Origin of the sequence: Romboutsia timonensis (assembly GCF_900106845.1) — a bacterium.
GTDB lineage: Bacteria > Bacillota > Clostridia > Peptostreptococcales > Peptostreptococcaceae > Romboutsia > Romboutsia timonensis.
Map to the genome: position 1 here is coordinate 260,249 of NZ_LT629849.1, position 57,671 is coordinate 317,919.

The following is a 57,671-nucleotide window of genomic DNA, read 5'->3' on the forward strand; positions in this document are numbered from 1 at the left end:
AGAGATAATCTTATCTCCACATTTTCCTGCTACTATATTTGTTCTTTTGTATTTTTTACCTGGTATTTTATCGTAAACTTTTTTACCTCTTATAGCTCTTGCATATTCTCTATAAATATAACCTTGTATTCCTGTTTCATCAATATATACTATATCTTCTTCGCTAAAGTTTTTTATCTCATTTAAATATTTATTTACTTTTTCCTTACATTGTTCTTTGTATGAAGTTGTCTTTTTTTTCGTGTTATATTTAATTTCTTTAATGCTTTTCTTATTGCACACTCACTACAATTAAACTCCTCTGCAATCTCAACTAAATATGCATCTGGATGTTTTTCTATATATTTAATTAACTTTTCTGGATAAATCTTTTTTGGTTTTCTAACCTGTATTTTTACTTCACCTAATTTACCTTCCTTTTCTTTATTTATCCACCTAGTTAGTGTTGTTTCAGATATTTTAAATACTTTACAAGTTTCTTTGTAAGTATGGCCTTCTCTTTGGTATTCTACTGCTCTTTGTTTAAACTTTATATCATAACTCATATTATATTTGTTAACTTATTTAATAATTTTCATACCTTTATTATTAAGTTCGTTTACTATATCATTAATTGAAAGTTCATAATCTAGTATATAAATTTCAGAAAATACGATTATTATATTAAATTTATGCTAAAAATAATAATTATAAAGCAATATGTTAATACTAAAAGTGATATATTGAAAAGAATACATAAAAGGAGATAGATTATGGCAAAAGTAATTAAAACTATGGATGGTAATACAGCTGCAGCATATGTAGCTTATGCATATACTGATGTAGCAGCTATATTCCCAATAACTCCATCTTCTACTATGGCCGAAGTAGTTGATGAATGGTCTGCACAAGGAGTAAAAAATATATTTAATCAAAAAGTAAGTGTAGTAGAATTACAATCTGAAGCTGGGGCAGCAGGAACTTTCCATGGTTCCCTTCAAGCAGGTGCTCTTACTACTACTTTTACTGCATCACAAGGTCTACTTTTAATGATACCTAATATGTATAAGGTATCTGGAGAATTACTTCCAGGTGTATTCCATGTTAGTGCTCGTGCATTAGCATCTCAAGCACTTTCAATATTTGGTGACCATCAAGATGTTATGGCAGCACGTCAAACAGGATGTGTAATGTTGGCATCAGGTTCAGTTCAAGAAGTAGCTGACTTAGCACCAGTAGCACATTTAGCAGCTATAAAAGGAAGATTACCATTTGTTCATTTCTTTGATGGATTTAGAACTTCTCATGAAATACAAAAAATAGAACTTCTAGATTATAAGGACTATGAAAGTTTAATCGATAAACAAGCAGTAAAGGCATTTAGAGAAAGAGCACTTTTACCAGAGCATCCTGTAACTCGTGGTACAGCTCAAAATTCAGATATATATTTCCAAACAAGAGAGGCTGGAAATAAGTTTTATGATCAAATAGTTCCTATAGTAGAAGGATATATGAATGAAGTAAGTAAATTAACAGGTAGAAGCTATGGTTTATTTGATTACTATGGTGCTCCAGATGCAACTAACATATTAATTGCTATGGGATCTGTAACTGAAACTATAGAAGAAACTATAGATGAATTAAATTCTAAAGGAGAAAAATTAGGTTTAGTAAAAGTTCACTTATATAGACCATTTTCAAAAAAACATTTACTAAATGCTATACCTAAGACTGTAGAAAAAATATGTGTACTAGATAGAACAAAAGAACCAGGATCTATAGGAGAACCACTTTATTTAGATGTACGTTCAGCATTCTATGAAGAACCAAATGCACCTATGATAATCGGTGGAAGATATGGGTTAGGTTCAAAAGACGTAACACCAGCAAGTATAAAAGCTATATTTGATAATTTAGCAAGTGTTAACCCTAAAAATCAATTTACAGTTGGTATAGATGATGATGTAACAAATACTTCAATACCAGTTGATGCAAGTTTTAAATTAGAACACAAAGACACTATAAACTGTAAGTTCTGGGGACTAGGATCAGATGGTACAGTAGGAGCTAATAAACAAGCTATAAAAATAATAGGAGATAACACTAAGAAATATGTGCAAGCATATTTTGCATATGACTCTAAAAAATCTGGTGGTATAACAATGTCTCACTTAAGATTTGGAGATTCTCCTATAAGATCAACATATTTAATAGATAATGCAGACTATATAGCTTGCCACAATCAATCTTATGTAAATCAATACGATTTATTAAAAGGGCTTAAAAAAGGTGGTACTTTTGTATTAAATACTATATGGAATGAATCAGAATTAGAAACTAATTTACCAGCAAAAATGAAAAATTATTTAGCTAAAAATGAAATAAAATTCTATACAGTAAATGCTACTAAGATAGCTCAAGAAATTGGACTTGGAAATAGAATAAATATGATAATGCAATCTGCATTCTTTAAATTAGCTAACATAATCCCTGAAGATGAAGCTACTCAATATTTAAAAGATTCTATAAGCAAAGCTTATGGTAAAAAAGGTGAAAAAGTTGTTAATATGAACTATGAAGCAGTTGAACAAGGTAAAAATGCTTTAGTTCAAATAAACATACCTTCATCTTGGGCTACAGCTACAGATAATGATAATACAAATACACAAGAACCAGAATTTATAACAAATATATTAAGACCAATAAATGCACAAGAAGGAGATAGTTTACCTGTAAGTACATTTAACGGTATAGAAGATGGTACATTCCCTCAAGGAACAGCAGCCTATGAAAAACGTGGTATAGCTGTAAATGTACCGGAATGGATATTAGAGAACTGTATTCAATGTAATCAATGTTCATATATATGTCCACACTCAACTATAAGACCGTTCCTTTTAAATGAGGAAGAATTACAAAATGCACCAGAAGGATTTGAAACTAAAAAAGCTGTAGGAAGAGGATTCGATGGATTACAATATAAAATCCAAGTAGATACTATGGATTGTACAGGATGTGGAAACTGTGCTGATGTATGTCCAGCCAAAGATAAGGCATTAGTTATGAAACCTCTTGAAACTCAAACTGAAAAAGAAATACCAAATTGGGATTATGCTATATCTAGTGTTTCTGATAAAGGTTATTTAGTAGAAGGGAAAACAGTTAAGGATTCTCAATTTAAGATGCCACTGTATGAATTCTCAGGGGCATGTGCAGGATGCGGTGAACCTGCATATATTAAATTAGTTACTCAATTATATGGAGATAGAATGATGATAGCAAATGCTACAGGATGTTCATCTATATGGGGTGGATCAGCTCCTACAACTCCATATACTGTAAACCATGAAGGGAAAGGTCCAGCTTGGGCAAACTCTTTATTTGAAGATAACGCAGAGTTTGGATATGGTATGTATCTAGGTGTTAAACAAATAAGAAATAAAATAAAAGAAGATATGCAAGAATTAATATCTATACCAGAGGCTTCGTCTTTTAAAGATGTATTTGAAAACTGGATAGCTAATATGAATAATGGAGAAGCATCTAAAGAAGCTAGTAAAAAGGTAATAGAAGCAATAGAAAATTGCAATTGTGATGGAAGAGCTAAAGAGCTAATAGAATGTTTAAGAGAGAAGAAAGATTATTTAGTTAAAAAATCTCAATGGATAGTAGGTGGAGATGGTTGGGCATACGATATAGGATATGGAGGACTTGACCATGTTCTTGCATCAGGTGAGGATATAAATGTATTAGTATTTGATACAGAAATATACTCTAATACAGGAGGACAAGCATCAAAATCTACTCCAGTAGCAGCAATGGCAAAATTCGCAGCAGCAGGTAAGAGATCTAAGAAGAAAGATCTAGGTATGATGGCTATGAGCTATGGAAATGTATATGTTGCTCAAGTTGGTATGGGAGCAGATAAGAACCAAGTATTAAAGGCTATAAGAGAAGCTGAAGAATATGATGGTCCATCATTAATCATAGCTTATGCACCATGTATATCTCATGGATTAAAAGAAGGTATGGGAAGAAGTACTGCTAATCAAGCTCAAGCAGTTGCTTGTGGATATTGGCACTTATATAGATACAACCCAGTATTAAAAGAACAAGGAAAGAATCCATTTACTTTAGATTCTAAGGAACCAACTGAAAGTTTTAGAGATTTCTTAATGGGACAAGTAAGATATTCTGCTATAGCTAAGCAATTCCCAGATGTTGCAGAAGAATTATTTAATTTAGCTGAGGAATATTCTAAAGAAAGATATGAAAATTACAAGAGATTAGCAAATCAAGGTTAAATTATTAAGCGTATATCTATTTAGATATGCGCTTTTATAATATTGTGGGATATTTTTACATATTATTTGAATTTATGTTATAATTGTTTAAATCAATTTATTAATATATATATTAAGAGATAATATTAAAAAATATTATTTAGAATCAGAAAAGAGGAATAGTTATGTCAAAAAAAACTAAGACAACTGCTCTAGTGTTAATGTTGATAATATTAACATCTAAGATAACAGGATTTTTTAGAGATATAGTATTAGCCCAAACATTTGGTGCAGGTGAAATAACTGATGCATATCTGACTGCTCTTAATATACCAGTGGTTTTATTTGACGGTATAAGTGCAGCTTTAGGGACAACATTTATACCAATATATTTCAAGATTAAATCAAGTAAAGGACAAGAGGAAGTAAATAAGTTTACAAGTAATATTCTTAATATAGTTATACTCGTAAGTCTCGTATTTGTATTATTAGGTGTAATATTTGCACCATATATAGTAAAAATATTTGCAGTAGGGTTTAAGGGAGATGTTTTTGATTTAACAGTAAATTACTCTAAGATATTAATATTTTCAATGGTATTTATAGCTATAAATGGATTGGTATCATCATATTTAGTAGCATCAGGTAATGTATATATTTCAGGTGCAATAACTATACCATTTAATATATTTGTTATAATAGCTATTATTTTTGCATCAGTAACAGAATCTTATGTTATGGTTTATGGAACTTTAATTGCATATATAGCTCAATTATTATTTCAGTTGCCTTTATTAATAAAAAAAGGATATAAACATAGGTTAACTGTAAATTTAAGAGACGAAAATATAAGGCAAATACTATTTTTAGTTATACCAGTATTTATAGGTTCATATATTAACCAAATAAATGCCGTAGTAAATAGAACCTTAGCATCAACGCTAGATAGTGGTAGTATAACAGCATTAAACTATGCTAATAAGCTAAATATGTTTGCAGTAGGCGTGATAGCTGTAGCTATATCTACAATAATGTACCCGATACTTTCAAAACTAGCTAGTGAAGGAAATAAAAAATTATTTAAAATAAATATTTCAAAATCTATAAATATGATAGTAATAATCATGTTACCTATAATGGTTGTAATGACAACATTTTCTAAAGAAATAGTAAAAGTTCTTTTTGAAGAGGGGTCTTTTAACTCACATGATACATACCTAACATCAACAGCATTATTTTTCTATTCCATAGGAATACTATCATATGGATTAAAAGAGTTATTAGCGAAATCATTTTATTCGTTACAAGATACTAAAACGCCTGTTAGAAATGCAACTATATCAGTAGTTATAAATATTGTTTTTTCTATAATTTTAGTAAATATAATGGGGATAGGAGGATTAGCATTGGCAAGTTCTATATCAGCTACTGTAACTACGATGCTTTTATTAATATCTCTAAGGAAAAAAATAGGTAAGATAGGGTTTAGTTATATATTAAAAACATTTATTAAAGGAGCTATAGCATCTATTGTAATGTATATAATTATGAGAATTGCTTATAATTATATATTTATTTATGGAAGTAGATTTGCTTTAGAATCTAGAAAATTTATAGCATTTAATTGTTTTATATCTGTAATATTAGGAATGAGTACATATTTAATTGTAGTATTGGCATTAAAAGTAAAAGAAGTAAAAGAGATATTTGATGCAATACTGTTTAAATTGAAAAACTATTTTATATAGTAAATAAACATATAGATGAAAGGGGATTTTTTATGAGGAGGCTAATATATTTTATTGTATTGATAGTATCTATAACTCCTGTATTAACACATATATTGGAAAAAAATTATATAGCAGCTATAGTATATGGGATTTTTTTTATGTTCATTTTGTATCCATTTATAAAAAGGTTTATGACTATAAGTAATTATGAGTAATAAATATATAATCATTAAAAATATTAATAATAATTATATATATCTTAAATAGTTAAAATTAGTAAAATTCATAATATTAAAATTATCCTATGATATAATTTAATAGATATTAATTTTGGTGTATGAGGAGAAGGAGTAATTATGAATAGCTTAAAAGAAGCTTTAATTAAAGAAATACCAGTATTTAGGGAGTTGGGGCATAAATTTGTAAATAAAGAAGTTTCATCAGGAGACTTTAAGGCAATGTCTGGTGGTATGGGTTCTTATGCTCAACGTGGTGAGCAAGACTTTATGATAAGACTTAGAATTCCATCAGGAATAATGAGTATGGATAAATTTAAAAAAGTATATGAATTAGCAAAAAAACAAAATTTAGATAAAGTACATTTAACTACTAGACAAGCGATACAGTTACATAGTTTATCTATAGATGGTGTTTGTGACACAATGGAAGAAGCGCTAAAAAATGACATATTTACACGTGGAGGAGGGGGAAATTTCCCGAGAAATGTATCAATATCGCCATTATCAGGTGTAGATGTAGAAGAAGCATTTGATGTTACTCCATATGCAGAAGCAGTAAATGAGCACTTTATGAGTAAAATAACTACATATAAATTACCAAGAAAATTAAAAGTATCGTTCTCAAGTAGTGAAAAAGATTGTGGAAATAGTACTGTAGCAGATTTAGGTTTTTTAGCTATAAAAAAGGATAACAAAGAATATTTTAAAGTTTATATAGGCGGAGGGATTGGAAAAAATCCAGCCAAGTCAGTAGAGTTTGACTCATTAATAAATCCTAATGAAATATTATATCATGTAGAGGCTATAACAAATTTATTTATAGCTGAAGGTGATTATGAGAATAAAAATAAAGCTCGTATAAGATATATTGTTGATAGAATGGGAGAAGAAGCATTCTTAAATTGCTATAAAGAACATCTTAATAAAGTATTTGAAAGTGAAAATTTAGATGTAAATATAGAATATAAAGAATACAAAAAACAAGGTATAAAAACTAGTGTAACGCATAATAGATTAATACCACAAAAACAAGAAGGTCTTTATAGTGTATACTTCCATCCTATATGTGGTCAGCTATCTATGAGCAATTATAAATTATTAATAGATAAATTAGATAAATTAGAAGATATAGAAATTAGATTATCTATGAATGAAGGTATGTATATAAGAAACTTAAATGGAGAAGAAGCTGTTGAATTAATAAATCTTACTCAAAATTTAGGTGGAGAAACTAAATTAGAGCAAAGTGTAGCGTGCATAGGTTCTAATATATGTCAAATAGGCATAGCTGATAGTCAAGGTATGTTAGAAGATATATTAAAATATTTTAAAGAAAAGAATTTTAATGCTGATATACTTCCTAAAATAAGAATATCAGGATGTACAAACTCTTGTGGAACACATCAAATGGGAATACTAGGATTTGCAGGAAAGAAAAAAAGAGTAAATAATGTAGTTACAGAATCTTTTGAACTTTATCTAGGTGGGGAAAAAGGAAAAGACAAGACAAAATTAGGAAGTTATATAGGAGATATAACTAGAGAGAATGTACCAGAATTCTTATATGAGTTAGCTAAATTAGTAGAAGAATCTAATTTAACTTATGAAGAATATATAGTAGAAAATAATGAACAGTTAAATAATATAATAGATAAGTATTTAGCTGAAGAAAGAGTAGTTAAAGCTTAATTATATATATTAAGAGTCCTTTAAATTGTAAGGGCTCTTTTTTCATACTAAATGATTGAAGTATATAGAAATTATAGCTTGTTTAACTCAAATATATATAAAATAAAAAATAACAAATTAGTAAAGAATACATAGATTTTATAGTAAATTTAAATACAGTAGAATACAATTAAGTATATAGAAAAAAGCATATTTAGTGAGGAGGGAGGACAATGAAGTTAATATGGCTAATTGTGGCTATTTTATTTGCAGTAGCAGAACTTATGACAACTACATTAACACTAATTTGGTTTAGTATAGGGGCTGTAATATTAATATTTCTTAGTAGTATAATAGATAGTATTTTGATTCAAATAATAATCTTTGCAATAATTTCTACATTAATGCTAACCATAGCTACTAAAAAATTTATAAAACAGGATAAAGATTATAAATATAATACTAATTTACAAGCTATTATAAATAAAAAAGGTATAGTAAAAGAAACTATATATCCAAATAAAGTTGGGATTGTAATTATTGAGGGAGAAAGCTGGAGTGCAATCTCATATGATAATGAGAAGATAGATAAAGAGGAAATGGTAGAAGTATTAAAAATAGAGGGTGTTAAGGTAGTAGTAAAAAAAATTGATTAAAGGGAGAGTGACATATGGATTTTATATTTAGTTTAGTGTTACCTATAGTAATAGTAGCAGTAGTAGTTATAATAGGGTTATCTTGTGTAAAAGTAGTTAAGCAGTCTAAAGTTGGAATAATTATGAGACTAGGTAAGTTTCGTAAGGTAGCAGATACAGGTGTACATTTTTTAGTTCCATTTTTAGATCAAATGAGTTACATTATAGATTTAAGGGAGAAGGTAGTAGATTTTCCTCCACAACCAGTGATAACTAAGGATAACGTAACAATGCAAATTGACACTGTTGTTTATTATAGAATAACAGATCCAGTAAGATACACATTTGAAATAGCTAATCCTATAACTGCTATTGAAAATTTAACAGCAACAACGCTTAGAAATATAATTGGTGAATTGGATTTAGATGAAACTTTGACATCTAGAGATATAATAAATACAAAAATGAGAGTTATACTAGATGAAGCAACTGATAAATGGGGTATAAAAGTTAATAGAGTAGAATTAAAAAATATTATGCCACCTCATGATATACAAGTTACGATGGAAAAGCAAATGAGAGCTGAAAGAGAAAGAAGAGAATCAATACTTCAAGCAGAGGGAAATAAAGCAGCAGCAATACTTCAGGCAGAAGGAGAAAAACAGTCAGCAATACTTAGAGCGGAAGCAAAAAAAGAATCAATGATTCGTGAAGCAGAAGGAGAGAAACAATCAGCAATACTTAGAGCAGAAGGTGAAGCAGAATCAATAAAGAAAATAGCTTTAGCAAAAGGTCAAGGTGAAGCTGAGATAATTACAAATGTCCAAAGAGCAACTGCACAAGGTTTAAGAGAAGTATTTTTAGCTATGAAAGAATCTGAAGTAGATGATAATATTATAGCACTTAAATCCATAGAAGCATTAGAAAAAGTAGCAAATGGTAATGCAACAAAGCTAGTCCTTCCATCAGATACTGTGAAATTTTTAGGAACGTTTAAAGGAATAAAAGAAGTTCTAAGTGAAGATAAATAAATAATTTAAAATAAAAAATAACCTTTTATATTTATAGTCGAATATAAGGTTATTTTTTATTTTATTAAAGTAAATTTTAAAAAATAAATTAATAAAAAATTTACTTAAAAACTAGGGGGAATTAAAGATTGATGAAAAAATGATTTTAAATGCAGAGATTTGTAAAAACACATATTAAAAAATACTTAAATGTCTGAATTTTTATAACGGTTAATTATAAAATATTGTATTTTTTATTATATAATTAAGTAACAAATAATAAAATTTGAGGTTCAAGGGGGAAATTTTATAGATGGCATATAAAAAGATACCGGATTATGAAGATATTATTGATATAAATAATATAGATAAGTTCAAACGAGGGGAATTGTATGATAGTTATAATTTTTTAGGAAGTCATAAATCGAGATATAAAGGTAAGATAGGAATATGTTTTAATGTATGGGCGCCAAATGCAAAGAATGTTTATTTAGTTGGAGATTTTAATGATTGGAACAAAGAAGCTTATCCTATGGAAAATATAGAAGGAAGCGGAATTTGGACTATATTTTTAACTAATGCAAAACAAGGACAAGCGTATAAGTACAATGTAATCGGATGTGATGGAGTTAGTAGAATGAAATCTGACCCTTATGCGGTATTTTCAGAAAAAAGACCAAATACAGCTTCAATAATATACACAAATGATAACTACAAATGGAATGATAGAAAATGGCAAAGAGAAAAGCAAAAAATTGTTCATGATAATAGTCCAATGAATATATATGAAGTTCATCTAGGTTCTTGGAAGAGAAAATGGGACGGAGAATTTTTTTCATATGAAGAATTATATGAAATGATAGAATATGTAAAAGATATGGGATATACACATATAGAACTAATGCCTATAACTGAACATCCGCTAGATGAATCTTGGGGATATCAAACTATAGGATATTATAGTAGTACAAGTAGGTATGGAACACCTACTGAGTTTAAAGCATTTATAGATAAATGCCATGAAAATGGTATTGGAGTAATATTAGATTTTGCATATAGTCATTTTTGTAAAGATGCTCATGGACTATATAAATTTGATGGATCTGCACAATTTGAATATTCAGATCCTTTAAAAGCTGAAAATATAGGATGGGGAACTGCTCATTTTGATTTAGGCAAACCAGAGGTTAACAGTTTTTTAATTTCTAATGTACTTTATTGGTTTAATGAATATCATATAGATGGAATAAGAGTGGATGCAGTTTCTAGTATGCTTTACTTAGATTATGATATTGGAGAATGGAGACCTAATAAATACGGTGGAAGAGAAAATTTAGAAGCAATAGATTTCTTAAAAAGATTAAACAAAATTGTTTATACTACAGTTAATAATCCAATTATAATAGCCGAAGAATCAACAGCATGGCCTATGGTGACTGGGCCAACGTATTCAGGTGCTCTTGGATTTACATATAAATGGAATATGGGATGGATGAATGATACATTGAAATATATGGAGATGGACCCTATATACAGAAAACACCATCATGAATTAATTACATTCTCTTTCATGTATGCATTTTCAGAGAACTTCATCTTACCACTATCACATGATGAAGTTGTCCATGGTAAAAAATCGTTATTAGATAAAATGCCAGGAGATCCTTGGCAGAAATTTGCTTCATTAAGAACGTTATATGCATATTATATGATGCACCCAGGGAAAAAATTATTGTTTATGGGATCAGAATTTGGACAAGGATTGGAATGGAGATATGCATACGGACTAGAATGGGAACTACTAGAAAGAGAACCTCATATGAAAATGAAAGATTATGTAAAAGACTTAAATCATTTATATAAAAATGAAAAAGCTCTGCATGAAATAGATAATACGTATGAAGGATTTGATTTTATAGATCCACATAATAGTGAACAAAGTATAATAACTTTAATGCGAAAGGGAAAAAATGAAAGAGATTTTATAATAGCAGTTATAAACTTTACTCCTGTAGTTAGATATAATTATAAAATAGGAGTACCATATGAAGGGGTTTATGAAGAGGTATTTAATACTGATAATGAAAAATATTGGGGATCAAATCAGACAATGGAAAGTTTAGAACTGACATCATATCCAGAGAAATGGCATAATAAAGATAATCATATAAGAATAAAAGTACCGCCTTTAGGAGCTACATTTATAAAAGGTAAGGAACTAAAAATAGACACTATACAAATAGATCCTAATAGTAAAGTATCAATAGGGGGTAAAGATAAAAAAGTCAATAAAGTGAATCCTAAAACTAAAACTCAAAAATTATAAATTAGATAAGGATAAATATTAAGGGGGATAAGTAATGAAAAAAGATATGCTAGCTATGATTTTAGCAGGGGGCCAAGGATCAAGACTAGGAGTTTTTACAAAAAGAATTGCTAAACCAGCAGTTTCATTTGGGGGAAAGTATAGAATAATAGATTTTGTTTTAAGTAATTGCTCTAATTCAGGAATAGATACAGTAGGAGTTTTAACACAATATAGACCACTAATATTAAATTCACATATAGGAACAGGAAGTCATTGGGATTTAGATAGAATAAATGGTGGAGTACATATACTACAACCATATATGAATGAAAAAGAGGGAAATTGGTATAGAGGTACTGCGCATGCAATACATCAAAATATGGATTTTATAGATAGTTATAATCCAGAGTATGTATTAATATTATCAGGAGACCATATATACAAAATGGATTATAGTAAAATGCTAGATCATCATAAAAAGGTGGGATCAAAAGCAACTATTGGAGTAATAGAGGTTCCTTGGGATGAAGCTTCGAGATTTGGGATAATGAATACTAATGAAGATTCATCAATATATGAATTTGAAGAAAAACCAGCGAATCCAAAAAGTAATTTAGCATCAATGGGTGTATACATATTTGATTGGAAAATGTTGAAAGGATACTTTGAAGAAGTAGATAATAATGGAGCAAATTATGATGATTTCGGTAAAAATTTAATACCTAAGATGTTAGAAGATCAAATACCTATGTTTGCATATCCATTTAAAGGTTACTGGAGGGATGTAGGTACAATAGAAAGTTTATGGGAAGCTAATATGGATATTATAAAATCTAATGATGAAATAGACTTAAATAGTTCTAAGTGGAAAATATACACAAATACTATGTCGATGCCACCTCAATATATAGGTAAAGATTCTGATATACAAAAATCATTAGTAGCAGATGGGTGTAAAGTATTAGGAAAAATAGAAAACTCAGTTTTATCTCACGGGGTATCAGTAGGAAGCGATAGTATAATAAAAGATTCTGTAATAATGCCTAATGTAAAGATCGGTAAAAATGTAATAATAGAAAAAGCTATGATAGGCGAAGGTGCAATAATAGAAGATAATACTATTATAAAAGAGCAAGATGGTATAAATGTTATACCTGAGTATGAAGTAGTAAAAGCTCAGCTTGAATTAGAAGGGGGATTTTAATCATGAGAAGTGAATGTGTAGGTATAATAAATTTAGATAATAAAAACGACTTAACTATGAATCAACTTACAAATGTAAGGCCAATAGCGTCTCTTCCGATTGCAGGAAGATATAGAGTTATAGATTTTTCACTTTCAAACATGGTGAATTCAGGTATAACTAATGTAGGAATATTTGCTAAAGAAAAGTATAGATCATTAACAGACCATCTAGGAAGTGGTAAAGATTGGGATTTAAGTAGAAAAACAGGCGGATTATTTATATTTAGTCCTGAGAATACAAAGGATAGAAGTAAATATCCATATAGAAATGGAGATATTTACAATATACTAGCTAATATAGATTATATAGAGAGATGTGAAGAAGAGTATATATTAATAGCACCAAGTTATATGATAGGAAATATAGATTATACTGAAATGATAGATTATCATAAAGAATCAGATAATGATATAACTATACTTTATAAGTCGATAGACAATGCAGATGTAGATTTCTATGAAACATCAACATTGAACATAGATGGAAATAGAGTAATTAATACGGGAACTAATATAGGAACTTCTAAAAATGCTAATGTGTCTATGGAAACTTATATAATGAAACGTACTGATTTTATAAAAACGATATATAAGTGTGTAAGCGAAGGAACACATTCATATATAGAAGATTTTATAGCAGAATCTATTAATAAATTAAAGATCGGTGCATATGAATATAAAGGATATCTTAAATGTATAAACTCAATAAAATCATATTATTCAATGAAGGATGAATTATTACAAGAAGACATTGCAAATGAATTATTATATTCTGATAGAAAAATATTAACAAAAGAACAAAATCAATCTCCTACTATATATTCAGATAGTGCAAAGGTAGAGAATTCATTTGTAGCTACAGGATGTGTAATAGAAGGTACTGTAAAAAATAGTATTATATTTAGAAAGGTTCATATAAAAGAAGGTGCAGTAATAGAAAATTCAGTTATAATGCAAAACTGTACAATAGAAAAAGATGCACAATTACAAAATGTTATATTTGATAAAAATGTATACATATCAGAAGGAAAAGAATTAAAAGGAGATATAGAATATCCAGTAGTTATTGGAAAAAATACAGCTATTTAAAGGGGGAATATATTAGTGAAGGTTCTTTATGCTACTGCAGAATGCTGGCCATTTGCAAAAACTGGGGGATTAGGCGATGTATCTTATGCATTGCCTAAGTCATTAAAAAAAGAAGGTATAGATGTTAGAGTAATACTACCAAAGTATTCAACTATGCCAAATTACTTAAAAGAGCAACTAAAAGAAGTTGCAGTATTTAGTGTAGATGTTGGTTGGAGAAAACAGTATTGTGGTCTTTTAGAAATGGATCTAAATGGAGTTAAATTTTATTTTATAGATAATGAGTACTATTTTAAAAGGGAGGGAGAAATAGCATATCTATATGGATATGGAGATGATGCAGAAAGATATACATTCTTTAGTAATGCAGTTCTTGAAGCTATGTCTATATTAAACTTCTATCCAGATATAGTTCATTTAAATGACTGGCATACTGGTATGATCCCATTGATATTAAAGGAGAAATATAGCCATTCAAAAAAATATAAAAATATAAAAACTGTTTATACAATTCATAACCTACAATATCAAGGAGTATTTAGCGACTCTATAATAGAGGATGTATTAGACATACCAAGAGCTTATTATAATAATGGAGATATCGAATACTATGGTGGCGTAAGTTTTATGAAGTCTGGAATTGTATTTAGTGATAAAGTAATAGCAGTTAGTCCAACTTACTCAAATGAAATACAAACAGAATTTTATGGAGAAGGACTAGATGGTCTTCTTAAATCTAAATCCCATAAATTAAAAGGTATTTTAAATGGAATAGATTATGATTTAAATAATCCATTAACAGATGGGGATATATTTGTTAACTATGATATAAATAGTATAGACAAAAAAATAGAAAATAAACTTAAATTACAAGAAGTTTTAGGATTAGATGTTAATCCAGATATACCACTAATAGGAATTGTATCAAGATTAGTGTCACAAAAAGGCTTTGATTTAATATCATATATGATGCCTGAAATAATAAGAGAAAATTTACAAGTAGTTATTTTAGGAACAGGAGAACATCAATATCAATCAATGTTTAATTACTATGACTCTCACTTCCCAAATAAAGTTTCTGCAAGAATAACTTTTGATAGTGCTTTTGCACAACAAATATATGCAGGAAGTGATATGTTCTTAATGCCATCATTGTTTGAACCTTGTGGAATAGGTCAAATGTTGGCTATGAGATATGGAACTCTTCCAATCGTAAGAGAAACTGGTGGACTTAAAGATACAGTTATACCATATAATAAGTATACAGGGGAAGGTAATGGATTTAGCTTTAAAAATTATAATGCACATGAAATGCTTCATTGCATTAGAAGAGCTGTAAAAGTATACAATGATAAAGATCGCTGGATGGAATTAGTTAATAATGCAATGAATACAGATAGTAGTTGGAAAAAATCAGCTACAGAATATATAAAAGTTTATGAGGAAATAGTTAACCAAAAGGGGTGATTGGGTATTGGTTAAATTAAATAAAAATAAATTTAAACAAAGCTTTGAAACCAAAATGTATAGTTTGTATGCTCAATCTATAAAAGATGCTACAGATGAGCAATTATTAAATGTTTTATGCAGTGTTATAAAAGATATAATATCTAAAAAATGGGTAGACAATAAACTAGATTCTCAAAAAGAAGTATATTATTTTAGTATAGAGTTTTTATTAGGTAGACAATTAAAATCTAATCTACTAAATTTAGGGATAGAAGATGTAGTAAGAACAGGTTTGAAGGAACTTAATATAGATTTAGATAATTTAATAAATGCTGAGTCAGACCCTGCGTTAGGAAATGGTGGATTAGGTAGATTGGCAGCTTGTTTTTTAGATTCTATGGCATCATTAGATATAAGTGGTCATGGATATGGAATTAGATATAAGTATGGTCTATTTGAACAAAAATTTATAAACGGTTATCAGGTTGAAGTACCTGATAACTGGTTAACTCAAGGTGGATATGTTTGGGAAACTGTAAGACCCAATAAAGCTATAGTAGTTAAGTTTGAAGGCAATGTAAATTTAGTAGATAAGAATGGAAGGTTAGAAGTTAATCATACTGATTATATACCAGTAATGGCTATGCCTTATGATATACCTATAATAGGATATAGAAATAATTCTATAAATACGCTTAGACTATTTAAGAGTGAAGTTTTAAGTAGAGATTTTGGCCCATTAACAATACATGCTAAAAACTCATATGGAAGTTATGAGGATGCATTAAAATATAAATACTATGCAGAAGAAATTTCACAAGTTTTATATCCAAATGATTCTAACTATGCAGGTAGGCTATTAAGATTAAAGCAAGAGTACTTTTTCGTAAGTGCAGGTATACAAGATATAATAAGAAAGTATAAGAAAAATAAACTAGATATAAAAAAATTAAATGAAAAAGTGGCTATACACATAAATGACACTCATCCTACTCTTTGTATTCCTGAATTAATGAGAATACTATTAGATGAGGAAGGGTTATCATGGGATGAAGCTTGGAATATAACTATAAATACCGTATCTTATACAAATCATACTATAATGACAGAAGCTATGGAAAGATGGCCAAAAGAAATGCTAAAAACATTACTTCCAAGAATTTATATGATTATAGAAGAAATTGATAGACGATATATGAATGAATTAGAAGAAAGTAAATATGATCATGACAAAATATATAGAATGAGTATAATAGATAATAATGATATAAAAATGGCTAATTTATCTATAGTAGGTAGTCATAGTGTAAATGGTGTTGCAAAGCTTCACACAGAGTTACTTAAAAAAGAGGTATTAAAAGACTTTTATGATCATGAACCAGAAAAGTTTAATAATAAAACTAATGGTATAGCTCATAGAAGATGGTTAATAAGCTCTAATACTGAACTTAGTGATCTTATTACAGGATTAATATCTGAAGATTGGAAAACAGATACAAGAAAGCTTAAAGAACTAGAAGCACATAGAAATGATAAGGCTGTATTAGAGAAAATAGGTCAAATCAAATATAATAATAAAGAGAGATTAGCTAAATTTATAAAAGAAAAATATGATATAGATGTTAATCCAAACTCGATATTTGATGTACAAATAAAAAGATTACATGCATATAAAAGACAATTATTAAATGCACTTCATATATTACATTTATACCATGAATTGTTAGAGAATCCTAACTTTGATATGGAACCAAGGACATTTATATTTGGGGCTAAAGCAGCGCCTGGATATTACTTAGCAAAATGTATAATAAAATTCATAAATTCTTTAGCAGAAAAAATCAACAATGATCCACGAATAGACAATAAAATAAAAGTAGTATTTATAGAAAATTATGATGTATCAAAAGCAGAACTTATAATACCTGCAGCTGATGTAAGTGAGCAAATATCAACAACAACTAAGGAAGCATCAGGAACAGGAAATATGAAACTTATGATGAATGGAGCTATCACTTTAGCTACACTAGATGGTGCAAATATAGAAATATTTGACCAAGTAGGTGAAGATAATATAGTTATATTTGGATTAAGTGCAAATGAAGTATTAAATTACAATAAATTTGGAGGATACTCAGCTTTAGATTTATACAATTCTAATAGAGTTATAAAACGAGTTGTAGATGATTTAGTAAATGGGTTTATACCAAATATGGAAAAAGAAGGACGACAAATATACGATTCATTAATAACATATAATGATGAGTATTTTGTTCTTAGAGATATGGAAAATTATATAGAAGCACAAGAAAAAATAGATAGACTTTACAAAAACAAAGAAAAATGGAATGAAATGGCCTTAATAAATATAGCAAACTCAGGGGTATTCTCAAGTGATAGAACTATAGCTGAATATGCAGAGGACATTTGGTTTAAAGGGTGTGAATAAAATGAGTAATATAATAAGCTATAATTCTTGGGAAAATAAGGCTCCTTTTGGAGCCATAAAAATAAACCAAGGAGTGAGGATATCTGTACAGGTTAATGAAGGATATGATTTATTAAATCTAAAATGGGTTATTTTAAAAGAGGATAAAATAGTTGGAGAAGTAGATTTAATAAGAGAAAGTAAAAAATATTATCGAGGTGAATTTAATGGATTTAATGAAACTGGATTATATTTTTATTATTTTGAAGTAGATATAAATATAGATGGAAATTACAGAAAATTATTTTATGGAAAGAGTCTTAATGATGGAAGTACATGTGAGTATTCTTATGAGAATTTAAATAAATATCAAATAACAGTTCATGAAGATTTTCAAATTCCATCATGGTACAAAGAAGGCGTAATGTATAATATATTCGTTGATAGATTTAACAACGGAAATAGAAATAAAAAGCCTAGTAATCCAAAAAAAAATAGTTTTATATATGCAAATTGGTCTGATGAGCCCATGTATATAAAAGATAAAAATGGTGATGTAATAAGATGGGATTTCCATGGAGGAAATCTCAAAGGGATAATAGATAAGCTTCCTTATCTAAGTAAAATAGGTGTTAGCATAATATACTTAAGTCCAATATTTGAGTCTTCAAGTAATCACAAGTATAACACTGGTGATTATAAGAAAATAGATCCAATGTTTGGAGATGAAGAAATATTAAAAGAGCTAATAGAGAAAGCTAATAAAAAAGGAATAAATATAATACTAGATGGTGTATTTAGTCATACTGGAGCAGATAGCAAATACTTTAATAAATTTGGGAATTATGATGAAGTAGGTGCATATCAATCAAAGGACTCTAAATACAGTTCATGGTATACTTTTAATGACTTCCCAGATGATTATAAATGTTGGTGGGGCGTTAAGGATTTACCTAATGTTAATGAACTTAATAAGAGTTATATGGACTATATTATATATGATGAAGATAGCGTTATAAATAAATGGACTGATATGGGAATTAAAGGTTGGAGATTAGATGTAGCAGATGAATTACCGACTGAATTTATAAAAGAAATTAGAAAAGAGCTTAAAAAAAATGATGCTGAATCTGTATTAGTAGGTGAAGTGTGGGAAGATGCATCTAATAAGATAACTTATAATGAAAGACGAAATTATCTTGTTGGAAATCAATTAGATTCAGTTATGGGATATCCATTTAGAGACAATATAGTTTCATTTTTAAAAGGAAATATAACTTCTAAGGAACTAAATAATAAGTTTATGACTATAAAAGAAAATTATCCTAAAGAATCATTTAAGGCTAATTTAAATTTAATTAGCTCACATGATGTAGCTAGAATAAAGACAGAATTACATTATGATGAAGCTATGGTAAAATTAGCAGTAGCTACTCAAATGACTTTTGAAGGTGTTCCATATATTTACTATGGTGACGAAGCTGGTCTTTGTGGAGGAACAGATCCTGACAATAGAAAGACATATCCTTGGAAGAATGAAGATGAGGATATGATAGAGTTTTACAAGGAAGCGATAAATACAAGAAAAAAATATAGTGTATTAACTAATGGAGATACTGAATTTATAGACACAAATGATGATGATGTGTTTGGATATATTAGATTTAATGATAAGTGTGAAAAAATATTAATATTAATTAATAGAAGCTTAGAAAATAAAAATATATCAATAAATATAAAAGAGAATACATTAGAAATAGTAGATATTAAATATAGCTCTAAGAAATATTTAGAATTTATATCTAAGGAAGAAGAAGAATTCAATTTACAAATAAGTCCGAAATCTTTTAATATATTTAATGTAATAAATCATATTGAAGTATAGATATATCAATAAAGAGACAGTTATTTTTGATTAAAAATAGCTGTCTTTTTATTTGTATAAACGCATAAATCTTTGTTTATAATCCTACTGAAAGTATAAAATAAATACATATTAAAAGGTGGTATTATATGAATAATGTAGTTTTAGTAGGCAGATTAACTAAAGATCCAGAGTTAAGATATGTAGGTGAAAAGAATAATGCACTAACTAATTTTTCCTTAGCTGTAGATAGAGGATATAAAAACTCACAAGGTGAAAGTAAGGTTGATTTTATTAATATAGAAATTTGGGGAAGGCAAGCTGAAATTTTTTGTACCTATATGGCAAAGGGCAAAATGGTAGGTATAGAAGGTAAAATAATAGCTGATAGGTATAAAAATGAAAATGGAGAAAATAGATATATAACGAGAGTTAGAGCTAATTCATTTAGATTTTTAGATTCTAGAAACAAAAATATTGATATTGCAGCAGTACAAGAGTCTGAAGTAAGGTATCATGATTCAAAATCTTTATTTGATCAAGTCAATGAAGAAAGAGAATTATCTATTGAAAAATTACCTTTTTAGAGAGGGAAAATATATATTAACGAATTTTAAATAAAACGAATTAAATAAAAATGTATAATCATATAAATATTAATAAAATTAAGCTGAAAAGCAATATTACTTAATAAAGTAAATAAAAATAAACTATTGATGCATCGGTAGTTTATTTTTTTATGTACAATGCAAAAATAATAGTATATAATATAATTAATAGATAAAAAAAAGTTCGTATGTGGGGGAATTATGATGAAGAAGAAAAATACATTAACAGGTAAAATTTTATTAGGTTTATTTTTAGGATTTATATTTGGATTATTTTTAAAACAGATGCCATCAAACTATATAAAAGATACTGTTATTTTAGGTGGAGTTTTAAAAGTACTAGGTAATGGATTTACAGCTGCTATAAAAATGATGGTGGTTCCATTAGTGTTTGTTTCGTTAATTTGTGGAACTGCATCGATGGGTGATGTAAAAAAGCTAGGAAGAATTGGCGGAAAAACAATGTTGTTTTATTTATCAACAACGGCAATTGCAATAATTACAGCATTATTTTTAGGAATAGTATTTAAGCCAGGTGTAGGTTTAGATATGAGCAATATGATGTCAGGGGAAGTTACAATTGGAGAATCAAAATCATTAGTAGATATAATATTAAATATAATACCTACTAATCCAATACAATCTTTAGCGAATGGTGAAATGTTACAAGTAATATTCTTTGCACTATTAACAGGAGTTGCTTTAAATATAGTTGGAAAGAAGGCAGAACCGATAAAAGTTATATTTGAAAGTGCAAATGAAGTATGTATGAAAATGGTAAATTTAATAATGTTATTTGCTCCTTATGGTGTATTTGCATTAGTGGCTAATACATTTGCTACAGTTGGAAGTGAAGCGATAATAGCACTTCTAAAGTATATATTAATAGTATTATTAGGAATGATTATACATATAACTATAGTTTATGGTGGATTATTTAAAATATTTACTAAACTAAGCATTAAGCCTTTTTTAAGTAAATTTGCACAAGTTGCTGCAGTAACATTCTCAACAGCCTCTAGTAATGCATCAGTTCCAGTTAGTTTAGAAATAATGGAAGAGTTAGGAGTAGGAAAAACTACAAGATCATTTACAATTCCAATGGGAGCTACTATCAATATGGACGGAACAGCTATAATGCAAGGTGTTGCAGCATTATTTATAGCTCAGATATATGGTATAGAACTTGGAGTAAACTCTATGATAACAATAGTTCTTACTGCTACATTAGCATCTATCGGAACTGCAGGAGTTCCAGGAGTAGGTATGATAATGTTATCTATGGTGCTTACATCTGTAGGACTTCCTCTAGAAGGAATTGGTTTAATTATGGGAGTTGAAAGAATTATAGATATGTTTAGAACAACTGTAAATGTAATGGGAGATAATATAGTTACATTAATAATTGCAAATAGTGAAAAAGACTTAAATTTAGATGAATATAACAAAAATAAAATAAAAGAAGAAGCTTAATAAAATGGAAGGTATATGCTTTTTATATACCTTCCATTTTATTTGTAAAAAATAACGAATTATATTTATTTTGGAATAAGTGAAGATTTTAGTATTAATATACCGAACAAGCATATATATTTAGAAGAAGGGTTATACTTGGGAGGATATAGTATGAAAAACAAAGTTAATATTAAAGAAATTTTAACACTAGCAGGCACATATATTTCAGTATGTATAGGATCGGGATTTGCTACAGGGCAAGAAATCATGCAATTTTTTTCAGCTCATGGAATGATAAGTATACTATCTAATACTATATGTATGGGTATAATGGCTTATTGTGGTGCAAGTTTACTTGAAATAGGAAATCAGAAAAACTTGAAGTCTAGTAATGATATATTTGAATATTTATGTGGAAAGCATATAGGATATCTATTTAAAAGATTTATGCCAATATTTTTCTTTTGTAGCTTTGTAATTATGTTGTCTGGAGCTGGAGCATCTATAAATCAATACTACGGAATAAGTAAAAATCTTGGATCATTGATTTTAGCTATAATAACATTATGCTCAGTTCTTCTAGGAATAAATAAAGTAATAAGCATATTAGGAAATATAGGACCAATAATAGCAGTAATATCCATAGGAGTTGGAATTGTGACTATATCTAGAAATATAGACTCATTTTGTATGGCTAATGAAATAATAGGAACGTTAAATTTAACGAAAGCAGTAGATAATTGGTGGATGACAGCAATTATCTATAGTGGGTTAAATTTAGTAATTGCTACGCCATTTTTGGTAGGGGTTGGAGCAACTGCAACTAATAAAACAAATTGTATATGGGGAGGAATTTTAGGCGGAATAGTATTTATGATTGCAGCTATGACTTTAAATATGGGGATAATGTCTGATATACAAAATACATATATAACAGAAATACCTACATTATATATGGCTAAAAATATAGGTCCTATAGTAGGAATAATGTTCTCTTTTATGCTTATTGCAGGAATATATACAACTGCAGTTCCTTTACTTTGGAGTGTATGTGATAGTTTTTCACAAGAAAAAACAACTAAGTTCACACTTATTGCTTTATTTTGTACGGTTATAGGATTTATAGGATCAAGGTTACCATTTTCAATGCTTGTTAATATAATATACCCTATGTCAGGATTATTTGGAGTAATTATAATTGTTTCAATTTTTATTAGAAATATAATAAACTCTGTACAGGGAGTTATAAAAGTATTTTATGCAAGTAGATAATATGAGTAAATCTATTTAATATATATTTTAGAAAAGTAGATGGGTATACTATAAAATATAATCTAACTATGTTAATATATTTAGAGAATTTAAGTTAAGGAGATTACATATGAAAAAACAACTAGAGATAGATTATGCATTTGGATATGTCTACGATAAAAGTAAATTAATAGTGATGTACCCAGCTGGAACTAACGTAATAGATTTAGATGATTATGAAATGGAAGTTGAGGTAGCTTTTTTAGAAGATGGTATAGATGCAGCATTTGAAGAAAATGATGTGAAGGAAGCAAATGAAACAATAAAACCTTTAGAAACTTTTTTAATGAAGCCAAGCAAAGTAATACCATTTGTAACTAGTATAAAAAATGCAGAAACTAAGGAAGAACTACATAAGCTATTAGCTGAATTTGATGAAGAATATGAAGTAAAAGAAAATTATATAAAAAAAGGATATGAAATAAAAGATATATATCATGTATTTGAAAATGTAGTAAGTTATATACCTAAAGAAAACTTAGAAAATTTAAATATACTAAAAATAGAAAATGATAAGTTTGATATGGATAAATTTATAAGTACTGTAAGTGAAAATTTAGATGAGGCTATAAATAAAAATTTAATAGCTATAGATATGAAGCAAAGTGAACTTACACCTAGATTGTATATAAAAGCAGATGGAAAAACTAATACTAAATTTGTTGTGTTTGGTACAGATATAAATAGCTATTCACAAGGTATATTATGTGCAAATAATGAAATTATAAAAGATTTAGATATAGATATGGGAGATGTTGAAATATCTAATACAAGAGATATAGGATATATAATAAATGAAGAAAATGGATATCTTACATTTAAAATCGCAAACTATAATAGTCAAACATCAAATAATAATCAAATAGCTCAAATAGTAGATTACAGTGGTATATTTAAGCCTATGATGATAGACTTTATAAAGCAATTTGTAAGATAAACAAAGCAGATGAACAGATGATAATTATCATCTGTTTAATTTTTACTATTAGTAAATAATCTGATGTTCTAGTTATCTTACTAAGAATATTGAAATTACTATATAAAAATTATAACTATCAAAAGATAGTTTGTTGGACTCTAGCACTTTCAATAATTATAATTAACTAGCATAACGAGTTATACTATAAATAAATATAAGTTATAAATAACAATAGTATATAAATCTAAAGTATGTTGCAACAAAAAAGAGCCCTAAGGCTCTTTTTTATCTATTACCTTGAATTAATAAAAGATAAGCAGCACCGGCTAATAATAAATTATCACCATCAACTCTACCAACTAAAGCATTTTCTTTAATTACAAAACCATTTTCTAAAACTTTTCCAATAGGACTATTGTTTATAGAATGATTATGAACTATACCATCATCATCAACTCTACCCACTACATTATTATTGTTATCATAAATAAAATTATTGTCATCAACCCTTCCTATAGGACAATAATGATAGATATGATTATGAACTATGTTATCAGAATCTACTCTTGCAACAGCATTAATGTTGTATGGAGAATTAATTATTTTATCCATATAGCACCAACCTTTATATTAATAATATTTGTACATTAAAGTTTATGATAAGTAGTTTAGAAAATATAACCGAAATATTTATGTATATTGTAAGAAAATATAATACATGAATATTTATTATGTAAGCAGGTTAAATTATTTAGGAAGAATTAGTACATACTATAAAAATTTTATCAACTAGAAATTATACAAAATATAAATTATTTAATATGATAAAACATAATAGCTCTAAAAATAAAGTTTAATTTTATTTAATAATTACTTTATAAAAGAATTATTATAGATGGAGGTTAATACATGAAATTAAAAAAAATAGTATCACTAGCAACATCAGTAGTATTATCTACATCACTATTAGTAGGGTGTTCAGGCAAAAATAAAGGTAATGGTGGAAATGTAAGCAATGAAAAAGGTACATTAAAAATAGGAATGATAACCGATGTAGCAGGTGTAAATGATCAAAGCTTTAATCAAAGTGCGTGGGAAGGTCTTCAAAAATCTAAAGAAGAATTGGGAGTAGAAGTTACATATTTAGAATCAAAACAAGATTCAGACTATGCAGCTAATATAGAAACATTTGTAGATGAAGGTGTAGATTTAATATTAGGTGTTGGTGCGAAGTTAGCTCCAGCTATAGAAGAAGGAGCAGGATTATACCCAGATCAAAAGTTTGTTATTGTAGATGAAGAGTTACCAAGTGATATAAAAAATGTAAAGTCTATATTATTTACTTACAAGGACATTATATTACATTTAAACCTGTGGAAAACTTCTGTATAATAGTGATATGAATAAGTGTAGAAGATATAAAAAAAGTAAAATTATAAATATAATTTTAAAAAATCATTTTGAAAAATTTAAAGAAGATAAGTTATCAAGAATAAAAAGTAAAGAAATGCGTCAGCATATAATTAATGTAATAGAAAAAGCATTGAATTGTGGAAATATAGAGCATGGATATATAAAACATAAATGTTTGAACTGTTATGAAGAATATATTCATGGATTTTCATGTAAAAGTAAATTCTGTACTAAGTGTGGGAGAATGTATTCAATTAAATGGTCTGAAAAGCAAGCAGAGAATATGTTAAATGTAAAGCATAGACATGCAGTATTTACAATACCAGAAGAATTAAGAAATTATTTCTATAAAAAGCGTGAGCTTTTAAAAGAATTGCAAGATGCAGCATATGGAGTTGTATCTCATTATTATAAAAAGAAGGTTAAAGGAAATCACGAAGTAGGATTAATTGCTGTAGTTCATACATTTGGATCAGATTTAAAATGGAATCCTCATATACATGCATTATTTACAGAAGGTGGAATAGATAAAAATAATAAATGGTTTAAAAAGTTATTACATATACCATATCAATATCTCAGAAAATCATGGCAAAAACTAGTGTTAGATATAATAAAAACTAACTTTAAGGATAGAGAAACACAAAAAATAATAAACAGATTATATAAAAAATATAATAATGGATTTTATGTGAATGCACAAAGAGATTTAACGAAAATAAAGGAAGCAGCAAAATATATAGGTAGATATCTTTCGAGGCCAGCTATCGCTGAATATAGAATAAGTGAGTATGATGGAAAATGCGTAACATTTTGGTATGAAAATAAAAATCCTAGAGAAAAAATAACAGTTAGGATGGATGCATTAGATTTTATAGGTAAATTAGTAAATCATATACACCCGAAGGGGTTTAGAGTTGTAAGAAGATATGGATTGTATTCAAGAAGGAAAAATAAACTTAGTATTGAGATTGTAAAACTATATAACTTTATGAAACAAAGAAATATATTTGAATTAATTCAGAAACAGAAAAATAAGAAGAGAAGTTTTAAAGAAAGATTGATAGAAACTTTTGGAGTAAATCCATTTATATGTACTAGTTGTGGTAATGAAATGATGTTATGGGAAATTTGGTATCGTAAATATGGTTTGATATATAATGTATTGAATAAATCAAATTATAAAAATATTATTAATGAAATAGATGAATTTAAGCCAATAAGAATAGTAGATACCAATAAAAGTGAACGAATATGCTTATTTTAAAAGGGTTATTTTGGAAATATGAGTAACCTTATTTTGTCGTACTCAAAATAAGGTATAATATAAAAAATAAAATTTTTAGGAGTATGACTATGTTAAAAGAATTAGAAGAGATGAGTATTGGTCAAAAATTATATAATTACCACTGTAAGTCATGTGGATTTGAAAAAGGAGTGCCAGAATTTCTTATTGAAGAATTTAGAATGGATATAATATTTGGAGCGATAGATCCGCTAGAAGATGAGCCTATGCCAGAACTAGTATGTCCTAATTGCAGAGCAAAATTTGAATACAAAAAAACTGACGACCGTTAGGTGTCAGTTGAGGTGACCTATTTATAGGTCATTTTTTATAATGAAAGCCAAGTACATTTATAAAAATCATTATATAAAAGGTCTTTATCTAAATAAAGTGTACCCTTTGTCAAGGACAATTTAAAAAAAGGTATTTCTAAGAAACAAGATGATTTCTGTACTGAACAGGAGTCATCTTGCTTAAATTCCATTGATATCTATAATTATTATAGTAATCCATATAATCATCTATTTCTTTTATCACTTCTTCTAATGTACTACATTTGCTAAGAATAACTTCATCTTTAAAATGCCCAAAGAATGATTCTTGTGGAGCATTGTCCCAGCAATTGCCTCTCCTTGACATAGATTGTTTTAAACCTAATTGCTGTACTTGCTTTTGAAATTTAGGACTCGTGTAATGAACACCTTGATCTGAGTGTAAAATAGCTTCGCTATGGAGTTTTAAATTCACATTTGACTTAAGTTTTTCTAGTGTATTTAAAACAATATCTAACCGTAGGTTATCTGAGACATAATGAGCTAATATTTCATTTGTAGAGGAGTCTTTTATTGTAGACAAGTATGCTTTTTTTCCATTTTTATAACTTAAATATGTAATATCTGTTAATAGCACTTTATATGGTATATCTTGCTTAAATTCTCTGTTTATGAAATTAGAAACAATAGTATGCTCTTTACTTGCTTTCATCATACGTCTGTAAGGATTCGCTTTTCTATACGGGCAAACTATTCCATATTTTTTCATTATTCTCCTAATACGCTTTAAATTATATATTATATTAAATCTATCTTTTAAAACCATTTTTATTTGTCTTGCACCTTTTTTACGTCCTTTAAAGTTAAAAGCTTTTAATACATTTTCTTTTGATAAAATATCTTTATCTTCTCTTGATTTTCTTAAATCCTTGCTTTCTGATGAGAAGTATTTATAATACCCAGAACGTGATACACCTGCAACTTTACATAAATAACTTATCATATTTTTAAGTTTATATTTTTTTATTGTAGACTTAATAATCTCATATTTTTCACAAGAAAATAAACTTACTTCTTCTTTAACACTCTCCTTTCTATCATATCTAACTTTTTTAGTAATTCATTTTCAGCTTGAAGTAACTTCATTTTAGCTTCTAGTTTTTTGTATTTTTCTTCTATTGAAAGATCTTTCTCAATAGGTCTTCCAGTATTGTATTTGCGAGTATCTGTAAGTTTTATAGCTCCGCCATTTTTAAAGGCCGTACGCCATCTGCTAGCAGAAGATTTAATCCTTTGCATGCCTATAATATCGATATTGAAGCCACACTCTTCAAATATTATTCTAGGAAGTTTACCATTGATACTTTCATTTATAAATATTTTTTTAAATTCATCGGTATAGGTAATACCTTTCGAACTTACTTTCTTAATGTATTTGTTTTGNAATATATTTAAATAAAGACCTTTTATATGAATATTTTATATTATTGAACTTGATACATACCATGACTAGCCATGTAATTATAAATTTTTTCTCCATGCTCTTGTTCTTCTTTTTGTATATGATTCAATACTTGTCTTACATTTTTATCTCTAAATTCAAATATAGCTGTATTATATGTAGAAGATATAAATTTTTCAGTAGATAGTGAATCATTGCAAAGCATCTTATCATGTTCGTTATAAGTGTTAGTTCCAAAATTTATATGAGATTGATTTATAAATTGTTGATTTACTAACTGTTGATTAGAATTATTTTGTTGGCCTCCTGGTTGTTGATTTATATTTGGAACTATTCCATTTAGCAATTGATTGATAGAGTCTAGATGTTGTTGTTCTTTTTGAGCAAGTTGAGAAAATAAGTTTTTTAGTTCTGGACAATGTGCTTTATTTGAATACTCATTGTACTTATCAACGCATAGTTGCTCATGTGATTTTTCATCTTCTAATAACATTCTTTCTTTTGTACTTAAATTAACCATAAAAACACCTCCAGTAGTAGTTTCTGTAAAAGATAAAATAATATTCTTAAATTTTTAGTTTACTTGTTTGCTTTAATATATAAATAAAAATAAGAATTAATATATAACATTGAGGAAACACTAAAATATAAGGTAATGAAAATTTTAGATAAATATATTGAACGATGATAAAAGAATTTAATTTTAATATATAAAATTAATATAGATAATAGAGTGCGAGGTAGAGAATATGAGAAAAGAAAGTTTAAGGATAATACCATTAGGAGGACTTGGAGAAATAGGTAAGAATATAACTGCTATAGAATATGAAGATGAAATAATAGTAATTGACTGTGGAATATCTTTTCCAGATGAAGATATGTATGGTATAGACTTGGTGATACCAGATATAAAATATTTACTTGATAATAAAGATAAAGTAAAAGGTTTATTTTTGACTCATGGTCATGAAGATCATATAGGAGCTATTCCTTATATATTAAAACAAATAAATATGCCTGTATATGGGACTAAACTTACAATAGGCTTAGTTGAAAGCAAATTAAAAGAACATGATATGTTATCTAAAACTAATTTAATTCCTATAAGCCCAGGGGAATCAATTAAATTAAATAAACTAATTATAGAATTTATAAGAGTAACTCATAGTATAGCAGAATCATGTGCTTTAGCTATACATACCCCTATAGGCATAATTTTACACACAGGCGATTTTAAAATAGACTATACTCCTATAGATGGAAAAGTTATGGATTTAAATAGAATAGCTCAACTTGGACAAGAAGGTATTTTACTTTTAATGGCAGATAGTACTAATGTAGAAAGAGCAGGGCATTCTTTATCTGAAAAAATTATAGGGGAAACTTTAAATAGAATAATATCTAATGCAAATGGTAGAGTTATTGTAGCTACATTTGCGTCAAATATACATAGAATGCAACAAATAGCAGATGCATCTATGATGTATAATAGAAAAATAGTTTTTAGCGGAAGAAGTATGGAAAATATATCAAATGTTGCTATGGATCTTGGGTATTTGCATATACCGAAAGAAAGTATTGTAGGCATTGAAGATTTAAATAGATATCCAAGTGATAAGATTACAATAATAACTACTGGTAGTCAGGGAGAGCCTATGGCAGGATTGTCTAGAATTGCTTATGGATCACATAGACATATATCTATAGAACAAGATGATTTATTTATAATATCTGCATCACCTATACCAGGAAATGACAAGTTAGTATCTAGAGTAATAAATCAACTATATAGAAAAGGTGTAGAAGTAATATATGAAGATTTAGAAGATATACATGTATCAGGACATGCATATAAAGAAGAATTGAAATTAATTCATACATTAGTAAAACCTAAATATTTTATGCCTGTACATGGCGAGTATAGACATCTAAAACATCATAGTGATTTAGCTTTAAAATTAGGAATGGATAAATCAAATGTATTTACATTAGAAACTGGTCAAGTTTTAGAAATTTCTCAAGATAAAGCTATAGCGACTGAAAAAGTACATACAGGCGTTGTATTTGTAGATGGAATAGGTGTTGGAGATGTGGGTAATATAGTTTTAAGAGATAGAAGAGACTTAGCTAGAGATGGTATGGTTACAATAGTTGTTGCTATAAATAAGGAAACATACAGTATAGTATCAGGACCAGATATTATAACAAGAGGTTTTATATATGCAAGAGAATCTGAAGGTCTTATAAAGAAGATAAAAGACGTAGCAAAAGAAGAAATAGAAATTTGCTTAGAGAACAATATAATAGAATGGCAAGTATTAAAAAGTGGTGTGAGAAAGTCTGTAGAGCAACTACTTTATCATAAAACAAAAAGAAGACCAAGTGTATTTCCTATAATCATGGAGGTTTAAGAAAAGATATTAGTAAGGGTAAGGTAGAAAAAGGTTAAATAACTAAAGAAAGCTTAAATGATAACTTTATTTAAATCTGTAGATTAGTATCGAAATAAACCTAAATAAAATAATGGCAAAATTGAATAAGCCCTCATAGTATAGATTAAGAGTAAAAAAACTCTATAAACTAATTACAACAGGGGGAAGCAAGATGTTAGACAGATTTTTTGGTGAATGTGGATTCTTTGGTGGAGCTTGGTGGATAATAGTATTATTCTTCTTATTCTTAGCATTTCAAGATGTTTGGGCAGATATAGATATATGTGCTTGGATACCATTTTTAATATTATTATTAATAGTTTGTGCATCTGGAGATTTATTTGATGGATATGGATGCTAACACCTTAATTTTTTAATGAAATAATACAATAGAGGTAATATAGTATCATTAGTTACTATATTACCTCTATTTTAAATTTATTGAAAATATACTTTGAAATAATTTGAGAATGATAATATTTATTATATATTCTTATTTTATATAGAATTCTTAAAAAAATATATTTATATAATATAAAATTTTTATAAAAAATACATAATTAACAAACTAAATAAGTATTTAAATAAATATAATTTAATATTGAAAAAATAGCAACTTAAATGTATAATATAGTCTTAAAGTGTAGCTAAGATATAAAATTACTACACTAAATAAATATAAATAAATATAAATATACGGTTATCAAAATTAAATAATTTAGTGAGGTGTAGGTATGAAAATAGGATTCGATCATAAAAAATATCTAGAAGAGCAATCAAAGTATATATTAGAAAGAGTTAATAACTTTGATAAGCTTTACTTAGAGTTTGGTGGTAAACTAATTGGAGATTTACATGCAAAGAGAGTTTTACCAGGATTCGATGAAAATGCAAAAATAAAAGTTCTACAACACATAAAAGAAAAGGTAGAAGTTGTAATATGTGTTTATGCAGGTGATATCGAAAGAAATAAGATAAGAGGCGATTTTGGTATTACTTATGACATGGAAGTTTTAAGGCTAATAGATGATCTAAGAAGTTATGAATTAGATGTAAACAGCGTTGTAATAACAAGATACGAAGGACAACCTGCTACAACAGTTTTTATAAATAAATTAGAACGTAGAGGTATAAAGGTATACAAACATGCTCCAACTAAAGGTTACCCAACAGATGTTGATACTATAGTAAGTGATGAAGGATATGGCGCAAATCCATATATAGAAACTACTAAGCCTATAGTTGTTGTAACGGCTCCAGGGCCAAATAGTGGAAAATTAGGAACTTGTTTAAGCCAGTTATACCATGAGAATAAAAGAGGTAACGCTGTTGGATATTCAAAATTTGAAACATTCCCAGTGTGGAACGTACCTTTAAAGCATCCTTTAAATATAGCTTATGAAGCTGCAACAGTTGATTTAAAAGATGTAAATATGATAGATTCATTCCATCTTGAAAAATATGGAGAGATGGCAGTTAACTACAATAGAGATTTAGAATTATTCCCAGTTCTTAAAAAGATAATAGAAAAGATAACTGGAAAAGAGTCTATATACCAATCACCAACTGATATGGGTGTTAATAGAGTAGGATATGGTATTATAGATGATGAAGTTGTAGCTGAAGCATCAAGACAAGAAATAATAAGAAGATACTTTAAAACAGCTTGTGAATATAAAAAAGGACAAGTTGATAAAGGTGCTTATGAAAGAATAAAAATGATAATGGAAGAGCTTAACTTAAAGCCTGAAGATAGAACTGTAGTTATTCCAGCTAGAGATTACAGCAATAAGTTAAAAGAAACTGCTGACAAAAATGATGCATGTCCAGTAGTAGCTATAGAATTAACTGATGGAAGAATAATCACAGGTAAAGGGTCTGATTTAATGAACTCGACTGCAGCAGCAACTTTAAATGCTATAAAAACTTTAGCTAATATAGATGATGAATTACACTTAATATCTCCAGCTATATTAGAACCAATTGTAAATTTAAAAACTAAAACATTAGGAAGTAGAAATCCAGAGTTAAGTTGTGAAGAAATATTGACTGCGCTTAGTATATGTGCTGTTACAAATCCAACAGCTCAAGTTGTACTTGACAAATTACCTTTATTAAAAGGATCTCAAGCACACTCAACTACTATATTAAGTAAGAATGATGAGCAAACATTTAGAGAACTTGGAATAGATGTTACAAGTGATCCTGAATATCCATCACAAAATCTTTATTACGCTAATTAATAAAATAGAAAATATAAGACCATATTACCTACGGGGTATTATGGTCTTTCTTATTAAATAATAATCAAAAATAAATATAAATATACGGTTATCAAGAAATTAATTAACTTAGTTCCTTGGAATATCTATTTTAAATGTTTTTACTATATTTTGCAAGAGAAAATTAAAAAATGTTAAAAATAAGCTTATTTATTTTATGAAGGGATGATGCATATGGAAGAAATCCGAAAGATAATTCATATAGATATGGATGCTTTTTATGCATCTATAGAACAAAGAGACAATAAAAACCTTAAGGGTAAACCTGTAATAGTTGGAGGCGATCCTCATAGTAGAGGAGTGGTAGCGACATGTTCATATGAAGCTAGAAAGTATGGAATTCATTCTGCTATGCCATCTAATGTTGCATATAAGAGATGCCCTTATGCACATTTTATATGGCCAAGATTTGATGTATATCATAAAGTATCAAAACAAATAAGAGATATTTTTTATAGATATACAGATTTAGTTGAACCATTATCTTTAGATGAAGCATACCTAGATGTTACTAACAATAAAAAAGGAATAAAATATGCAACTCAAGTTGCTAAAATGATAAAGAATGATATATTAAGAGAAACAGGATTAACATCATCGGCAGGAGTTTCATATAATAAATTTTTAGCTAAAATAGCATCAGACTATAATAAACCAAATGGATTGAAGGTAATAACTCCTGAAGAGAAGCAACAATTTTTAGATATGTTGCCTATAAATAAATTTCATGGAATAGGTAAGGTTACAGAACGAAAGCTTCGTAACTTAGGAGTAAATAATGGATATGATTTAAGGCAGTTAAGTATCGACAAGTTAGAAAGTATATTTAAAAATAGAGGATATATGTTTTATCAGTTAGCTAGAGGTATTGATGATAGGGAAGTTGAACCTTATAGAGAAAGAAAATCGGTAGGATCTGAAACTACATTAAGTAGTAACTTAGATATAGATGATGAAGAAGTTTTAGATATACTTAGTGAAATTTGTGAAGATGTATCTAATAGATTGCAATATTCAAATAAAGTTGGAAAAACAATAACCTTAAAAGTAAAATATGATGATTTTACTAAGATAACTAGAAGCTTTAGCTTAGAACATCCTATTTATAAAGCAGTAGATATTAGAACTAGTGTTTATAATTTGGTTAAGAATCTTGAAAAGAATAAAGGCAAAATAAGACTTTTAGGAGTTACAGTATCAAATTTATCTGAAACCGAAGAAGAGTTTAAAAACATAACTATATCTGAATATCTTGATAATATAAAAGAAACCACAAAGTAATAATTATTACTTTGTGGTTTTATTGAGTTAGTAAGTTTTCTAACTCTTCTTTATTTAATATTTTTATAAAATCTCTAGAGTAGTCAATTATACCTAAATCCTTCATATTTATAAGCTCTCTAGATAGTGATGGCCTAGGAACACCTAAGATTTCAGAAAGTTTTTGTTTAGTCATATTAAGTTTTATAAATACACTTCCTTGTACTTTATATTCATTAAGTAAAAAGTTACTAATTTTTTGACGTATACTAGTTAATGATAATGTTGTTATAGACTTATTAAGAGTAATTATTTTATTAGTTAAGTCATTTAAAAAGGAATTAAGAAAGTTAGTATTATCAGTACAAAATTTTATAAAATCGGCTTTATTTATAAATAAAATTTCACTTGATGTAGTTGATATGACTGTTGCTGGATATACATTTATATCAGAAAAAGCTATTACTTCCCCAAATAAATTTCCAGAGGTAAGAGAAGATAAGTGTAGTGCATTATTACTAGCTAACATTCGTTTGATATCAATAGTTCCAGAAATAATTAAACCAATTTTATTGCAAGGTTCATATTCTAATGCTATGATATCATTTTTATTAAAGTTAATTAATTGATAATTATATCCTTTAAATAATTCGAGTATTTCTTTTCTATCTTTATCTTTAAACATATATACACCCAACTTTCTATTTAAAAATCTATTTTTTATATTATAGATTAAAAATTATTAAAATATTATATCATAAAATTTAGAAATATATTATAAATAAGAGTAATATTGGACAATATAAAGATTAGATAGATAAACTTTAGTAAAAAAGTTATTGCAAAAATAGGGTACTAAATATACAATAATAGTATAAATGATATGGCGACATAGCCAAGTGGTAAGGCAGTGGACTGCAACTCCTTGATCTCCAGTTCGAATCTGGATGTCGCCTCCAGTAAAGTAGCTTTAATCTTAGGATTAAAGCTTTTTTATATTGTAATAAAATTATATAAAAGGAGATTATATGAAAATCTTAATAGATGCAGATGGTTGCCCAGTAGTAGATATAACAGTTAATTTAGGTCGTAAATATAATATTAATACTATAATAATGTGTGATACATCTCATATAATTAATAAAGTAGGTGTAGATACAGTAGTATTATCAAAAGGCTCTGATTCGGTTGATTTTGCATTAGTTAATAAAGTTAGTAAAGGTGATATCGTTGTAACTCAGGACTATGGACTTGCAGCGATGGTTTTATCTAAAGGTGGCTATCCAATAAATCAAAATGGCATGATATATTCTAATGAAGATATAGACCAATTATTATTTACAAGACACTTGTCTAAAAAAATAAGAAATTCTGGGCAAAGAACAAAAGGTCCGAAAAAAAGAACTAAAGATGATGATATTAAATTTGAAAAGAATCTTATATCTCTAATTGAGAAGCTAATATATTAAAATAGATAGACTAAATTAAAGTACTGTATAATTTAAAATTTAATATAGATTATATTGAAGGTATAAAACATAATAGATAGAAAAGAGGAAGTGAGATTATGTCAAATTCGACTACAGACTTAGGGAAAGAAAGTATAGGAAGGCTTCTACTAAAGTTAGCAACACCGTCAATAATAGCTCAATTAGTAAATGTTTTATATAATATAGTTGATAGAATATTTATAGGACGAATGCAAAATGGTGATGTTGCAATGGCAGGGATTGGAGTAGCATTTCCAATAGTACTACTAGTGTCTGCATTTGCTGCATTTGTTGGAATGGGGGGAGCTCCACTTGCAGCAATAAAGATGGGAGAAAAAGATAATAATGAAGCAGAAAAAATAATGACTAATAGTTTCTCTGTATTATTGATTATAGCAGGTATATTAACTGTTATATTTATGATTTTTAAGGAACCTATATTATGGAAGTTTGGAGCTAGTGAAAGTACTATAAAATATGCTACGGATTATTTAGGTATATATCTTATAGGAACTGTATTTGTGCAAATAGCACTAGGAATGAATCCATTTGTAAATACACAAGGATTTGCAAAAATAGGAATGATGACTGTTACTATAGGAGCAATAATAAATATAATTCTTGATCCTATACTTATATTTGGACTTAATATGGGAGTTAAAGGTGCTGCTGTTGCAACTATAGTAGCTCAAGCTGTATCAGCCATATGGGTATTAAGATTTTTAACAGGTAAAAAAACAATACTTAAGCTAAGAAAAAAATATTTGAAAATAGATATAAAAACTATGAAACCAGTTTTTGCATTAGGAATAGCTCCTTTTATAATGCAAAGTACTGAAAGTTTAGTTTTAGTTTCCTTAAATAGTCAACTACAAAAATATGGTGGAGATTTAGCTGTAGGAGCTATGACTATAATGAGTAGTATAATGCAAATAATATTACTTCCAGCTAATGGATTAACTCAAGGTGCACAGCCAATAATTAGTTATAATTATGGGGCAAAAAATATAGATAGAGTAAAAAAGACATTTAAATATACAGTACTTGCAACTTTATCATATACATTTTTTATGTGTTTAATATTGATGATAGCACCTGAAATGGTAGTAAAGATATTTAATAATGATCCATCATTACTAGAAATAACGTCATGGTCAATAAAAATTTATTTTGCAGGAATTTTTATTTTTGGAATACAAGCGGCATGTCAAAGTACCTTCTTGGCACTAGGTCAAGCAAAAATATCTTTATTTTTAGCATTACTTAGAAAAATAATATTATTAGTACCACTAATATTTATATTACCTATTATAATGGAAGAGAAATTATTTGCAGTACTTTTAGCTGAACCAGTTGCAGATGTTACAGCAGTATTAATTACGTCTATATGCTTTACAGTATTTTATAAGAAAACACTAAATGTAATGGATAAAAATGAAAATAAATTTTTTGAAAATGAAAAACCAAGTATAAATTAGGTTAATGAAAAAACTCTTATGGATATATAATATACATAAGAGTTTTTTACGTATAAGGAGATTAGGATGTGTTTTTATAAGACATAGCTGAAAATCAGTGAATTTTTATAAGGAGAAGGAAATGAAATATAAAAATATTGTTAAAGGAAAATTTTTAGAAAGACCAAATAGATTTATATCTTATTGCGAAATAGATAATAATATAGAAAAAGTACATGTTAAAAACACTGGAAAATGTAAAGAGTTATTAATACCTAATTGCGTAGTGTATCTAGAAGAAAGTGATAATCCAAATAGAAAGACAAAGTACTCTTTAATATCTGTTCAAAAGAATGACAGATTGATTAATATGGATTCGCAAGTACCAAATAAAGTTGTATATGAAGGGTTAATAAATAATAAGATAGTATTGCCAGGACTTGATGAGGAAATTATACATATAAAACCAGAAAAAACATATGAAAATTCTAGATTTGATATATACCTAGAAACGGAGAATAAGAAAGTTTTTATAGAAGTAAAGGGTGTTACTCTAGAAGAAAATGATATAGTTATGTTTCCTGATGCAAAAACTGAAAGAGGCGTAAAACATATTAATGAGTTAATTAAAGCCTCAAAAGATGGATATTTATCATATATAATTTTTGTAGTGCAAATGAGTGATGTTAAATACTTTACACCTAATGATAAAATGCACAAAGAGTTAGGGGATGCACTTAGAAATGCTAAAAGTAATGGTGTTAACATATTAGCATATGATTGTATTGTAACTAGTGATACTATAGAGATTAAAGATGAAGTTAAAGTGATATTATAATTGAAAATATTTTGATAAAGGTTAAAAAATATAAAATAATAATGGTATAATATTCATAAAAGAATTAATAAGAAAGGACTAATAAATTATGACGAATAATTTAACTATGCAAGAATTATTAGAACAGCAAGAACAAGAATTTAATCAAGTTAAAGCTGGTCAAACTATAACAGGTAAAATATCTAAAATAACTAACGATGAAGTAGTTGTAGAATTAAACTACGGATTTGATGGAGTAATAAAAAATGAAGAATTAAACTTACCTAAAGGAAAATATGCTAGTGATGTATATAAAGTAGGGGATGAAATAACTGCTGTTATAACTAGAGTTTACCAAAAAGATGGAATAATAAACTTATCAAAATTACAATTAGATGAAAAAGCTGATTACTCAGATTTAGAAAAAGTTTTTAATGAGCATAGAATATTAACTGTTCAAGTAGAAAAAGCTATAGAAAGAGGAGTTTTTGCTAAGCACAACACACAAACTTTATTCATACCTATATCTCAATTAGATACTAAATTTGTTGAGAAGACAGATGATTACGTAGGTAAAAATTTAGAAGTATACATAAAAGAATTAGATGCAAAGAAAAATAGAATAGTTGCAACACATAGAGAAGTATTACAAGAACGTTTAGATAAAGAAAGAGAAGAAAGAAGAGCTAGAATAAAAGCTGAAAAAGAGGCTGAAAGAGCTAGAATAAAAGCTGAAAAGGAAGCTCATATAGCAAAGGTAAAGGCAGAAAAAGAAGAATTATTTAATTCTTTAGAAGTTGGTCAAAAAAGAGAAGGTAAGGTTACAAAATTAATGCCTTATGGAGCTTTTGTTGATATCGGAGGTATAGAAGGATTACTTCACTTAAATAACTTATCTTGGGAAAAAGTTGAATCTGTAGAAGATATGTTATCAGAAGGACAAGAAGTTCAAGTTTATGTACTTGATATAGATAAAGAAAATAAAAAGTTTGCATTGGCTTTAAAAGATATAAACAATGATCCTTGGGAACTAATAAAGCAAGATGTTCAGTTAGACGATATAGTAAGTGGAGAAGTTGTTAGAATAATAGAAAAAGGTGCAATAGTTAAAATAAGAGAAGGTGTAGATGCATTCTTACCTATATCTGAATTAAGTGAAGAAAGAGTTATAAAAGTTAGCAGTGTAGTTAATATAGGTGACACAGTTAATGCAATGGTAATAGAGTTTAAGCCTAAGAATAGAAGAATGGTTTTATCTATAAAAGAAGCTAATAGAGAGCCTGAAGAAGATTATTCTGAATACTTAGAAACAGAAGATTCTTTAGGTAGTTTAGGAGAATTATTTAAAGATAAGTTTAAAAATTTACAAAAATAATATAATAAGTACAAGGTATGTTTAATATGTATCTTGTACTTAATTTATAGAGAAAGGACAGTTATATGAAAGCTTTAATTGATTTACACACGCATACACTTGTTAGTGGGCATGCATATAGCACTATTAAAGAGAATGTAGAAGCTGCAAAGTTAGCGGGTCTTAAATATATAGGTTTATCTGAACATGCTCCTAATATGCCAGCATCTCCTCATGCTTATTATTTTCAAAATGTTCATGTTATACCTAAGGAAATTGACGGAGTAAGAGTTATTCAAGGAATTGAAGCAAATATATTAGATTATGATGGCAATATAGATGTAACGCCTGATATGGTAGTTCATATGAATTATATGTTAGTTAGTTTACATCCACCTTGTATTACAGCAGGAACTAAAGAAGAAAATACAAATGCTGTAATCAAGGCTATGGACCATGAAAAAGTTAAAATAGTAGCTCATTTAGATGATAGTAGATACCCAGTGGACTATGAAAAGGTAGTAAAAGCAGCTAAAGAAAAAAATATTGCTTTTGAAGTTAATAATTCATCTTTAAAGCCAAATACTTTTAGAGAAGGTGCTTGGGATAATGTTAAAGTACTACTTAAATATTGTAAAGAGTATGGGGTTAATATAATAATGGGTAGTGATGCACATATATGTTATGATGTAGGTAACTTTGAATATGCAGAAAAAATAATAGAAGATAATGGTTTTCCTAAGGAATTAGTTATAAATTATGATGAAAATAAAATATTAGAATTTTTAAATATAAAATAAAAAATAATTTATATCTGCTGATAAAAAATCTCCATTATTACAGTGATTAAAAGATAATCAAATGTAATGATGGAGGTTTTTTATAATTATATTAACAAAATAATATAATATATTTTAAGATAAGTAAATTTTGTTATATTAAAGTATTTAACCAAAATGATTGATATAGAGAGATTTATTTCTGTTAATAATGTAGAAGAAGCAAGAGGTTTAAAATTTAGATATAGGTTTATATAAAAATTCTATTAGTTTATGTGAAGTGAAATTTTCTAATTATTGCTATAATATTTATTAAATTACCATTAAAAGAATTGACTTTTAATGATATAATTATAGTTTATAAGACAAAATAATGGATATATACAATAAAAGTATAAAATAAGCAGGTGATATAATGGAAAATAAATTTTTACCAATATGCAAGCAAGATATGATAGATAGAGGATGGGAGCAACTTGATTTTGTACTAGTTACAGGAGATGCATATGTTGACCATCACAGTTTTGGAACTGCAATAATATCTAGAGTATTAGAAAATGCTGGATATAAAGTAGGTATAATAGCGCAACCTGATTGGAAAACTACAGACGATTTTATGAAGTTAGGAAGACCAAGACTTGGATTCTTAGTAAACTCAGGAAATATGGACTCTATGGTAAACCATTACTCAGTAAGTAAAAAACATAGAGATAAAGATATGTATTCGCCAGGCGGAAAAATGGGATGTAGACCGGATAGAGCTGTTATAGTTTACTGTAATAAAATAAGAGAAGCCTATAAAGATGCAAATATAGTAATAGGTGGTATTGAAGCTAGTTTAAGAAGATTTGCTCATTATGATTATTGGAGCGATAGAGTTAGAAAATCTATATTAATAGATAGTGGAGCAGACTTACTAGTTTACGGAATGAGTGAAAAACAAATAGTAGAAGTTGCAAATGCATTAAATGATGGATTTGAACCTAAATATATAAGACATATAAATGGAACTTGCTACGTTGCTGATACTAAAGAAGAAATATATGATGATTATGTAGAAATACCATCATATAAAGAAATATGTGAAAGCAAAGAAGCTTATGCAAAAGCTTTTAAAATTCAATATGATGAACAAGATCCATATAGAGGAAAAGCTATAATACAAAAACATGGTGATAAGTATTTAGTTCAAAATAAACCAGAGACACCATTAAATAGAGAAGAGTTAGATGCTGTATATGCATTACCATATGCTAAGGATTATCATCCTATATATAAAGCTATGGGAGGAATACCTGCTATAGAAGAAGTTAAATTTGGTATAGTAAGTTCTAGAGGATGCTTTGGTAGTTGCTCATTCTGTGCAATAACATTCCATCAAGGTAGAGCTGTACAAAGTAGAAGTCATGAATCTATACTAGAAGAAGCTAAATATATAACAGAACTTCCAGACTTTAAAGGATATATACATGATGTTGGAGGCCCTACTGCAAACTTTAGACATGAAGCATGTAAAAAACAAATAACTAAAGGTGCATGTAAACATAGACAATGTCTTCATCCGGAACCATGTAAAAACTTAAATGTTGATCATACTGACTTTGTACAGCTTCTTAGAAAAGTAAGAAGTTTACCTAAAGTTAAGAAAGTATTTGTGCGTTCAGGAATAAGATATGACTATGTTATGGCAGATAAAGACAATAAGTTCATGAGAGAATTAATTGAACACCATGTTAGTGGTCAGCTAAAAGTTGCACCAGAACATATTGCAGAAGAAGTTTTACAATATATGCAAAAACCAGCAGGAAACACATATGATAGATTCAGACAAAAGTTCTTTGATATTACTGAAAAAGTAGGTAAAAAGCAATATATTATACCTTACTTAATGTCTTCTCATCCAGGTTCTACACTTAACAGTGCAATAGAACTTGCTGAATATTTAAGAGATATAAAATATCAACCAGAACAAGTTCAAGATTTTTATCCAACACCAGGTACACTATCTACTACAATGTTCTATACAGGGCTTGATCCATTAACTATGAAGCCTGTATACGTGCCAAAATCAAAACATGAAAAGGCAATGCAAAGAGCATTATTACAGTATAGTGCTCCGAGAAACTATGAATTAGTTCATCAAGCATTAGTTGAAGCAGGTAGAGAAGATTTAATAGGTATGGCTCCAAGATGTTTAATAAAGCCAAGAGAAGCAAGAGGTTATTTAAACAGAGCTAATTCGAATAAAAAAGGAAATAAAAAGACTGATAATAAAAACCATAAACAAAGAAACAACTCAAAAGGTGGTTCTTCAAAAGGTAAAAATACTAATGAAAGAAACTCTAAAAATACGAGTAAACCGAAAAGAAAAAGAAGATAATATAAATAATAAAAGGATATGAGTAAACCTCATATCCTTTTATTGTATAGCTTGCTTTTATTGACAATTTTCGCGTTTCACAGTATACTAAAATTTGTGTTAAATTTAAAAAAATGTAGAAATATACATCTAAAATAGAGAGGTATAAGAATGAAAAATAAAAACAAATTTTCAATAAGAACTATAGTTGCAATCGGAATTGGAGCAGCTGTATTCATGATACTAGGAAGATTTGGATCTATACCGAGTGGGATACCTAATACTAATATAGAAACATCGTATGCGTATTTAGCATTAATGGCAATATTATATGGTCCTGCAGCAGGATTTTTGATAGGACTTATAGGACATGGACTTAAGGATTTAGTATTTTATGGAATGCCATGGTTCAGTTGGGTAATATCATCAGCAATAGTAGGTCTTATTATCGGATTAGTATGGAAAAAAGTAAGAGTAAATGATGGAGACTTCGGAATTAAACAGGCAATTTTATTTAATATCACTCAAATTATAGCAAATGTAGTTGCTTGGTTTATTGTAGCACCTACTTTAGATATAGTAATATATATGGATCCTGCTAAAAAGGTTTATCTTCAAGGTGCTATAGGCGGTATTTCTAATATGATTACAATAGGAATATTAGGTACTTTATTATTATCAACTTACTCTAAAACTAAGATAAAAACGGGTAGCTTAAGAGTAGAAGAATAGGAAGAAAGGAGAAATCATGAAAAAAAAGATTATAGAATTTAAAGATTTTAGCTTTCAATATAGAGTACAAGCTGAGCCTACAGTAAAGAATATAAACTTAAGTATATATGAAGGTGAAAAAGTGCTTATAGTAGGTCCGTCTGGATCAGGAAAAAGTACTTTAGCTCATTGTATAAATGGACTTGTACCATTTTTCTATGATGGAATTGTAACGGGGCAGTTAAATATAAATGGTAATGATGCTACAAAAATGAACATATTTGAATTATCTAAGATAGTGGGAACAGTTCTTCAAGATCCAGATAGCCAATTTATAGGTCTTACAGTTGGAGAAGATATAGCATTTAAATTAGAAAACTACTGCATAAGTCAAGATGAAATGATAGATAGAGTAGATAAGTCAGCAGAATTGGTGGATATAAAGAAGGAATTATATTCATCACCATATAAATTATCTGGTGGACAAAAACAAAGAGTAACTTTAGCAGGGGTTACTGTAGACAATGTAAAGATACTTTTATTTGATGAACCTTTAGCTAGTTTAGATCCAGCTACAGGTGAAAGTGCTATAGAGTTAATAGACAAGATGCAAAAGCAAAATAACAAAACGGCAATCATTATAGAACATAGATTAGAAGATGTACTACATTGTGATGTAGATAGAGTAATAGTAATGGATAAAGGAGAAATAATAGCTGATACTACTATAGATGAAATAATACGTAAGGACATTTTAAGAAAAGTGGGTATTAGAGAGCCTTTATATTTAACAGCTTTAAGATATGCTGATTGTGAAATAAATGATACATTAAAATTAAAGAATATAGAAACTCTAGAACTTGGGGAGTATAAAGAAAAATTAAAAGACTGGTATGAAAATATAGAAGTCTATGAAAGTGATAAAAATCAAAATCCAATATTAGAATTAGATAATATTAACTTTTCATATAATAACGAAAAGCAAATATTAAAAAATGTATCCTTCAAAATAAATAAAGGGGATATGGCAGCTATAGTAGGAAGAAATGGTGCGGGAAAATCTACTATATCTAAGTTAGTTTGTGGATTTTATAAACCTACTAGTGGAAGAATATTATTTGATGGAAAAGATATGGTAGATTATACTATAAAAGAGCGTTCAGAAAAAATTGGATTTGTTATGCAAAATCCTAACCAAATGATATCTAAAACTATGGTATATGATGAAGTTGCATTTGGTCTTAAGATAAGAGGTTTATCTGATTCTGAAATAAAAGAAAGAGTATATGAAACATTAAGAATATGTGGCTTATACGGATATAGAAATTGGCCGATATCAGCACTTAGTTTTGGTCAAAAGAAAAGAGTAACAATAGCTTCTATATTAGTTTTAAATCCGGATATGATAATACTTGATGAGCCTACAGCAGGACAAGATTTTAAGCATTATACTGAAATAATGGAGTTTTTAGTAGATTTAAACAAAAAAGGTGTGACTATATTAATGGTTACTCATGATATGCATTTAATGCTAGAATATACAAATAAGGTTATAGTTTTATCTGAAGGAGAAAAAATAGCTGATAATATTCCAGCGTATATACTAACGAATAAAGAGATTATAGAAAAAGCTAATTTAAAAGAAACTTCACTTCATCAATTAGCTTTAAAATGTGGTATAGAAGATACAACTAAGTTTGTAAATAAATTTATAGATTATGATAGGAGAGTGAGATAAATATGAATACAGAAATGTTGTCATATATAAAGAAAGACTCGCCTATTCACAAGTTAACAGGTGCTACAAAGTTAATATGTTTTTTACTTTGGACAATAGCAGCTATGATAACATATGATACAAGAGTTTTAATAGGATTATTTATAGCAGGAATAATAGTCTTTAAAATATCTAAAATAAAGTTTGAAGATGTATCTTTTATACTTTATTTTATATTATTTTTCTTATTATTAAATGCATTATTGATATTTGTGTTCTCACCATATCAAGGAGTAGAGATATACGGGAGTAGAACAGACTTATTCCATTTGATAGGTCCTTACACAGTTACAAAAGAGCAATTATTTTATGAACTAAATGTAATATTAAAATACTTTGCAACAATACCGATGGCCCTTTTATTTATACTTACAACAGACCCTAGTGAATTTGCAGCATCTTTAAATAAGATAGGTGTAAGTTATAAAGTAGCATATACAGTATCAATTGCACTTAGATATATACCAGATGTTCAAAGAGATTATAAAGATATATCATTTGCTCAACAAGCAAGAGGTATAGATTTATCAAGTAAAGAAAAATTATCAAAGAGAATAAAAAATTCTGCTGCAATACTTATGCCGCTAATATTTTCTAGTTTAGAAAGAATAGATAAAATTAGCTTAGCAATGGAGCTTAGAGCTTTTGGAAACAATAAACAGCGTACTTGGTATAATAGTAGAAAATTTGGAAAAATAGATTATATATCTATAGTTATACTGCTAATGATAGTAGCTATATCTATAGCAATGGTTAAAGTAAATGGATCAAGATTTTATAATCCATTTATATAGATAATAAAAGAATGAGGTTTAATGCCTCATTCTTTTTTACGTATAAGGAAATGATATCATAAGTATATTTGAGGATAATCTATGAATATAAGTAATATCAATAACTTTATAAACGTAAAAAATGACATTTTGAAATGCTTCGCCCACGCAGTGGCTCAAGCAACGGATGTATCCGTAGCGGTAGCAAGGATATATCGTTGGCGAAATGAGCGAAGCGAATTTTTTATTTATATATTTTAAGGAGATATATTAATAGATTATACAATTATAGAAAATACTATAGTAGTATCACTTGAATATAAATATTATGAATTAATAAAATTTTATGATGAATATAAAAAATATATTTTCGGATTTTAAGGAAAGGAATAAGACAAAGTGTTAATATAATTATAAGGAGATAGATTTAAAATATAATAATAGAAAAATGATTTAACTCTAATACTGTGAAAATAAGTAAATGAAGTACAATTTAAGAGAAAAAAGAAATTTATATAGGTATAAAATATATAAATTTAGATTTTTAATTTTCTATATAGATAGACATAGATAAAATAAAAATACTATGAAAAGGAGTACATATATTATGATAAAACAAAGAATAGAGAATATAAGAGATTTAATGAAAGAAAAAAATATATATGCATATATAGTTCCATCATCAGATTATCATCAAAGTGAATATGTAGGTGATTATTTTAAGTCTAGAGAATTTATGTCAGGTTTTACAGGGTCATCAGGGACTTTAATAATATCTATGGACGAAGCTGGGCTTTGGACTGATGGAAGATATTTTATACAAGCAGAGAATGAGTTAAAAGATAGTGGTATAAAGCTATTTAAAATGGGAGAAGAGGGCGTACCTACTATAGAAGAATATTTATTAGAAAAATTACCTAAAAACTCTACTCTTGGATTTGATGGAAGAGTAATGTCTGTAAAAGAAGGAGAAAGCCTTGCAAATAAATTAGCCTTCAAAGGTATAAATATAGAATATAAATATGACCTAGTTAATGATATATGGGAAGATAGATGCTCGCTACCTACAGAAAAAGCATTTTTATTAGGTACTGAGTATAGCGGTGAAAGTTTTAGTGATAAGTTATCTAGAATAAGAGCGGTAATGAAAGAGAAAAAAGCTACTACTCATATTTTAGCATCTTTAGATGATATAGCTTGGTTATTTAATATAAGAGGTAGAGATGTAAAATCAAATCCTGTAGTATTATCATATGCAGTTATAAGTATTGATAGTGTTTATTTATTTATTGATAAAAATAAGATAGGTAAAGATATTAGAGCAGAATTAAGTAAAGAAAATGTTCAGATAAAAGGATATGAAGAAGTATATGAGTTTATAAAGAATATAGATGAGAATGAAGTTGTTTTAATAGATACATCAAAAGTAAATTATGCAATATACAATAATATACCATCTAATGTTCAAAAAATAGAAGAAAGAAATCCATCTATATTATTTAAATCAATAAAAAATGAAATAGAATTAAAAAATATAAGAAATAGTCATATAAAAGATGGAGTAGCATTTACTAAGTTTATGTATTGGTTAAAAAATAATATAGGAAAAATAGAAATAACAGAAATTAGTGCAACACAAAAATTAGAAGAGTTTAGAAGAGAACAAGATAAATTTATAGAGCCAAGTTTTTCAACTATAGCAGCGTATAAAGATCATGCAGCTATGATGCATTATAGTGCTACAGAAGAAAGTAATTATAAATTAGAACCAAGAGATTTATTCTTAGTAGATTCAGGAGGGCAATATTTTGATGGAACAACTGATATAACAAGGACTATAGCATTAGGACCTATACCTGAAAATGTTAGAAAAGACTTTACAAATGTTGTGAGAGGTATGATTAGACTTTCAAAAGCTAAATTCTTATATGGATGTAGAGGTTATAATTTAGATATTCTTGCTAGAGGGCCATTATGGGAAGAAGGAATAGATTATAAATGTGGTACAGGTCACGGAATTGGATTTGTGTTAAATGTACATGAAGGTCCTAATGGATTTAGATGGAAGGTAAGAGAAGATATAGATGATACATGTATATTAGAGGAAGGTATGGTTACAACTAATGAGCCAGGAGTATATGTAGAAAATTCTCATGGAATTAGAATAGAAAATGAAATAGTAGTTAGAAAAGCAGAAAAAAATGAATATGGTCAATTTATGGATTTTGAAGTAATTACATTTGCACCGATTGATTTAGATGCTATAGATGAAAGTCTTATATTAAAAGATGAAAAAGTTTATTTAAATAATTACCATAAACAAGTATATGATAAGATTTCACTATACCTAAATGAAGAAGAGAAGCAGTGGTTAAAGACTTATACAAGAGAGATATAAAAATACTTTATATGAAACTAAGTATTTTATAATGATTTAAATTATAGCTATTTATAAAAAGTCCTTATTTAAAAATTCAAATAGAGGACTTTTTATATTTAAAATAGAACGGATTATAAATAAGATTAATAATTAAGATGATAGTAAGAGGGTTAGAGTATGTCAAAAGTAAAGACTAATGCAATGAGAATATTAGATTCTAATAAAATAGAATATAAGATATTATCTTATGAAACAAAAAAAGGTGAACATATTGATGGTGTAGAAGTTGCACATCAAATAGGAAGAGATGTGAGTGAAGTATATAAAACTTTAGTAGCTCAAGGTTCTAGTAAAAATATTTATGTTTATGTTATACCTGTAAATGAAAATCTAGATTTAAAAAAAGCTGCTAAATTAGCTAATGAGAAAAATGTAGCAATGATTAATGTGAATGATATAAATAAATTTACTGGATACATAAGAGGTGGATGTTCCCCTATAGGCATGAAAAAACTATACAAGACATTTATAAATGAAAGTGCAAAAGGTCTTAGTACTATTATAGTTAGTGCAGGGAAGATTGGATATCAAGTTGAGTTAGCACCTACTGATTTACAGGAGCTAATAAATTGTGAATTTAAAGATATAGTTAAATAAAAGTTAAAAGAGTTGTTTAGCTAAAAATAAATGCACATTATTTAAAATAAAGTTTATTTTAGAAGCATATAGATTTATAGAAATAAATTCTGTAATAAAATCATATAATTAAGAATTTTATAAAAATGTGTATAATATTTCTGATAAAGGTAAATAATAACATTAGAAATGTTTTACTCCCACAAACATTATATATTTCTTATCAACTTAAAATACATACTAAATAAGTACGTGTTTTAAAATATAAAAAACTCTAGTGATTGCTAGAGTTTTTTATATTTTATTTAACTTTTTATGCTTTTTAATTTTTTTATTTTATTTAAAGTATGATTTCTATAAAGTGTAGATATAAATATTACACCTAAGGCTAGCGCGCAAGCATTAGATATAGTAGTAAAACCATAAGCTAAAGCCTGTATATAATCTTTTTTTAAGAAAGAATATAAAGTATTATAAACTCCATAACCAGGAACTAAAGGTATTAAACAGCAAACACTTAATATTGTAGAAGGTGTTTTATATAAACGAGCACAAGTCTCACAATATATACTAAAGCCGATAGATGCTATAAAAAGAGATGAAGTTTCTGCAATACCAATTTGCATACAGAATTTATATAAAAACCATCCAATAGCTCCACCGCCACCAGCAATTATTAAGTATTTTCCTTTTATGTTAAATAATATTCCAAAAGAATATGCAACAAAAAATGCTGCAATTACTTCAATTATCATATTAAAAACCTCCTAATCTTAAATAAATATGGAGGATAGAACCAGTTCCAATAGCTGCGGATAGACCTACAAAAAATGCTTCAGCAGCTCTAGTGAGACCAGACACTAGTTGACCCTCTAATAAATCTCTAATAGAATTTGTAAGTGCAAGGCCTGGAACTAATAGCATTATACTTCCAGCTATTAACTTATCTAAATCTTTGATTATCCCAAAATGCAGACATACTATGGAAGAAATAGCTACAAGGCCACCACAAATTATGTTTATAAAAAAATCATTTAAGTTAGATTTTTCTAGGTTTGTAGATACTAATTTAGTTAAAACTCCTATGAAAAATGCGCATAAAAACTCTCTAATCCCACCATTAAATAGTATCGTAAATGTGGAAGTAGAAACTCCAGCGAAAAATAAATTTTTGATTAAAGAGTAAGAATTAGATCTGCAAATATCTTTTAATTTCTCTTCGCAAACATCAATACTAGGTCTATGTTGATATATTTCTCTAGATAAAGAATTTATATTATGTACCATATTTAAGTCTATTCCCCTAGAATTTATTCTTTTTACGATAGAATGAATTTCTCCATTAAATGATATAGAAATCATAACCGCAGTTGGGGAAGCAAATACCTCAACTTCATCAACATCAAAAGATTGGCATATTCTAGATACAGTTTCTTCAACTCGATAAGTTTCTCCACCGCTTTGTAACATTAACTTTCCGGCATCTGAAGAAAACTTAAGTAATTTATTAATATTCATAAAAAACCTCCATTTAAATGATAGCAATGGTATTATAACATTATATGTAACTTTAATATACTAGTTTCTAAAAGATTAAAAAATTAATTTATTTAAATGTATAATAGCTAAAATAATATTAATGGTATATAATTTAAATCAATAATGCAAAAAAGGAGAGATTATATGATATTTGATGCTCATTGTGATATATGGACTCATGTAGCTAGAAAAAGGCTAGAGGGAGAACGAGATATTATGAGGAATTATCACTTAAATAAATTTAAAGAGTCAGATATAAATGGAGGTATATTTGTTGTTTGGGTAGATCCACCTTATGATAAAAATCCTAAATATAGAACTACACAAATATTAAGTAAAATAAAAGAAGAAATAAAGGATTGCGATGATATAGTGCATATAGTTAAGAAAAGTGAAGATTTTGATATAGCTAAGAAAAGTAATAAAATAGCTATATTAATAGGTATGGAAGGTTTACAGGCGATAGATGATAATATAGATGATGTAGAAAAATTATATTCGTTTGGTGTTAGACATGCAAGTCTTACTTGGAATGAGGAAAATAAATTAGCAACAGGAGCAAAGGGAAATACTGATAGAGGTTTAACTGAAGATGGAGCTAAGCTTATAAAAAAAATGGAAGAACTAGGTATGATATTGGATGTATCTCATACTAATGAAAAAACTTTTTGGGATATATGTAAAGTAGCAACAAAACCATTTATAGCATCACACTCAAATTGTAGAAGTCTTTGTGATGTTCCTAGAAATCTTACAGATGATCAGTTAAGGGAAATTGCTATACGAAATGGTGTAGTAGGAGTAAATTCATATGAAGAGTTTGTAAGCTCAGATTTAGAAAAACGAACAGTAGAACATTTAGTAGATCATATAGATCATATGGTAGAGGTAATGGGGATTGATCATATAGGCTTAGGATTTGACTTTGCTGAATACTTAAATGCAGATACATTAAAGCATTATGCAAGTACCTATACGTATGGAGTTAGAGGTCTTGAAGATACTACAAAAGCTAAAAATATAATAAGCGTATTGGAAAAGAGAGGTTATTCTAAAGAAGATATAGAGAAAATATGTTACAAGAATTTCTATAGAGTTATAAAAGAGATAATAAAATAAATGAAAAAATCACTTAATATACCTTATTAGGTGATTTTTTTATTTAACTTATTTATATTGTTAAGAAAAAGAAGATTATAAGAAATATAGTTATTTCTTGGGAAATGAAAATGTAAAATGTCGAGGGATATATTATTAGAATATATTATGAAGAGTAGTTTTTATTTTATGTAAATAGGAAAATTAATACAAAATGAATTGAAACTAATAAGTGAATAATAGACTTGAAAGATGTAAAAATTAAGCAAGAATAAAATGTGAGATGGATTGTACAACAGCTAATGATTCATAGTGCTTTATCTAAATGCAAAAATTAGACTATTATAGGAAAGGAGTTTGTTATGGATAATAAAAATAGAAAAGAAATGATTGAAAAAGTAAAGCTATTAAGTCCATTTGAAATAAAAGACGAATTAATACATATAGCAAAAAAATCACAAGAGAAAAGTACAGATCAAATGCTTAATGCAGGTAGAGGAAATCCTAACTGGACAGCGGCAACTCCAAGAAGAGCATTTTTTACATTAGGTCAATTTGCTGTAGATGAAACACAAAGAGTTTGGTGTGATGGGGATTTAGCAGGAATGCCATTTAAAAAAGGTATATATGATAGATTTAAAGAATACTGTAAAAATAATAAAGATGCTGGTGGTATTGATCTACTAGAAGAAGTAATAGAATACGGCATAAGAGAACATGGATTTGAGCCAGATGACTGGGTATTTGAATTAGTTGATGCAATAATAGGAGATAACTATCCAGTACCAGATAGAATGTTAGTCCATATAGAGAAAATAGTAAGAGAATATTTAATAAAAGAAATGGGTGGAGACCCTGAAACAGACACTCATGATATATTTGCAGTAGAAGGTGGTACTGCAGCTATGTGTTATATATTTGATTCTATGAAAGCTAATGGTTTAATGAATGAAGGTGATAAGATAGCGCTTATGGTACCTATATTTACACCGTACTTAGATATACCAAAGCTTCCTAGATACAACTTTGATGTAACATATATATATGCATCAGAGATGAATGATAAAGGACGTCATACATGGCAATATCCTAAAGAAGAACTTGATAAATTAAAGGATCAAAGTATAAAATGTCTTTGTGTAGTTAATCCAAGTAACCCACCATCAGTAGCTATAAATGAAGAAGGAATGTATTATTTAAAACAAATAGTTAAAGAGCATAATCCTGATTTAATGATAGTAACTGATGATGTTTATGGGACTTTTTGCGATAAGTTTAAATCTTTAATGGTTACAATGCCATACAATACATTAGGCGTATACTCATATTCTAAATATTTTGGAGCTACAGGATGGAGACTTGGTGTAATAGCTTTAGCTAAAGATAATGTATATAATAAACGTATAGCAAATCACTCTTCTCAAGAAAAAGAAAGAATAAGAATAAGATATGCTTCATTAACTAATGAAGTAGAAAAACTTTCATTTATAGATAGAATAGTCGCAGATAGTAGGCAAGTTGCGTTAAATCATACAGCAGGATTATCAACACCGCAACAAGTTCAAATGGCTATATTCTCTATATTTGGTATGTTAAATCAAGGCTTAAGATATAAAGAGCAAACTAAAAAAATATGTAAGCAACGTAAAGAATTACTATATGAAAACTTAATAGGATTACCTCTTAAAAATGATTCATATAGCACTAATTACTATGATGAATATGACTTATTAGTATGGGCTAGAATGAAATATGGCGAAGAGTTTGCACAATATTTAAAAACAAAAAGAGATTCTATAGAATTTCTATTCGAGTTAGCAGAAAAACATAGAATAGTACTATTAAATGGTAGTGGGTTTGAAGGGCCATCTTGGTCTATACGCGTATCTCTTGCAAATTTATATGATGAGCAATATGTTGAAATTGGTAAAGGAATAAATGGATTATTTGATGAGTATGCAAAAGATTGGAAGAATTCTAAGAAATAAATAAAAATAAGGATTTCAAATAATGAAATCCTTATTTTTATTTATTTTAAATATGTTCCATTTTCATTTTGATATATTAAATCTTTTTTCATAAGAACTCCTAAAGCTCTTTTGAAATTTTTCTTACTAGTATTAAATACAGTAACTAACTCTTCAGGAGTAGATTTATCATTAAATCTCATATGTCCATCAGCACCTTCTAAATAGTTCATTATAGATTTCTCTAATATATCTAATTCTTCTTTTCTGCTTTGTCTAGGTGATAATCCAAGTTTATCATCTTCATAAATATTTATAACGTTTAAAGTTAATTTATCTCCTATATTTAATTCAGTGAAATATTCATTATGAAGTATAACACCAGCATATTTATTATCAACACATACCATAGCTGAGTTATTAGTTTGGAATCCATATACTATACCTTCTACACTATCACCAATATTATAGTTATGATCTGTAGTTAGATATTGATCTATATCAGTGGTAGCTGCAAGTCTTCCTGTTTTGTCTAAGTATATATGGAATAAATATCTATGTCCTTTTTCTAAATCGTAAGTCTTAGCTTTAAAAGGAACTAGGATATCTTTTTGTAATCCAATATCTATAAAGCTTCCTATTTTAGTATGAGCAACTACCTTTAAGTAAGCAACTTCATTTACTTTAGCTTTTGGAGGTATTAAAGTTGCAGCTTTTCTGCCTTCAGAGTCTATATATATAAATGCATTAACTGTATCTCCAACATTAACTTCATTTTTTCCGATTAATCTTTTATGAAGAAGTATATCGTCTTTTGAGTTATTAGTTTTTCCATCTAAAAAATAACCGAAATCAGTAGATCTTTTAACTTCAAGCTTATTAAAATCTCCTATTTTTATCAAATTTGTTCATCTCCTTATGCATTAGTATTTTGTGATTATAATTTATATATAATATCATAAAAAAAAGATATATTATAGGCTAAAACGTAATTTTAATATTAAGAAATAAAAATATTATTAATATTTGTTAGAATGATAAAAATAAACAATAACTATACTGAAATTTATACATGTTAATCACAGCTACTGGTGCTAGGAAATAAAGTAGCCATTAAATAAGATATGGAATTAGAAAATTACGATAACTTTATAAAATTGGTTATCATAAATAGAGAAATTTTAGTTATAGGGGGATTGTATATTGATATTAGATAAATAAGTAGCAAGTAAATTAAAAGAAGAAAATTATAAAATGGTATCATATAAAAAATTGTATCTAGTAAATCGGAAATTTTTTATTTAAATATATAAGTTTACCGTTATTCTATGAGTAAGTTAAGATATATTGTAAATTATATAAATAGGAATATTAAAAGTTAAGGTTTTGTTTAAAACTAAATATCAAATAATTAAATTTTATAAATTAAAAGATAAGTTAGCGATACTAAACTTTATAAATATTAATATAAACACAGATATAGATATTTATATTAAAAACATTGAAATTTAAGGATTATTTATACTGAAATAAAAAATAAAAATAATAAAAAAACTATTGAATAATATATTGATTTTTTATATAATAAGTTTTGTTGTTTAGAAATTTTAAACACAATGTTTACTTATAAAAACAAAATAACTAGGAGGTGAGACTATGGATATAGGTGAGAAAATAAAACGTATGAGAATTGAAAAACAGCTAACGCAAGAAGAATTAGCTAATAGATGTGAACTATCTAAAGGATTTATATCGCAATTAGAAAATAACTTAACATCACCATCCATTGCTACTCTTATAGATATACTTGAAATATTAGGAACTAATTTAAGGGAATTTTTCAATGAGATAGATGATGAGAGAATATGTTTTACAAAAGATGATATGTTTGAAACCGAAGATGAAGACTTAAAATATACTTTAAAATGGCTGGTACCTAATTCACAAAAAAATGAAATGGAACCAATAATAATAACTTTAGAATCTGGTGGACAATATAAAGAAGAAAAACCACATCAAGGTGAAGAGTTCGGATATGTTTTATCAGGTTCAATATATTTACATATAGGTGATAAGAAAAATAAAGTAAAAAAGGGTGAAAGTTTTTATTTTAAACCAAGAGCTAATCATTATATATCAAATGCGGGTAAAACAGTTGCTAAAGTAATTTGGGTAAGTACTCCGCCATCATTTTAAGAAAGAGGTGTAATAATTGGTAGAAAATATAATTGAATTAAAAAACTTATGTAAGTCTTATGATGAGTTAACTATACTAGATAACTTTTCACTAAATATAAAAAAGAATGAATTTCTAACATTGTTAGGGCCTAGTGGTTGTGGAAAGACTACTACTTTAAAAATAATAGCAGGATTTGAATATGCAGATGATGGTAAGGTGATTTTCGAAGGAAAGGATATAAATAATACTCCTCCTTATCAAAGACCAGTAAATACAGTATTCCAAAAATATGCTTTATTCCCTCATATGAATATATATGAAAATATAGCCTTTGGATTAAGAATAAAAAAGTTACCAAAGGAAGAGATAGATAGAAAAGTAAAGGAGATGCTAAAGTTAGTTGCTTTAGAAGGATATGAAAATAGAAAAGTAGACTCCTTAAGTGGAGGTCAACAACAAAGAATAGCTATAGCAAGAGCATTAGTTAATGAACCAAAGGTATTATTACTAGATGAACCTTTAGGTGCTTTAGACTTAAAGTTAAGACAAGAAATGCAAATTGAGTTAAAAAGAATGCAACAAAAGCTTGGAATAACTTTTATATTTGTAACTCATGACCAAGAAGAAGCGCTTAGTATGTCTGATACAATAGTAGTAATGAATAAAGGTAAAATACAACAAATGGGTACACCAGAGGATATATACAATGAACCTAAAAACTCTTTTGTAGCTAGATTTATAGGAGAAAGTAATATATTTGATGGTATTATGTTAGATGATTTTAAAGTTGAATTTTGTGGTAAAGTATTTGATTGTGTAGATAAGGGATTTGAAAAAAATGAAAATATAGAGGTTGTTATAAGACCTGAAGATATAAAAATGGTAGAACCAAATGAAGGGATGCTAAAAGGTATAGTTACATCTACAGTATTTAAAGGTGTACATTATGAAATTTTAGTTAAAGAAAATGATAGAGTGTGGATGCTTCACAATACTAAGAGTGCAGAAGTTGGCTCAGAGTTAGGTATAGATATATATCCTGAAGATATTCACATAATGAGAAAAGAAGAGAACTAAAATGAAGAAAAAATCTTTTTTAGCTTATCCATATATAATATGGAGTGCCATATTTATAGTAATCCCTTTAATACTAGTAGTACTTTTTAGTTTTACGCAAAAAATTGATGGAAAACAAGTATTTTCTATAGCAAATTATAGAGATTTAATGGATCCAATTTATTTCAAAGTATTTTTAAGATCTATAATTTTAGCAGGAGGCTCAACATTAATTTGTTTGATTGTTGGATACCCTGTAGCATATTTAATATCTAAAGTTAATGTTAGTAAAAGAGGAACATTAATATTATTATTTATTTTGCCAATGTGGATGAACTTTTTACTTAGAACATATGCATGGGTTGCAATATTAGGTAAGAATGGATTATTAAATACATTTTTAGGTTGGTTTGGAATACCTCATACAAGTATTTTATATACTAATACAGCTATATTACTTGGTATGGTTTATAACTTCCTACCATTTATGGTCCTTCCTATATTTAACTCATTATCTAAAATGGATAATGACTTAATTAATGCAGCACGTGATTTAGGAGCAAATAGCTTCCAAGTATTTACTAAAGTTATATTCCCTTTAAGCTTACCGGGAGTTGTATCTGGAATAACTATGGTATTTATGCCGGCAGTTACTACATTTGCCATATCTAGA

46 protein-coding genes, 1 tRNA gene and 1 pseudogene (1 of these 48 cut by a window edge) are annotated in these 57,671 nt (G+C 27.7%); 39 read left to right on the plus strand and 9 right to left on the minus strand.

Annotation, left to right across the window (positions count from 1 at the left end; genetic code table 11):
* Window positions 1-282: pseudogene (locus tag BN7997_RS15725) on the minus strand (hypothetical protein); the annotation flags it as partial.
* Complete coding sequence (locus BN7997_RS02400) at window positions 195-545, minus strand: IS630 transposase-related protein (RefSeq protein ID WP_071119193.1); 351 nt, start codon at window positions 543-545, stop codon at window positions 195-197. The pseudogene BN7997_RS15725 and the gene BN7997_RS02400, both read right to left, overlap by 88 nt.
* A 207-nt stretch (window positions 546-752) precedes the next feature.
* Here BN7997_RS02400 and nifJ point away from each other — a divergent pair, with 207 nt between their 5' ends.
* The 15 genes from nifJ (at window position 753) to BN7997_RS02475 (ending at window position 24,238) form a co-directional block, all read left to right on the plus strand.
* The gene (gene nifJ / locus BN7997_RS02405) at window positions 753-4,283 is read left to right on the plus strand and encodes a pyruvate:ferredoxin (flavodoxin) oxidoreductase (protein WP_071119288.1); all 3,531 of its coding nucleotides are present in this window, start codon (window positions 753-755) and stop codon (window positions 4,281-4,283) included.
* A 164-nt stretch (window positions 4,284-4,447) separates the two neighbouring features.
* A complete protein-coding gene (gene murJ, locus BN7997_RS02410) occupies window positions 4,448-6,010 on the plus strand; it encodes a murein biosynthesis integral membrane protein MurJ (RefSeq protein ID WP_071119289.1) in 1,563 nt (520 codons plus the stop codon).
* 338 nt (window positions 6,011-6,348) lie between these two features.
* Window positions 6,349-7,920, plus strand: a complete 1,572-nt coding sequence (locus BN7997_RS02415) for a nitrite/sulfite reductase (protein WP_071119290.1) — start codon at window positions 6,349-6,351, stop codon at window positions 7,918-7,920.
* Between the two features lie 212 nt (window positions 7,921-8,132).
* Complete coding sequence (locus tag BN7997_RS02420; protein WP_071119291.1) at window positions 8,133-8,555, plus strand: NfeD family protein; 423 nt, start codon at window positions 8,133-8,135, stop codon at window positions 8,553-8,555.
* A gap of 14 nt (window positions 8,556-8,569) precedes the next feature.
* Entirely contained in the window at window positions 8,570-9,565 is a 996-nt protein-coding gene (locus BN7997_RS02425; protein ID WP_071119292.1) for an SPFH domain-containing protein, read from the plus strand.
* Between the two features lie 292 nt (window positions 9,566-9,857).
* On the plus strand, window positions 9,858-11,870 hold the full coding sequence (gene glgB / locus BN7997_RS02430) for a 1,4-alpha-glucan branching protein GlgB (protein WP_083334983.1): 2,013 nt from the start codon (window positions 9,858-9,860) through the stop codon (window positions 11,868-11,870).
* A gap of 34 nt (window positions 11,871-11,904) precedes the next feature.
* Complete coding sequence (locus BN7997_RS02435) at window positions 11,905-13,056, plus strand: glucose-1-phosphate adenylyltransferase (protein WP_071119293.1); 1,152 nt, start codon at window positions 11,905-11,907, stop codon at window positions 13,054-13,056.
* Window positions 13,057-13,058: 2 nt separating this feature from the next.
* Window positions 13,059-14,186 (plus strand): glucose-1-phosphate adenylyltransferase subunit GlgD, encoded by a 1,128-nt coding sequence (gene glgD, locus BN7997_RS02440; protein ID WP_083334984.1) that lies wholly within the window; start codon window positions 13,059-13,061, stop codon window positions 14,184-14,186.
* A 15-nt stretch (window positions 14,187-14,201) separates the two neighbouring features.
* Window positions 14,202-15,653 (plus strand): glycogen synthase GlgA, encoded by a 1,452-nt coding sequence (glgA, locus tag BN7997_RS02445; RefSeq protein WP_071119295.1) that lies wholly within the window; start codon window positions 14,202-14,204, stop codon window positions 15,651-15,653.
* Between the two features lie 55 nt (window positions 15,654-15,708).
* Window positions 15,709-18,084: a glycogen/starch/alpha-glucan phosphorylase gene (locus BN7997_RS02450; protein ID WP_242873375.1), complete on the plus strand. Its 2,376-nt coding sequence runs from the start codon at window positions 15,709-15,711 to the stop codon at window positions 18,082-18,084.
* Between the two features lies 1 nt (window position 18,085).
* Window positions 18,086-19,948 (plus strand): glycoside hydrolase family 13 protein, encoded by a 1,863-nt coding sequence (locus BN7997_RS02455; protein ID WP_071119297.1) that lies wholly within the window; start codon window positions 18,086-18,088, stop codon window positions 19,946-19,948.
* A gap of 128 nt (window positions 19,949-20,076) precedes the next feature.
* Window positions 20,077-20,514, plus strand: a complete 438-nt coding sequence (locus BN7997_RS02460) for a single-stranded DNA-binding protein (protein WP_071119298.1) — start codon at window positions 20,077-20,079, stop codon at window positions 20,512-20,514.
* A 225-nt stretch (window positions 20,515-20,739) separates the two neighbouring features.
* On the plus strand, window positions 20,740-22,008 hold the full coding sequence (locus BN7997_RS02465) for a dicarboxylate/amino acid:cation symporter (RefSeq protein ID WP_071119299.1): 1,269 nt from the start codon (window positions 20,740-20,742) through the stop codon (window positions 22,006-22,008).
* Between the two features lie 153 nt (window positions 22,009-22,161).
* Entirely contained in the window at window positions 22,162-23,262 is a 1,101-nt protein-coding gene (locus BN7997_RS02470; RefSeq protein WP_071119300.1) for a YkvI family membrane protein, read from the plus strand.
* Between the two features lie 109 nt (window positions 23,263-23,371).
* Window positions 23,372-24,238 carry a hypothetical protein gene (locus tag BN7997_RS02475; protein WP_071119301.1) on the plus strand — a complete coding sequence of 289 codons (867 nt, stop codon included), beginning with the start codon at window positions 23,372-23,374 and terminating at the stop codon, window positions 24,236-24,238.
* Between the two features lie 267 nt (window positions 24,239-24,505).
* On the opposite strand, the gene BN7997_RS02480 is transcribed toward BN7997_RS02475, so the two are convergent.
* Complete coding sequence (locus tag BN7997_RS02480) at window positions 24,506-24,832, minus strand: hypothetical protein (protein WP_071119302.1); 327 nt, start codon at window positions 24,830-24,832, stop codon at window positions 24,506-24,508.
* Window positions 24,833-25,129: 297 nt separating this feature from the next.
* Here BN7997_RS02480 and BN7997_RS02485 point away from each other — a divergent pair, with 297 nt between their 5' ends.
* The 3 genes from BN7997_RS02485 to BN7997_RS02495 all read left to right on the plus strand — a co-directional run bounded on the left by BN7997_RS02485 (window position 25,130) and on the right by BN7997_RS02495 (window position 27,211).
* Window positions 25,130-25,612, plus strand: a complete 483-nt coding sequence (locus tag BN7997_RS02485; protein WP_071119303.1) for a BMP family ABC transporter substrate-binding protein — start codon at window positions 25,130-25,132, stop codon at window positions 25,610-25,612.
* A 7-nt stretch (window positions 25,613-25,619) separates the two neighbouring features.
* The gene (locus tag BN7997_RS02490; protein WP_071119304.1) at window positions 25,620-26,900 is read left to right on the plus strand and encodes an IS91 family transposase; all 1,281 of its coding nucleotides are present in this window, start codon (window positions 25,620-25,622) and stop codon (window positions 26,898-26,900) included.
* An 89-nt stretch (window positions 26,901-26,989) separates the two neighbouring features.
* On the plus strand, window positions 26,990-27,211 hold the full coding sequence (locus tag BN7997_RS02495) for a hypothetical protein (protein ID WP_071118921.1): 222 nt from the start codon (window positions 26,990-26,992) through the stop codon (window positions 27,209-27,211).
* A gap of 136 nt (window positions 27,212-27,347) precedes the next feature.
* On the opposite strand, the gene BN7997_RS15175 is transcribed toward BN7997_RS02495, so the two are convergent.
* Window positions 27,348-28,666, minus strand: a protein-coding gene (locus tag BN7997_RS15175; RefSeq protein ID WP_242873376.1) for an IS3 family transposase whose coding sequence is annotated in 2 segments (ribosomal slippage) — window positions 27,348-28,291 and window positions 28,291-28,666 — 1,320 coding nt in all. Because the reading frame shifts where the segments join, the coding sequence is not laid out codon by codon here.
* An 8-nt stretch (window positions 28,667-28,674) separates the two neighbouring features.
* Window positions 28,675-29,172, minus strand: coding sequence for a spore coat protein (locus BN7997_RS02510; protein ID WP_071119307.1), 498 nt, complete (start codon window positions 29,170-29,172; stop codon window positions 28,675-28,677).
* Between the two features lie 229 nt (window positions 29,173-29,401).
* Between BN7997_RS02510 and BN7997_RS02515 the strand changes: the two genes are divergently transcribed.
* From BN7997_RS02515 to dinB, 4 genes are all read left to right on the plus strand, one after another.
* Entirely contained in the window at window positions 29,402-31,063 is a 1,662-nt protein-coding gene (locus BN7997_RS02515; RefSeq protein ID WP_071119308.1) for a ribonuclease J, read from the plus strand.
* A gap of 193 nt (window positions 31,064-31,256) precedes the next feature.
* Complete coding sequence (locus tag BN7997_RS02520) at window positions 31,257-31,445, plus strand: hypothetical protein (protein ID WP_071119309.1); 189 nt, start codon at window positions 31,257-31,259, stop codon at window positions 31,443-31,445.
* 373 nt (window positions 31,446-31,818) lie between these two features.
* The gene (locus tag BN7997_RS02525) at window positions 31,819-33,327 is read left to right on the plus strand and encodes a DUF1846 domain-containing protein (RefSeq protein ID WP_071119310.1); all 1,509 of its coding nucleotides are present in this window, start codon (window positions 31,819-31,821) and stop codon (window positions 33,325-33,327) included.
* Between the two features lie 213 nt (window positions 33,328-33,540).
* Complete coding sequence (gene dinB, locus BN7997_RS02530; protein WP_071119311.1) at window positions 33,541-34,647, plus strand: DNA polymerase IV; 1,107 nt, start codon at window positions 33,541-33,543, stop codon at window positions 34,645-34,647.
* 19 nt (window positions 34,648-34,666) lie between these two features.
* Here the strand turns inward: dinB and BN7997_RS02535 are convergent, their stop codons facing one another.
* Entirely contained in the window at window positions 34,667-35,311 is a 645-nt protein-coding gene (locus tag BN7997_RS02535) for a Crp/Fnr family transcriptional regulator (protein WP_071119312.1), read from the minus strand.
* A 200-nt stretch (window positions 35,312-35,511) separates the two neighbouring features.
* On the opposite strand from BN7997_RS02535, the gene BN7997_RS02540 reads away from it, so the two are divergent.
* The 12 genes from BN7997_RS02540 (at window position 35,512) to ybaK (ending at window position 49,180) form a co-directional block, all read left to right on the plus strand.
* Window positions 35,512-35,585 (plus strand) — tRNA-Cys (locus BN7997_RS02540).
* A gap of 69 nt (window positions 35,586-35,654) precedes the next feature.
* The gene (locus tag BN7997_RS02545; protein ID WP_071119313.1) at window positions 35,655-36,095 is read left to right on the plus strand and encodes a YaiI/YqxD family protein; all 441 of its coding nucleotides are present in this window, start codon (window positions 35,655-35,657) and stop codon (window positions 36,093-36,095) included.
* A gap of 98 nt (window positions 36,096-36,193) precedes the next feature.
* Window positions 36,194-37,594 carry an MATE family efflux transporter gene (locus BN7997_RS02550; RefSeq protein ID WP_071119314.1) on the plus strand — a complete coding sequence of 467 codons (1,401 nt, stop codon included), beginning with the start codon at window positions 36,194-36,196 and terminating at the stop codon, window positions 37,592-37,594.
* Between the two features lie 121 nt (window positions 37,595-37,715).
* Complete coding sequence (gene sfsA / locus BN7997_RS02555) at window positions 37,716-38,411, plus strand: DNA/RNA nuclease SfsA (RefSeq protein WP_071119315.1); 696 nt, start codon at window positions 37,716-37,718, stop codon at window positions 38,409-38,411.
* Between the two features lie 88 nt (window positions 38,412-38,499).
* Window positions 38,500-39,765, plus strand: coding sequence for a 30S ribosomal protein S1 (locus BN7997_RS02560; RefSeq protein ID WP_071119316.1), 1,266 nt, complete (start codon window positions 38,500-38,502; stop codon window positions 39,763-39,765).
* Between the two features lie 65 nt (window positions 39,766-39,830).
* Complete coding sequence (locus BN7997_RS02565) at window positions 39,831-40,544, plus strand: phosphatase (protein ID WP_071119317.1); 714 nt, start codon at window positions 39,831-39,833, stop codon at window positions 40,542-40,544.
* Between the two features lie 394 nt (window positions 40,545-40,938).
* The gene (locus BN7997_RS02570; RefSeq protein ID WP_143023149.1) at window positions 40,939-42,903 is read left to right on the plus strand and encodes a YgiQ family radical SAM protein; all 1,965 of its coding nucleotides are present in this window, start codon (window positions 40,939-40,941) and stop codon (window positions 42,901-42,903) included.
* Window positions 42,904-43,053: 150 nt separating this feature from the next.
* A complete protein-coding gene (locus tag BN7997_RS02575) occupies window positions 43,054-43,614 on the plus strand; it encodes an ECF-type riboflavin transporter substrate-binding protein (protein WP_071119319.1) in 561 nt (186 codons plus the stop codon).
* A gap of 16 nt (window positions 43,615-43,630) precedes the next feature.
* A complete protein-coding gene (locus BN7997_RS02580; RefSeq protein WP_071119320.1) occupies window positions 43,631-45,331 on the plus strand; it encodes an ABC transporter ATP-binding protein in 1,701 nt (566 codons plus the stop codon).
* 2 nt (window positions 45,332-45,333) lie between these two features.
* A complete protein-coding gene (locus BN7997_RS02585) occupies window positions 45,334-46,164 on the plus strand; it encodes an energy-coupling factor transporter transmembrane component T family protein (protein WP_071119321.1) in 831 nt (276 codons plus the stop codon).
* Between the two features lie 583 nt (window positions 46,165-46,747).
* A complete protein-coding gene (locus BN7997_RS02590; protein WP_071119346.1) occupies window positions 46,748-48,541 on the plus strand; it encodes an aminopeptidase P family protein in 1,794 nt (597 codons plus the stop codon).
* 159 nt (window positions 48,542-48,700) lie between these two features.
* Window positions 48,701-49,180 (plus strand): Cys-tRNA(Pro) deacylase, encoded by a 480-nt coding sequence (gene ybaK / locus BN7997_RS02595; protein WP_071119322.1) that lies wholly within the window; start codon window positions 48,701-48,703, stop codon window positions 49,178-49,180.
* 284 nt (window positions 49,181-49,464) lie between these two features.
* On the opposite strand, the gene BN7997_RS02600 is transcribed toward ybaK, so the two are convergent.
* Together BN7997_RS02600 and BN7997_RS02605 are read right to left on the minus strand one after the other, a co-directional pair.
* Window positions 49,465-49,914 (minus strand): threonine/serine exporter family protein, encoded by a 450-nt coding sequence (locus BN7997_RS02600; RefSeq protein ID WP_071119323.1) that lies wholly within the window; start codon window positions 49,912-49,914, stop codon window positions 49,465-49,467.
* Window position 49,915: 1 nt separating this feature from the next.
* Window positions 49,916-50,677, minus strand: a complete 762-nt coding sequence (locus BN7997_RS02605) for a threonine/serine exporter family protein (RefSeq protein ID WP_071119324.1) — start codon at window positions 50,675-50,677, stop codon at window positions 49,916-49,918.
* 165 nt (window positions 50,678-50,842) lie between these two features.
* Between BN7997_RS02605 and BN7997_RS02610 the strand changes: the two genes are divergently transcribed.
* Together BN7997_RS02610 and aspD are read left to right on the plus strand one after the other, a co-directional pair.
* Window positions 50,843-51,817 (plus strand): dipeptidase, encoded by a 975-nt coding sequence (locus BN7997_RS02610; protein ID WP_071119325.1) that lies wholly within the window; start codon window positions 50,843-50,845, stop codon window positions 51,815-51,817.
* A 341-nt stretch (window positions 51,818-52,158) separates the two neighbouring features.
* A complete protein-coding gene (aspD, locus tag BN7997_RS02615; RefSeq protein WP_071119326.1) occupies window positions 52,159-53,784 on the plus strand; it encodes an aspartate 4-decarboxylase in 1,626 nt (541 codons plus the stop codon).
* A 41-nt stretch (window positions 53,785-53,825) separates the two neighbouring features.
* On the opposite strand, the gene BN7997_RS02620 is transcribed toward aspD, so the two are convergent.
* Window positions 53,826-54,665, minus strand: coding sequence for a CvfB family protein (locus BN7997_RS02620; protein ID WP_071119327.1), 840 nt, complete (start codon window positions 54,663-54,665; stop codon window positions 53,826-53,828).
* Between the two features lie 754 nt (window positions 54,666-55,419).
* On the opposite strand from BN7997_RS02620, the gene BN7997_RS02625 reads away from it, so the two are divergent.
* The 3 genes in view from BN7997_RS02625 to BN7997_RS02635 are tightly spaced (at most 16 nt apart) and all read left to right on the plus strand, a layout consistent with a single transcriptional unit that may run on beyond the window.
* Window positions 55,420-55,959, plus strand: a complete 540-nt coding sequence (locus tag BN7997_RS02625) for a helix-turn-helix domain-containing protein (protein WP_071119328.1) — start codon at window positions 55,420-55,422, stop codon at window positions 55,957-55,959.
* Window positions 55,960-55,975: 16 nt separating this feature from the next.
* On the plus strand, window positions 55,976-57,019 hold the full coding sequence (gene potA, locus BN7997_RS02630) for a spermidine/putrescine ABC transporter ATP-binding protein (RefSeq protein WP_071119329.1): 1,044 nt from the start codon (window positions 55,976-55,978) through the stop codon (window positions 57,017-57,019).
* A gap of 1 nt (window position 57,020) precedes the next feature.
* A protein-coding gene (locus BN7997_RS02635; RefSeq protein ID WP_071119330.1) for an ABC transporter permease crosses the window boundary here: on the plus strand, window positions 57,021-57,671 show its 5' portion. It continues 186 nt past the right edge of the window; the window shows 651 of its 837 coding nt (coding positions 1-651); the start codon lies at window positions 57,021-57,023; its stop codon lies off the right edge, out of view.

What these genes read in the sequence shown, in the direction of transcription:
- aspD (WP_071119326.1), top strand. Translation starts at nt 52,159, where the DNA reads ATGGATAATAAAAATAGAAAAGAAATGATTGAAAAAGTAAAGCTATTA.
- BN7997_RS02550 (WP_071119314.1), top strand. Translation starts at nt 36,194, where the DNA reads ATGTCAAATTCGACTACAGACTTAGGGAAAGAAAGTATAGGAAGGCTT.
- BN7997_RS02520 (WP_071119309.1), top strand. Translation starts at nt 31,257, where the DNA reads ATGTTAGACAGATTTTTTGGTGAATGTGGATTCTTTGGTGGAGCTTGG.
- ybaK (WP_071119322.1), top strand. Translation starts at nt 48,701, where the DNA reads ATGTCAAAAGTAAAGACTAATGCAATGAGAATATTAGATTCTAATAAA.
- BN7997_RS02575 (WP_071119319.1), top strand. Translation starts at nt 43,054, where the DNA reads ATGAAAAATAAAAACAAATTTTCAATAAGAACTATAGTTGCAATCGGA.
- BN7997_RS02585 (WP_071119321.1), top strand. Translation starts at nt 45,334, where the DNA reads ATGAATACAGAAATGTTGTCATATATAAAGAAAGACTCGCCTATTCAC.
- BN7997_RS02470 (WP_071119300.1), top strand. Translation starts at nt 22,162, where the DNA reads ATGAAAAACAAAGTTAATATTAAAGAAATTTTAACACTAGCAGGCACA.
- glgB (WP_083334983.1), top strand. Translation starts at nt 9,858, where the DNA reads ATGGCATATAAAAAGATACCGGATTATGAAGATATTATTGATATAAAT.
- BN7997_RS02435 (WP_071119293.1), top strand. Translation starts at nt 11,905, where the DNA reads ATGAAAAAAGATATGCTAGCTATGATTTTAGCAGGGGGCCAAGGATCA.
- glgD (WP_083334984.1), top strand. Translation starts at nt 13,059, where the DNA reads ATGAGAAGTGAATGTGTAGGTATAATAAATTTAGATAATAAAAACGAC.
- BN7997_RS02605 (WP_071119324.1), bottom strand. Translation starts at nt 50,677, where the DNA reads ATGAATATTAATAAATTACTTAAGTTTTCTTCAGATGCCGGAAAGTTA.
- BN7997_RS02515 (WP_071119308.1), top strand. Translation starts at nt 29,402, where the DNA reads ATGAGAAAAGAAAGTTTAAGGATAATACCATTAGGAGGACTTGGAGAA.
- BN7997_RS02625 (WP_071119328.1), top strand. Translation starts at nt 55,420, where the DNA reads ATGGATATAGGTGAGAAAATAAAACGTATGAGAATTGAAAAACAGCTA.
- BN7997_RS02535 (WP_071119312.1), bottom strand. Translation starts at nt 35,311, where the DNA reads ATGTTTAAAGATAAAGATAGAAAAGAAATACTCGAATTATTTAAAGGA.
- BN7997_RS02495 (WP_071118921.1), top strand. Translation starts at nt 26,990, where the DNA reads ATGTTAAAAGAATTAGAAGAGATGAGTATTGGTCAAAAATTATATAAT.
- BN7997_RS02560 (WP_071119316.1), top strand. Translation starts at nt 38,500, where the DNA reads ATGACGAATAATTTAACTATGCAAGAATTATTAGAACAGCAAGAACAA.
- BN7997_RS02490 (WP_071119304.1), top strand. Translation starts at nt 25,620, where the DNA reads ATGAATAAGTGTAGAAGATATAAAAAAAGTAAAATTATAAATATAATT.
- nifJ (WP_071119288.1), top strand. Translation starts at nt 753, where the DNA reads ATGGCAAAAGTAATTAAAACTATGGATGGTAATACAGCTGCAGCATAT.
- sfsA (WP_071119315.1), top strand. Translation starts at nt 37,716, where the DNA reads ATGAAATATAAAAATATTGTTAAAGGAAAATTTTTAGAAAGACCAAAT.
- BN7997_RS02400 (WP_071119193.1), bottom strand. Translation starts at nt 545, where the DNA reads ATGAGTTATGATATAAAGTTTAAACAAAGAGCAGTAGAATACCAAAGA.
- BN7997_RS02570 (WP_143023149.1), top strand. Translation starts at nt 40,939, where the DNA reads ATGGAAAATAAATTTTTACCAATATGCAAGCAAGATATGATAGATAGA.
- BN7997_RS02565 (WP_071119317.1), top strand. Translation starts at nt 39,831, where the DNA reads ATGAAAGCTTTAATTGATTTACACACGCATACACTTGTTAGTGGGCAT.
- BN7997_RS02610 (WP_071119325.1), top strand. Translation starts at nt 50,843, where the DNA reads ATGATATTTGATGCTCATTGTGATATATGGACTCATGTAGCTAGAAAA.
- BN7997_RS02475 (WP_071119301.1), top strand. Translation starts at nt 23,372, where the DNA reads ATGAAAAAACAACTAGAGATAGATTATGCATTTGGATATGTCTACGAT.
- BN7997_RS02580 (WP_071119320.1), top strand. Translation starts at nt 43,631, where the DNA reads ATGAAAAAAAAGATTATAGAATTTAAAGATTTTAGCTTTCAATATAGA.
- BN7997_RS02600 (WP_071119323.1), bottom strand. Translation starts at nt 49,914, where the DNA reads ATGATAATTGAAGTAATTGCAGCATTTTTTGTTGCATATTCTTTTGGA.
- BN7997_RS02545 (WP_071119313.1), top strand. Translation starts at nt 35,655, where the DNA reads ATGAAAATCTTAATAGATGCAGATGGTTGCCCAGTAGTAGATATAACA.
- BN7997_RS02485 (WP_071119303.1), top strand. Translation starts at nt 25,130, where the DNA reads ATGAAATTAAAAAAAATAGTATCACTAGCAACATCAGTAGTATTATCT.
- dinB (WP_071119311.1), top strand. Translation starts at nt 33,541, where the DNA reads ATGGAAGAAATCCGAAAGATAATTCATATAGATATGGATGCTTTTTAT.
- BN7997_RS02510 (WP_071119307.1), bottom strand. Translation starts at nt 29,172, where the DNA reads ATGGTTAATTTAAGTACAAAAGAAAGAATGTTATTAGAAGATGAAAAA.
- BN7997_RS02420 (WP_071119291.1), top strand. Translation starts at nt 8,133, where the DNA reads ATGAAGTTAATATGGCTAATTGTGGCTATTTTATTTGCAGTAGCAGAA.
- BN7997_RS02465 (WP_071119299.1), top strand. Translation starts at nt 20,740, where the DNA reads ATGAAGAAGAAAAATACATTAACAGGTAAAATTTTATTAGGTTTATTT.
- murJ (WP_071119289.1), top strand. Translation starts at nt 4,448, where the DNA reads ATGTCAAAAAAAACTAAGACAACTGCTCTAGTGTTAATGTTGATAATA.
- BN7997_RS02455 (WP_071119297.1), top strand. Translation starts at nt 18,086, where the DNA reads ATGAGTAATATAATAAGCTATAATTCTTGGGAAAATAAGGCTCCTTTT.
- BN7997_RS02415 (WP_071119290.1), top strand. Translation starts at nt 6,349, where the DNA reads ATGAATAGCTTAAAAGAAGCTTTAATTAAAGAAATACCAGTATTTAGG.
- BN7997_RS02480 (WP_071119302.1), bottom strand. Translation starts at nt 24,832, where the DNA reads ATGGATAAAATAATTAATTCTCCATACAACATTAATGCTGTTGCAAGA.
- BN7997_RS02425 (WP_071119292.1), top strand. Translation starts at nt 8,570, where the DNA reads ATGGATTTTATATTTAGTTTAGTGTTACCTATAGTAATAGTAGCAGTA.
- BN7997_RS02460 (WP_071119298.1), top strand. Translation starts at nt 20,077, where the DNA reads ATGAATAATGTAGTTTTAGTAGGCAGATTAACTAAAGATCCAGAGTTA.
- BN7997_RS02450 (WP_242873375.1), top strand. Translation starts at nt 15,709, where the DNA reads ATGTATAGTTTGTATGCTCAATCTATAAAAGATGCTACAGATGAGCAA.
- BN7997_RS02525 (WP_071119310.1), top strand. Translation starts at nt 31,819, where the DNA reads ATGAAAATAGGATTCGATCATAAAAAATATCTAGAAGAGCAATCAAAG.